Here is a 44,264-nt window from a genome sequence, read left to right as displayed (position 1 = left end):
ATATCTTGACCTTCTATTTGCTGCATATTCAATGTTTTAAAGGCGTTAATATACGGCAATTAAATGACTAACTCAATTATTTTAACTTTTGATTGATTTGTACTTGAGTCGATAAAGCATATGTTAGAAATTACGATTCTTTCCTGATTAAATGTATCGGTAGTTTTTTCTATTTTTAAATCTCTCCAATTCTGAAGAACCATTACATTATCTGGAATATAAAACTTATTATATTCTTAACCCATTATCAACACCCTTCTTAACAAATCATCACTAATAATGTCTACAGATTTATGCAAATTATTTTTATTATCTATTTAGGCTATTTTATCTCCTGATCTATTTCCTTTTTTAGTTTAATAAATGAAATCTAAGTTCAAGTGATAAGTGCAATATAAATATTTAAAATAGGTGGAAGCAATTGTTTTCATTATGGCAGGTATTAATTCCTAATAAGGGAAATTCAACATTAGCCATAGATTCGCCTTCTTCAACAAAGTTTCTTGATATTACTTTAGGCTGTTCTAAAGGATCCAATTGGGCAAATGCGTCACTTGCAAACATCCCACCTGACCAAGCTAATCTTTGATACTCAACCGAAAGATGTTTAACCCATCGTAATCAAATCACACTTTCTATTCATTTGCCCTCGGCGGATAAGAAACTGTTCCTATATCTTTGTACTTTCCGTCTTTTAAAACATATAAATGTGCTACAAATAATGAGTCGTAAAGATTGTCAACAATTATTGCAAATTCGTTATTAAATAATACAGCATCAATTTTACTAAAAAAAGTATGCATGCTGACATCTTCTACGTCAGGATTTTTAAAATGTAGATTTTTAACATTAATTTTATTATGATCAAATTTATTATCGCTGATTAATGGTTCTAGCAGCAACCAATTTTCTTTATTATATAATAACGTAGAATCTTGTTTAATATAGAATTGCCATTTAGATTGTTCTAACAATCTATCAAATAAAGAATCTTTTAAAAAAGAAGACGATTCATTTAAAGAGTGATTAGTATTAACATAAGCATCTTCACCTATATAAGATACGTTGGGATTTCTAGTATAGGCATCATTTAAAAGTTGATAAACATTTTTTTCGTAATCTGTTTGTTGCGATTTACATGAGTTACTAATTAATAGTATGCAAAGTAGAAGTAATATTCTCATAATTAACATGATTTAGTTCCTAATGGTGAAACTGGCAGTGTATTTCTTGGATCTCCAGATTCAATTTGATCCCTAGCAATTATCGCATTCCTTTCCCCTTGTGGAATTTGCTCGTAAGTAGCACTTTCTCTCATTCCGCCAGACCATGTTAACCTTTGATATTCAATAGCAGCGTGCTGAAAGCCATCGGAATTTGATAAAGAAAGTGCTATTGCTGATACAAATTGCTCGGCCATTAATACGTGTTGAGGTTCACCAGGAATCAACCAAAAATTGTGTTGAAATATTAATGAATCTAATGTTGTGCCTAATTCACTATTTGGTACATGCTGAATTATGTACTGTAAATAGGCATGAACTAATTCATGTATTGCAGTTCTAGCTATAGCAAGGTCTGTTGCGCGATTAAGGTAGTCAGGATTAAAAGTTATTACTGACATAGTTCCAGATGAAGCTCTCCCAGTTTGAGCATTTACAGGATTACCATTACGATCTAATTGAGTTTGCCCAACTTTAATTTTAACTGCATACCTTTCATCGTTATCAAATAAGGACAAAATATCTCCTGATAAGTTTAAAGCGTCGAGTAATGATTGATCTAAACTCGTGAAATCTAATGAAACACCATTTTCTGAAGGTTTAAAACCTTTAATAATATCATCGATCCAATCATCGGTCATTTGGGTACAGTCTTGACAATCACTTAATCTAGCTCCATTAGCATTTATCCCAGGTCTCAAGCTTAAAGAATTTCCAGACATTTGTTTTGATTCATTTAAAATCAACAAGGTACTTTTTGTAAATCACAAACTGCAATGTTAACAATACGATAATTTGCCAAACTAGATATGAATTGAAGAGATAATCAGTATCAATAGAATAAGAAACAAGTTCCAAATTAGAATATAAATAAGCAATTACCGCGGCCAGAATAGACGAAATTATAATCTCTAAACTCGTTTTAATTTTGTAAAACCAAAAATAACTAATAAGCACCGTTAGTGGAGAAATTGTGAAAACTATTATTTTAAAAAATGTAAACGTGTAACTCTCGTTAAGTTCAAATAATTTTGGCAAATACAATGATATCAATAAATTCAGGTAAAAAACCACCCATGAAAAACTACGTTTTTCATGGGTGGTTTTTTTCGACGTTTAACTTTATTGTACCTAGTTAAAATACTCGTATTCAATAAGAGTAATAACATTTGTATTACGGTTAAAACTTATACGTATTACTTCTGAACCAATCCTAAATACTACTTTCTTTTGTCTTGTTGAAGGATCGTTCATAGAATTCACAGCCCCCAAAATATTTATATTATCACCGACACTCAATGCAATACCATTTATAAATAAACTCTTAGAGCTATCTTTTAATTTTAAATTTGTGAGTTGATAATCGGAAATAAGATTATTTGAATCTCGCTCTCCATCTTTAAAAGTCAATTCAACACTTATAGTGTTATAAATAACCGTATAACTAGGCTCATTGTAAGTGGAATGATTGAAAGACTCATTAAAATACTGGTTTAGTTGTGTTAAACTACCACGTGTATCAATAATATCAGTGATTAGATTACCATCAAATTTAATATTTTGATACTGTAGAACTGAAAGATCATTTGTCTGACTGATACAAGAAGTAGAAAATACTATTATTGTTAAAATTGCTATAAAATTTTTCATTTTTTGAAATTTGTTATTTTAATTACATCCCGAACTGGTAACAGCTCCTGTAGTCTCGTTGAAGGTGGTTTTGAAAAAATCTATTGGATCTACCACAGTTCCATTTTCTCTAATCTTAATATGGACGTGGGACTCTGTAGAGCCTTCGTCAATTCCGGCTTGTAAATTACCAGAGTTTCCTTGGTTTCCTATAACATCACCAGCACTAACTGTTCCAGATGTTCGATTGCTCTGCTGTAAATGGAAATAATAGGATTTAATTACATCATCACCTACGGATGATGTGATTATGATATAATAACCAGCACCTCCTGATTCATAATGTAGTGTAGCAACACCATCAAACATGGCATAAACAGAATCTCCGTAATCATTTTTAATATCCATTCCCTTATGTTCAATATAATTGCAAGGTGCGGTACCTCCAGCTCCTCTTGTAAAGCCAAACATACCGCCTTTAGTACCGCAAGCTGTAGTTTGCTCCTGTATCTCTGGATCGGGAACTGGATCACCATGAGTACAATCACTACAGGGTTTTGTAGAATCATAATCAGGATTACCAGGTCGATTGCCTTTAGGATAATCTAGATATTTAATAGGATAGTAATTTGAAGTAGCCGTTGTTCCGTCAGTTCTTGTATAATTTCTTTCTTCAACTGGTCCTGTAATCTCAACTTCACTTCCTGAATCTATTTTTCCAGAATCACAATTAGTCTCTTCAATAATATTACCCTCTTCATCTCTAAAGTTGTCTTGTGAAGATGTTGTATTATCACCTTCTTCTGCAGTATTATTTGCGAAAGCATTTTCATGTAAATAACCTGTTTTATATTCACAATTCTCTGGAACGCATTCACATTTATCTAGGTCTAAAATCTCATTTTCATCACACTCTAACTCACAATCATCATCATCATCATCATCATCATTATCCACAGGATCAACGGGCACATAAAATCCTCCACCTCCGCTGCTAGGTGCAGAACCACCGCCGCCTCCACCGCCACAATGACTAGATCCTCGCAGAAACGTCCAACTAGTCACACAATTACTTCCTGCTTTATTCCTAGCCGTACATTCTGGATCATTTGAATCTGAGTGATGCCGATTACCGTCACAATTCCAGCTATAACAATCAGTATAGGGCACTAAACTTCTAGTCATGCCACACTTCAAAAAACTAGGGATTAAAGAATCCCCTTCCACAATCATTACTTCAACATTATCCATATCATAATGACCATTATTCAAAATATTATAACTTATCAAATGCTGTACGCTTGTTGTGTCATTTAAAATCGTAATCATATAGTTTTTCAATAAACTTTGTCCCTCGATACTGTCCTGTACTATTTGAAAAGTATAAGAGTCGTATTGATCGCTTTGAATAAATCTGACACGACTCGTATCAATTTGTATGCTTGAAGCATTATTAGATTTATTAATCACACTTGAAGATAATGATTTTATTTTATCACCTATAATAGGAGTTTGCATTACATCTTTTCCTGACACAAATCTTCCATTAATTTTTGGAAAAATCAATTCATTTTGAATTTCTTCTTCAAAATCTTCATCCTTCTCACAAGAAGAAATACAAACTACAGCAGCGATTACAAATAAAATGGATAAATAAAACAAATAGGACTTCCTAATCATAAATAATAGTTTTGCGCCTATGGAAAAATAAGCAAGTTAGTTATTTAAAAAATCATGGGACCACGAAAGTAACTGAGAAGATAGATAGATAGATAGATAGATAGTAAATAATTTAACATATATTTAACAATTTTATTATTGATTAACGAAGGTAAAAAATATCAGTAAATCTCTCAAAATAAGCATCTCATGTAATATGTGAAAAATAGAAGCACCATTAAGTGCCGCCATTTATATAATTATAACCAGAAAATTACATTTCCAGCGCTCTCTTCACATCGCCATCCATTAAGATGTTGATAGGATCTTCTAAAGCTTCTTTAATAGCTACTAATAAACCTACAGACTCTTTACCATCAATGATTCTGTGGTCATAAGAAACCGCTAGATACATCATAGGACATGCAACGATGTTACCATCTACTACCACCGGGCGCTCTATAATGTTGTGCATTCCTAAAATTGCACGCTGTGGTAGGTTGATAATAGAATTTATTGAATCTAAACAACTGTATAATTGTTAATTTAAGTAATTCCAGGCTAAGAGTTCGACGCACGTATGGAAAGATATAGATAGAAAACTCATAATTTAAATTTTCTCTCATCATGAATTAATGGGGTTATCAACTTTATACATATAATTGTGCAGACTTTAAATAATGTCTGAACGACGTACCGCATTGGTCACTGAACTTAGTTATCAGAAACATCGTAGAAAGCCGTGTATCTGATCCAAGTCAGGTTATCGTCCATAAAAAAGCACCAATAATAAAACTGGTGCTTTGATAAACGTTGAATTCTTACTGCTATCTATAAAATCATTATTTTTTAATCACACTAAAGGTATGATGCATCCCATCTTCCAGCTTTATTCTTACCAAGTATAGACCATGCTTAAGATGAGATGTTTTCAAGGAAAATGAACTACTTTTTTTCATCTGATTTAAAGAAAACGACATCAATCGCATCCCCTTTATATCATAGACAGATACCCTAGATGCTTCCTTAGGAAGGTTAACAATTGAAAGATAGTCTGAAAAAGGACTAGGATAAATTCTAGGAATCAACTGATCAACATTTGCATCTAAAGATCTATTTGAGCTGCAGCTAGGAGCAATGGCAACCGAACGAAAATGAATCGAAAAATCAGAAGACTTTGAGACTAGGATAAAGCTGTCTACATTTGTATTTACCCAATATGAACCATCCAAACCTAGTATTCCTGTATTATTTAAAGTCACTTCTGGAAAGGCGCTATTTAGATTATAGGTAGTCTTATTTTTTAAGTCTACATAGTAAGATGGAATACCATTTTTAGTATTCAATGCAAAACTATAAAGATCATTATAAGTAGAACTCCAATTGACAGAAAACTTTTTGACTGAACTTAAATCAGGTGCTTCAGAGCCCACAACATATATATTATTATACTCTTTATTTAAATTAGAGATGCCTGTTATACGAGGCGTACCAAAGGTACAGCTCGCTCTAATTTCCTCTTCTACATCATTTTCAAAATTGTTAACAGTAAGAGTAAACGAATCTTGTGATACATTGCCATCATTATCGGTAGCCACTACTTTAAAAATATGGCTTCCTACAGAAAGTCCGGTGGTTTCTAGTTCAAATCCTGTATAACCCCATTCATACGGACTAAGTCCTTCTTTTCTTACAAATCGGTCATCTATAAAGAGCTCTACTTTTGAAATACTACCGTCAATGTCTGATGCATCAGCTAATAAATACAAATTATCATAGCCTTGAGTCACTGTTTTATTTCCAGACGGCGTCATAAATTGAATTGAGGGAGCTATGTTTAAATTAGGATTCTCAACAGTAAGGGTAAACGAATCTTGTGATATTTCTCCTTCATTATCGGTAGCTACTACTTTAAAAATATGGTTTCCTACAGAAAGTCCAGTGGTTTCTATTTCAAATCCTGTATAACCCCATTCATACGGACTAAGTCCTTCTTTTCTTACAAATTGGTCATCTATAAAGAGCTCTACTTTTGAAATACTACCATCACTGTCTGATGCATCTGCTAATAAATACAAATTATCATAGCCTTGAGTCACTGTTTTATTTCCAGACGGCGTCATAAATTGAATTGAGGGAGCTATGTTTAAATTAGGATTCTCAACAGTAAGGGTAAACGAATCTTGTGATATTTCTCCTTCATTATCGGTAGCAACTACTTTAAAAATATGGTTTCCTACAGAAAGTCCAGTGGTTTCTGTTACGAAACTAGCATGACCCCATTCATAAGGGCTAAGCCCCTCACTTCTAACTAATTCATCATCTATAAAAAGTTCCACTTTTGAAATGCTACCATCACTGTCTGATGCATTGGCTTCAATATACAGATCGTTATAACCTTCATTAACAATTATATTTCCGCTAGGGGTTGTGAACGAAACTGAAGGCGCCCTGTTAACGCCATCATTACCTTCTGTAACGTTATCACAATTGGTCCAAACCTTAAAACTATCAAAATATGCATAATCTGTTGTAGGAGACCACCATCGCTGATCTGAAGCACTGCCGCCTCTATAAGTATTCATAATTAAATCATTGATTTTTACATTACCTTTACCAGATTCTCTAAATTTCACATTATTCAAGGTTAGCTCTTCAACCCCATCAATAAACATTTTAATGATCCCATTATTTTGTCCAGGGGTATTTAACTTGAGATACTGCTTTATAGTATACCACCTATTTTTTTCAAGTCCTCTTATGATTGTTTCATTCTCACCACATTTAGATATATCCCTGTCTGGAAAATAAGTGTAGACTACAAGTCTAGCTGGGGTATCACCTCCATTGCTTCTCCACATTAATCGGCACGAAAAACCGTTTTTAATACTGTTGTTATTCCTTGTACATCCAGCAGGTATGGCACCATTTGACGAGAGCGAAGAGCCTCCCAATCCTGGAAGTTTACCACCATATGCCCAGACAAAGCCAGCATCAAATTTTACACGATATTCCAACACTGCTTCTTCAGCACTTGCAAATTCCTTGTCAAACAGGAATCCACCATTAGGACCTCCAGCAGAATTTTTCAAATATTCTGCACGCAAAACACCGTTCACAACTCTAGTCTTGTGCGGCCAGCTGTTTCCATTACCATCAAGCCCTCTGATCTGACCAGATGTTCTTGCTCGGATAGCACCAAAATCTTGAGTCGCGCGTGAAATATTGTAAAGTGATGAACCTGTATTCTGATCAAAATCTACATCTATTACCAGATTAGAGTTATTACAATTTTGTGCATAACACCGAAAGAAACTGGAAACAGCGGCAAGAATAAAAAATAGTAGAGAGAGATAATTAGTTTTCATAATTTGGGTTTTTAAGGTTAGATAATTAGAAAGTTTTAGATCATTAAATTGTTCAATTAGGCAGAAAGGTTAAAACGCAACTAAATATAGTCTATTTCAACGGATTTATCACGCAATTCAACCCATTAAAAAAAGAGAATAATACAATCAATTGATCGCTAATTTAATGATCACGTACAAGTTATAGAATTAATAAAACTAAATCATGAGAGATAAGAGATAAAGAACCCAATGAATGAAATCTACTAGTTAAAGATCTTATTGCCGCTTATTTATTGAGATTTAATCAAAAAAAAATACCAAATGAAAATTCATTTGGTATTTTTTATACTTCTAAAAGTATGAAAGACTAGGTAGTCACTAAAACGCTATAAGACATTCTATAACTCTAGCGCTCTCTTCACATCGCCATCCATTAAGATGTTGATAGGATCTTCTAGTGCTTCTTTTATAGCTACTAAGAAACCTACAGATTCCTTACCATCAATGATTCTGTGATCATAAGAAACCGCTAGATACATCATAGGACGTGCAACGATGTTACCATCTACTACGACCGGACGCTCAATAATGTTATGCATTCCTAAAATTGCACTCTGTGGTGGGTTGATAATAGGTGTACTCATCATACTACCGAAAACACCTCCGTTAGTAATCGTAAACGTACCACCAGTCATCTCATCAATAGTGATATTTCCATCTCTCGCTCTTAACGCAAGTCTTTTCACTTCTTGTTCTACACCTCTAAAAGAAAGGTTTTCTGCATTTCTAATGACAGGAACCATTAATCCTTTAGGACCAGAAACAGCTATCGAAATATCTGCAAAATCATAAGAAACCATTTCTTTCCCATCAATCATAGAATTAACCGCTGGATACATTTCTAATGCTCTAGTTACAGCCTTAGTAAAGAAAGACATAAATCCTAATCCTACTCCATGTTTAGACTTAAACGCTTCTTTATGATCTTTACGTAAATCAAAGATAGGTTTCATGTCAACTTCATTAAAAGTAGTCAACATCGCAGTTTCATTCTTAACACTTACTAGACGCTCTGCTACTTTTCTACGCAACATAGAAAGCTTAGAACGAGACTCACCACGAGATCCATTTCCTGGAGTACCCATAGAAGGTTTTGCATTTACTGCATCATTCTTAGTAATACGACCATCACGACCGCTACCAGAAACAGACTTAGTATCTACACCTTTTTCATCGAGAATTTTCTTTGCAGCAGGACTTGCAGTACCGCTAGCATATGTTTCTTTAGCTTGCGCAGATTGTGGTGCTTTAGAAGATGTGGTCTTGCTGTTAGCATTATCCTTCTGCATCTCTTTGGCTACATCTCCATTATTTCCTCCTTCATCTCCACCTCCCATAGAAGATGGTGCGTTATCCACATCTTTAGAACCGCCATTAGGGTTTGTTGCTTCTGTATCGATATGACACACCACAGCACCTACGGCAACAGCATCACCTTCTTCTGCTTTTAGCGTAATAATACCGCTTGCTTCAGCTGGTAATTCTAGGGTAGCTTTATCGCTATCTACCTCTGCTATGGCTTGATCTTTTTCAACCCAGTCCCCATCGGCAACTAACCATTCTGCTATTTCTACTTCTGTAATCGACTCGCCTGGTGAAGGCACTTTCATTTCTAGAGCCATAATTTATTTATTGGTATTAAATACATCTTCAATTATTCTTGCCTGCCTTCTTTTAGATCTCGTAGAACTACCAGAAGCAGGAGCTGCGTACATATTTCTTGAGCACACTCTCCATGATCTGGTCTCTGGCATGTGTAACATTAAGTGGGAATATGCCCCCATATTTCTAGGTTCTTCTTGTGCCCAAACGACATCTTTAGAACCGTACTTTTTGATGATTTTTTGCATCTGATCTACTGGCAGTGGGAACAATTGTTCTAGTCTTACTAGCGCCACATCGGTACGGTTATTTTCTTCTCTATATTCTAATAGATCATAATAGAATTTACCAGAAGTGAATACTAATGTTTCCGCTTTCGCGAAAGCGTCACCATCAACATCTATAACTTCTTGAAAATGTCCGTTCTCAAATTCAGACACAGTGCTTACCGCTTTAGGATAGCGCAAAAGGGATTTAGGAGTAAAAACAACAAGAGGCTTGCGGTAATTCACCTTCATCTGGCGGCGCAATAGATGGAAAATATTTGCTGGCGTCGTACAGTTTACCATGAACATATTATCTTTTGCACAAAGTTGCAAATAACGTTCTATTCTAGCACTAGAGTGCTCTGCTCCCTGGCCTTCATAACCGTGTGGTAATAATTTTACCAGACCGTTTTGATTCTTCCACTTATCCTCTCCAGCACTAATGTACTGGTCCATCATAATCTGCGCACCGTTTGAGAAGTCACCAAATTGTGCCTCCCAAATCGTTAATGTTTTAGGTCGTGCCAGTGCATAGCCATACTCAAAACCTACCACACCATATTCAGAAAGATGTGAGTTGTAGATGTACATGTGTCCTTTTACATCAAGATTATTGTGTAAGATAAACTCGTGCTCGTTATTCTCTGATTTAACAACTGCGTGACGGTGAGAAAAAGTACCTCTTTCTACATCCTGACCACTCATTCTTACATTAAAACCTTCTTGCATTAAAGAACCATAAGCGAGGTGTTCTCCCATAGCCCAGTCCAGTCGGTCTTCATCAAACATTTTCTGACGTATTTCTACTATCTTCTTTATTTTTCTAATGAAGTTGCGATCTTCAGGCAGCTTAGAAATAGTCGCGGTTATTTCTTCTAGAATTTTGCGATCTACACCAGTTTCTACCTGTTGCATCATCTCCACTTCTGTCGCTTGTTCAAAACCATTCCATTCATCCTGCATAAATGGTGTAATAATGGTATTTTCCATCTGGCGAGATGTAGCCAGTTCTTCTTCTAGACGTTCCTTATATTGTTTTTCTAGTTCTTTTACTTTAGAATTATTAATAATTCCTTCTTTAAGTAATCGCTCTGCATAAATATCACGAGGGTTTTTATGCTTTCCTATCGCTTTATATAATTGTGGCTGTGTAAAACGAGGCTCATCTCCTTCATTATGACCGTATTTTCTATAACCTAATAGATCGATGAATACGTCACGACCAAATTCCATACGGTAATCTAGCGCAAAATTCATTGCGTGTACTACTGCTTCTGCGTCGTCTGCATTTACATGCAATACTGGAGAAAGAGTCACCTTTGCAATATCTGTACAATAGGTACTAGATCTCGCATCGAGGTAATTTGTTGTAAAACCTACTTGATTATTAACTACTAAGTGGATAGTACCTGCAGTTTTATAAGCATCTAGTTGTGCCATTTGCACTACTTCATACACAATTCCCTGACCAGCTATTGCTGCATCACCATGAAGTACGATAGGCAATACTTTAGAGAAATTCTCAGGAGTGTGCATATCTTGTTTTGCACGTGCAATACCTTCTACCACTGCACCTACTGTTTCTAGGTGAGACGGATTAGGAACGATATTAATATTAATATCATTACCATTATCAGTTTTTCTCTTGCTTGTATAACCTAAGTGATATTTTACATCACCATCAAAAATATCTTGCTCGTAATCTTTACCATCAAATTCTGAAAAAATATCCTTTACAGGTTTTCCAAATATGTTAGTTAACACATTTAAACGACCACGGTGAGCCATTCCAAGTACGAACTGATCTACACCTTTATCTGCTGCGTTTTCTATCAACGCATCTAGTGCTGGAATTAAAGACTCGTTTCCTTCTAGAGAAAAACGTTTCTGTCCTACATATTTAGTATGAAGAAATGATTCAAAAGAAACTGCTTCATTAAGTTTCTTTAAAATCTGTATTTTTTGATCTTTATTAAAAGTAGGATGGTTATCATTATTGTGCAACCAGTTTTGTATCCACTTTACCTCATCTGGTTTGCGTATATACATGTATTCCACACCTATACTCTCGCAATAGATTTTAGTTAAATGAGCGACTATGTTTCTAAGAGTAGTTTTACCTACACCTATTAACTCGCCAGAATCAAAAACGGTATCTAGATCACTATCAGAAAGACCGAAGTTGACCAGATCTAGTTTAGGCTCATAATTACGTCTATCTCTAACAGGATTTGTTTTAGTAAACAAATGACCTCTTGTACGATAGGCATCGATTAATTTAACTACTTGAAATTCTTTTTGCACATTTTCAGGCACCGCAATCGGCGTTCCTGTATGCTCTACTATAAGATCACCCTCGTGGGCGCTCTCCATACCAAAGTCAAATCCTTGAAAAAAAGCACGCCATGATGGCTCTACTTGATCAGGATTAATTAAATATTCGTCGTAGAGTTGTGCGAACTGAGCAGTGTGAGCTGCATTGAGAAATGAAAACTTGTCCATATATGGAAGGAAATTTATCCTTTTTATCAATTGTGATAGCAAAAATAAAGAAATGTACCGTCATTCTATAAGGTTTTGTATATTTATAACACTAGAAAATGTTAATCGATACATCATGAAAACCTATTCTTTAAAAAATATTGCCATATTATCAGTTTTTACACTCATTTCTTGTCTATCCTTTGGTCAACAGAAACAAGAACAAAAATTTTGGGATAATGTACGTTTTGGAGGTAACATAGGCGCAAATTTCGGAAACAGTTACACATCTATTTTAATCGCTCCACAAGCTGTTTATCAATTCAACTCGTATGTAGGTCTAGGTGCTGGTCTCAATTATAGCTATTCAGAATTTAATCCTAGCCGTAACTCTCGTTTGCAAGGGTCTAAATCTAACATAGCTGGTGGTAGTTTAATAGCTATTGCGCAGCCGCTAGATTTTCTTCAAGTAAGTGGGGATTTTGAATATTTACATGTGAATAGAAACTTTGATAATCCTGCTCTTGATGACACCTACTGGGTGCCTGCCTTATTTTTAGGCGCAGGGTACCAGCAAGGTAATTTTGTAATAGGTGCTCGATATGATGTCCTATATAATGATCGTAAAAGTGTTTACTCAAATGGTATACAGCCATTTGTTAGGGTACTTTTTTGAGAACATTTCTGTTTTGATTTCGCGCAAGCAAACTTATCAAGTACAGTCATCATAATTTATAAATGACTGAAAAAAGCAATATTCTAGGCTGTACAAACACTCGATTCTCAGAAGCTTGAAATTGTGACAAATTACTTGATAACTTTATCTCGTTATTTAATAAATTAGTAGCATCTAATTTAAAACTCCACGCAGAAGATTCTTTCCAATACTCTAGAGAAGTATTTAAAGTATTAAAATCATTAGATTGTCCAGTACTATTATTAGTAAAATAGTTCAATTCATAATCAGCTGTGAATAAAAAGCTTTTGAGAAAATTAATATCCATAGATCCTCTAGAAATCCAGTTCTCAAAATTATTTGAAATATTGCTACCTTCTAAATTATTAGATTGATGACCGATTTCAATTTCAAAATTGGGTGATTTTTTAAATCTTGTTTCTACTTCTATACTATTACTGATGAGAGTAGATCGATAATCTAGAATAGACTCATTCACGATTCTCTTGTAGTCACTTAGATTTATATTCCCTTTATAAGACCATTTTATATTCCATAAATATGTAGAGTAATTAAGACGCCCATTATAAGTGTTTTCTGGCAAATCAGTCTGTATCAAAGTTCGGATTTGATTCACTCCTTGTATTGCAGTACCATTTCTTATTCCTTCTATTAAACGATTGTAAGATATTGACGCGTTAAAAACAGTTCCTTGAAGTAATTTATAAGATTGATAACCTAAGCTAAAATTATGATAAAGAGAATTTTCTAGGTTTTCATTTCCTCGTGAAATTTGATTAAATGAATTAATGCGCAATCTATTAGCAAAATTAATTGGGTTGGCAAATCTTGAATTCATTTGGTATTTAAATCTTAGTTTTTTAGAATTAGAAGGCTCATATTCTACTAAGAGTTCAGGAAGAGGAACGAATTTTGATGTTGAATTTAAATCATTTTCCAATTGTCTAGCATTCCACTTATATAAACGAGCAACCAATCCAGGTTTAAATATATAATTGCCATACTTCTTTTTAAGTTGCAAGCCTAGATAATAATCTCCTATGTTACTAGATAAATCATTATTAAAACCATCGTCTTGAAAACTATTTACAGTGCCGTCATCTAAAACTTGAGAATCTGTATTTGTAAAATTAGTATTGGTAATATTAAAACCTGCAAGCGGATATAAATGTGTGGTCGAGTTGATCACATAATAATGTTTTATTCCCAACTTAAATTCAGTAGTTTTTCTATTTGATAGTTGGTTGACATTAAAAATTCCAGATCCTTGTGCTATTAATGGTACGATTCCAGAAAAAATAGGCTGGTCAAATAAATTTATACCGATGTAACTTCGATCTTCAACCTTAAAACTAGTCTCGAGTGTTGAAATGTGCTTAGAATTAAAACGTTTGTTGAAGTTTAATTGAGGAGAAAACGTAAAATCAGTTGTTTCTTTCATTGAATTATTGAACTGATTAGTTTGTGGTGATGTAGAAAGTAAGTTTCTTTTCAAATCTGAGCTGAAATCTTTGAAATCTATTCTCCCTAGAATATCTAAATCATTACTAGTTGTATAGTTTAATTTTACGGTATTTGCAGTAAAAATAGCATCTTGGTCACTATCATTAGATCGATTTTCTATAAAATCATCCTCAATAAGATAATTGATACTAGATTCATCTTTGGTTTTTTGACTATTGCTATTATTGATGGAGTAAGCAGTAAGATTAAGACCTGACTTAAAGTCGTGATTTAAATTTAAGGCACCAAATAAAGTTTTTAACTCTTGAAAATCTGTTGTGGATAAAGAGCTTGCGACTTCATCATTTAAAGTTTCACCTATTTTTGAATAATCGTTGAGCAAAGTAGAATTACCCATTTCAAAATTGAGATAATCGCTTGTGGTAAACGATCGTATACCATTATTATTAAAATCTCCTATAAAATTTACCGCTGTTTTAGGACTATAATAAAATAATAGTGGATTTATTTTATATCGATCTTCAACTCCAGAGCCAACTGTGACATCTCCAAAAACAAAGTTACGCTTACCATCTTTGAGTTTAATATTAAGTGCTAATTCATCACTATCTGTAAGGCCTTTAAGCCATGGTATTTTTGAATAGTTATCTAAGGCAACTACCTCATCAATGGCGTCTGCTGGAATATTATTTACTCCTAGTTTCTCATCTCCATTAAAGAAATCTTTTCCATCTACCATTAACCTGGTAACATCCTTACCATTGACGGTAACATTTCCTTCTCTGTCCACATCAAGTCCTGGTAATTTCTTTAAGACATCTCTCAATTTACGCTCTGTACCGTCGATAAACTGATCGGTACGGTAAGTAATCGTATCCTTTTTTACAGATACCGCTAGTTTTTTTCTGAGTATGATTTCATCTAGAGTTTCTGAACTTTCTCTTAGAACGTAATTTTTAACCAAGTCGCTTTTTAAAGATAAGGTATCTTTAATCTCATCATAACCAAGATGACTTATAGTAATCACATAAGATTTATGCTTAGAAAGATTTAACTTATAGCTACCGTCTATATCACTTATAGAAAAGAGTAGTCCTCCCTCATGATCTAATGGTGTAGAATAAATAGTAGTATTCTCAATAGGGTTAAATAAACTATCAGTCACTAGACCTTTAAAAATCATCTTCTGACTAGCAGCAAAATTTAAGAATAAAAAAACAGCAAGTAAAATAGCTACTTGCCGTTTAGGGTGAATAAACATATAATTTTTCAATATTTTTATTTCATTCTTGATTCAATTGCAGCGCCAGTTGCTTTAGCCTTTTTATAGGCTTGTAGCTCTGTAATAATCTTTTTATCAATTTGAGGAACTTCTTTATCCTCAACTATATCTTCTATTAATTTTGCGGTAATTGTTGATTTCACAGATTTTACTTCTAAAATCAAGCCTGGTAGGTTTGAATATTTTATTGGGCCACCGCGCCTATTAATAGATGGAGCAAACCACGCTTCAGTGGGATAACTATTTAGTTCTCGCTCTTCATAGCTTTGTAAGTATTTAGGAATTGCTTTAAAGCATTTAAAACCTAAGATGTTTTTAGATTCATCAGTAATTTCCCACTCTACAAATCGATTTTCATATTTTACGATAAAACTTTCTTCTTTGGTGTATCCTAACACTATAGAATCAGTTTGACCATAAACATATGAATGTAAATTTAATAACGATACACCTATATATGAATTAAATTGTCCGTCTATTGACATTTGATCTTCTACCACTAACAAAAACTGATTTTCGGACTTAGTATAAAGTACTATCTTTTGGTTCTCTACAGATTCCTTTAACCTCTTCTGCATTTGTTTAAACATCCGTTTTTGTTTTGAACTCATTTTTGTTGAGTTCTCAAATATATCCGCGTCAAATGTAGCTTTATACTCAACCTTCAAGTTTTGAGAAAAACTTAAAAAAGAAATAGTTAGAAAAAAGAAAAAAGATATAGCTCTCAATTTATTTCTAAGGATTTGCTGTATAATCACTATCACCTCCATTATTAATACAATTCCAGTAGTTATCCGACCATATGCTATTTAAGCCACTTTGAGATGTCCACGGAGCAAACATTGCGTAGACTTCATAAGCAAAATTGGCTCGATCTTCACATAAACCGTTTGCTAGAAACATATTTTCAGTTGGTTGCTCGTCTGAACTAAATCCACTCATTCCTACAAATAAAACAGCTAGTAGGCTAGCTCTGAAAAAATTCTTCATTATATAAAGTTTTTGATTAAGTGCGTAAAGTAAAGTAAAGTAAAGTAAAGTAAAAATGCAAGAAATTTATTTGCTTTTCTTATTTTCAGCTTTCCTAAAAAGAATTCTACTGCCTCAACCTAAATTGAATCTTACTCCATTCTCTCAATAGAAAACCTAGAATAATGCCGTGTTCTAGGTTTTTCTCCTGCACGTCTGCCAGGTAATATAACTGTTGCAGCTTAGGATCGCTGTCTTCTATAGCTTCATTCAATAGAGAAACTAAAGATTCTAAAAACTCTTTTGGCTCATTCAACTCAATAGCACCATAACCAGATCGCTGTAAATCTTTATTTACCTGACTCTTGTACACCATAAAAACATGATGCCTATCTTCTAGTTTATCTTGTAAAATGGTAAGCTTTTCTGACATATATTGACTTTAAAGATTCAAATTTAATAGGTTACTAACACAAGTCCATTATTTTATTTCTTATTCTTGATTTATAATTTGTTTACGCTTTCGCGAAAGCGAGAAATAACAAAATCCATCTCAAGATCTCTACTGGACCTTCAAGATACTTAAAAGAAGCAAAAAGACCGACTAACTAAAAGACTTCCAGCAACGCAGAAAGTTTCATGACAAAAAAAGAATTACTCCATATCGCAAATTCCTACTTTGAAACTCAAGGCTGGAAAGCTTTTCCGTTTCAAAAACAGACTTGGGATGCTTTTCTATCTGGCAAAAACGGACTGCTCAACGCACCTACTGGTAGTGGTAAAACCTACGCACTTTGGGTAGGAATAGTTCTTAATTACATTAAATCAAACCCAGATTATAAAACCAAAAATAAAAAAGGGCTAAAAGCGATCTGGATCACACCTTTAAGATCGCTATCCCAAGAAATTGCTCAAACCTCGCAAAAATTTGTGGACGGTATAGGCTTACCATTTACGGTAGGAATAAGGTCTGGCGACACCACCACAAAAGAAAGGGCTACGCAAAAAAAAGCCATGCCCGATTTATTAATTACCACTCCAGAGAGCTTGCATTTATTGCTTGCCACTAAAGATCATGTAAATGTATTCAAGGATTGCAATGCTATTATTATTGATGAATGGCACGAACTACTAGGCACCAAACGTGGTGTACAAATGGAGTTAGGACTTTCTCGTCTAGCAGGAATCAATAAAAATCTACGCATATGGGGAATTAGTGCAACAATAGGGAATCTAGAACAAGCTAGACAGGTATTATTAGGTGTGAATTCGGCACGCTTTGACGAAAGCGTACTCATCAAAGCAAATTTAAAAAAGGAAATAGAGGTGCGTTCTATTATCCCAGAAACTATGGAGAAATTTCCATGGCGCGGTCATTTAGGATTACATTTACTAGAAGATGTAGTAAAGATTATCAACGAAAGTAAATCGACACTAATTTTTACCAATACTAGAGCACAATGCGAGCTGTGGTTTCAAGCACTGATGCACAAACATCCAGAATTTGCTGGTGAGGTAGCTATGCATCATGGATCCATAAATAAAGAAACACGTATTTGGGTAGAAAATGCTATTAGAAACGAGTCTCTGAAAGCTTGTGTTTGCACTTCTTCACTAGATTTAGGAGTTGATTTTGCGCCTGTAGAAACCATCATTCAAGTAGGAAGCCCCAAAGGTGTTGCTCGTTTTTTACAGCGCGCAGGAAGATCTGGTCACCGACCTGGAGTAACGTCGGTTATTTACTTTTTACCTACACATGCGTTAGAATTAATAGAGGCGAGTGCTTTACAAGTAGCCGTTAAAACCCAAACGGTAGAGGACAGACTGCCTTACCTAAATTGTTATGATGTACTTATTCAATATTTATGCACGCTAGCCGTTTCTGGAGGTTTTTATCCAGATACTATATATCCAGAGGTAAAAGCTACTTTTTGTTATCAAGAACTTACTTATAAAGAATTTGAATGGTGCCTGCACTTTATAGTTTATGGTAGTGCTTCATTAGAATCTTATGAAGAGTATAAAAAGGTTTCCATAGATGAGGATGGTCGTTATTTTATAAACGATCGCGGTATCGCCATGAGACATCGTTTACAAATGGGAACCATAGTAACAGGGACAAGCATTACAGTAAAATATGCTACTGGCGGCTACATAGGCTCTATAGAAGAGTATTTTATAAGTCAATTATCACGTGGTGATGTTTTTGTATTTGCCGGTCGTACTCTTGAATTTGTGCGTTTAAAGGGAATGGTAGCACAAGTGCGTAATTCTTCAAAGAAAAAAGCAAAGGTTACCAGCTGGATGGGTAGCCGCATGCCATTAACCTCTCAATTAGGTGAATTACTAAGAGAAGAAATGCAGCATTTTCAAAACGGTAAAAAAAGAACCCCAGAGGTCAAAGCGCTCAAAGAAATTATCAATAGACAACAGCAAGAAAGCATTGTACCACAGAATCATGAATTCTTGATAGAAACGTTTAAGACTAGAGAAGGATTCCATGCTGTATTTTATCCTTTTGAAGGTCGACTAGTTCATATGGCCATGGCTGGACTACTGGCTTACCGCATGAGTTTATTACAACCCATAAGTTTTACTCTAGCTTATAATGATTACGGTTTTGAAATATTAAGTGACCAAGAATTTGATATGCAAAATGTACTGGATAACAACCTCATCACATCAGACATGATTCTTGAAGATCTAGAAGCTAGTGTAAATGCTACTGAGCTTGCCAAAAGGAAATTTAGAGATATCGCTGTTATTTCTGGACTAGTATTTACCGGTTATCCTAACAAGGCCGTAAAAGTAAAACATTTACAAAGCAGCAGTCAATTACTTTTTGAGGTATTCAGAGATAACGAACCTGATAATTTACTTTACCGACAAGCATACACAGAAACCTATGAGCAAGAAATAGAAGAATACCGCTTGCGAGAGGCTTTTCAACGCATAGAAAACCAAACGATAGTATGGAAAGAATGCCAGCAGCCTACACCATTTTCTTTCCCAATAATTACAGACCGCTTACGCGAAAAATTATCTAGTGAAAAGCTCGCCGATCGTATTAAGAGAATGCAGTTGAAATGGGAATAAGAAATTTAAACCTAAAGTTACTCGCTAGAATTGTTAATGATCAACAACTAGCCTGAAATCAGAAATCTACCTCCATAGGCAGTGCAGATAATCATTCCATAAGGGTAGAATTAATTCTACCCTTATGGAAAAAAAGAATAAAAGATCTAAACCAGTCGGTATCCCTTGCGAGTCTTCACTCCTATTAATCGCATTTCTTCTTTAAGAACTGATACTTGATCTTCAAAGGTTTTTCTATTTTCCTGAGCTTTATTACCTATGCGACCATATCTAGTAATTATATCTAATCCATCTACAGAAATTTCCCAAAACTTATTACTAGAACCTTCTACATATTCATAACGTTTAAAGATTAAATCGCTGCTAGATTTTTCTTCTTTTTTAGGTTTCAAATCCTCATCAAGTTCTAATAGATCTTTCAGGCCCTGAAGTTTTGAATCTAGTAATTCTTCATTTACAGTAGATAAAATCTGCTCTTCAATAAGATTCTCTGATTCGTTTTCAACTTCATTTTCAAGTTCAAGTTCCGTTTCGAGTTCAAGATCACTTTCTAACCTTTGCATGATTTTTTCCATCACACGTTCTGGCTGCTCTAACCAGTCTTTGCTATAAACATGTTGTAGTTTCCAGCCGAATGCTCTTAGCACATCTGGTTTCTGACAGTATTGCTCCAGGATATTATCAGTTGCATAATGAGTAGAACGGTCTATTAATATGGCAAGTTTGTAAGAAGTCGCCTCGTTTTCGCGCACAGCGATATCACATTTAAAATGAGATTGACCAACGGCATCGTCTATTGTATAACCTTTTGCCTCCAGCTTTTCTTTCAACTGATTAATAATAGGCAGACGTTTAGTTTTCTCTGCTTCATCTTCGTGAGCATGTAAACTATCGAGCACAGAATTGGCCGCCATTAACTGACCATCAGATATATGTTTTGCATACTTTAAGAACTTCTTAAAGTAATTTGCTCCTTCATTATAATCATTTTTGATGTTTTCTGCCTGGATAGAAGAGACGATCATCATATTTTGTTTTGCTCTTGAAAAGATAACATTAAGCCTCTTCTCACCACCACGTCTATTAATAGGCCCAAAGTTCATAAACATCTTGCCCTGGTTATTAAACCCATAACAAATACTCATGATAATTATATCACGCTCATCACCCTGAACATTTTCTAGGTTTTTGACAAATAAACCTATGAATTGATCTTCTTCTGTACGCTGGTATTCTTCTTCTAATTGTATACCGAATTGAGGATCTTCTAACGCTAGTTTATCCAGAGCACTTTCTATCTCACTTTGTTGATCCATAGAAAAAGCTACAATACCTATGCTTTTTTTAATATCATTCATTAAAAAAGTACGGACTAAGTTTGCGATATAAGCAGCCTCATCTTTATTAGTACGTTTATGGTAAATAGCATTTTCCATATAATGGTAACTAATGCTGCGGCTCAAAACATCTTTATAATCGATCTCTTGATCTGGATCTATTATAGGCGCTAGCGGCTCAACACCAGCATTAGGTATGCGACTGTCTGGTATAGTAAGGAGGTTTCTTTTATAAAATGCGGCATTACTAAAACTTATTAAACTCTCACGACGGCTGCGGTAATGCCAGCCTAACATTACAGAACTTAATTTACGAGCTCCTTGATTCAATAAACTATCTGCATCGAGACTTATACCTATCTTTTCTTCTGTTTCTTCTTCGTCTTCTTCTTGATCGGTAACATTTGTACTAAAAAAATTAGTAGGCGGCATTTGCATTTCATCTCCTACAATGATAGTTTGATGAGTTCTGAAAAGTGAAGGAACACCTTCTTCTACCGTTATTTGAGATGCCTCGTCATAAATAACAACATCAAAGATAGAAGTATCAATAGGCATAGAGTCACTAACACTAAGCGGACTCATTAACCACACTGGTTTAAGTGTAGTCATAATATCTTGTGCATCTCCAGTCGCAAGTTCACGTATAGATTTATAACGCATGCTTTTACCGAATTCGTTTTCTAGAATCCTGCGCGATGCGTTGTATTCCTTTTTAAGAACTTTCTCTTCTTCTGTTAACTGTGCAGCCACAGACTCTGTAATACGGACTTTATTTAAGAATTTATCTCTAATCTTAGAACGTATAAATGCGACATTAGAATCGTAATAACTATCTAATAGCGAGCTTATCTTACGCACAGAATTTCCTAAACCGTCTTCACTAGATTGAGAAAAAACAGGATCCTTTTCATAAACCTCTTTTACAGATTTATATGCGGTGTGAAAAGCAATATCATCTGTACTCCAGTCTCTAGTGCGTAGATTCTGTTGCATCTCTGGACTCAACCCATGAAGTTGCTCTATATAAGGAGCAAATAAACCTAGGGTATGTACAGCGGCTCTTCCACGCTGCAATTGGTCTTCCATTTGCGATAGCGTTTGTGCTCCATGATTAGAGAACAGACCATCTAGATGACTATATAACTCATCAAATTGAGATTTAAAACTTAATAAAGAACGCACGTAAGAAGTATGATCTTTAGTCGTCCAGACCTTAATAATAGGATCTGGATTATCTTGCTGCTCTTGAATCCACTGATAATCTGTTACAAAATTAGTAAGACCGAATCTTTGTGCTGCCTCTTCTCTTTGCAACTCTAATTGCTCTAACGCATCATACTCTTCATTAAGCGATTTAAGAACATTACATATTTCTGGTTTTATCTGGTGCGCATTAAAATTATAAGAAGCTTTTACCTGTCCTTTTAATTTATACCAGCCCGGATTTAAAAATTTAAAGAAACTACCGTCTAGCTTTTCCCATTTATGGAGAGCTATCTTTGCGTCTGTATCATCAAATTTTTGAGTCCAGTTTTCATTCTCTTCTATAAGTCGCTCGTGCAGCCTTCTTTGTTTCTCTAATTTTCTATTCAGGTTATCTAACTCTGACGCAGCGATAGTTTTTTTATCAAAAACCCCTAAAGAATCCCGCTCTACTATTCTCGCTACTTTCTCTGCAAAATCAAATTCTTGATGCCACGCCTCTATAGATTGTTCTTTTACCTCAACCTCTTGTTGATCTAACAGTTCTACCAAGGCATCTAATCCATCTGTTGCTTTTTCTATCTTCTCAAGAACCTCTCCTTTAACATTAGAAGCTTCTAATATTTCTATCGCCACTCCATTTAAAGCATAGTTTGCAATAGAACTACCGTGATCATTAAGTTTTACCTGTGCTATAAATTCTGTGATCCAAGTTTCGTTCTCTGCCCATTCTTTATAAAACGGCACATAGACCAACTCTTGATCTGAGAGCATTTCCTTTTCTTGATAATAAGCGATCAGTACTTGGTATAAATCGTATAAAGGCGGCTCACCGTCTCGCATATTTACATGAAACTTTTCTAGTTTACCTAGATGTGTCTCTATTTCTTGGATGGTTTTATCTCGCTTTCGCGAAAGCGTGCTCGTATTCATATTCTTTTTCATGAAAGCCTCATACGTATCTTTGAGGTTCATGATAAAAGCTTTTTTATCGGTTTGAGAATCGTGAATTAAGCAACACAATTCATCTAATTTTTTATTTTTTAAACGGTGAAAAACAACATCTAATGCCGCACGCTTTTCACAAACGAAAAGCACTTTTTTATCTCTCGCCACATAGTCTGCTATGAGATTAGTAATCGTTTGTGATTTACCTGTTCCTGGTGGTCCTTGAATGATGTAATTCTCGCCAGATCGTGCTTTTAAAACCGCTTGCGATTGCGTTGGGTCGGACTGTATAATGGGATACAGTTCTTCTAGACTGGTTTTTTTATAAGCGTCTAGATTAATGTTTTTAGGCTGATCGCTGAAGAGCTCATCAAAAACATCATCTTTAATATCTGCTTTTAAGATCTCAGAATAATCACGCACCAGACTCATTTTACGGTATTTAAAATTACCTAGAGTCATGTTGCAAGTATCCACTTCCCACACTAGCGGATTCACCTCTCCGTCGTTATCGGTATGGTAAAAACTGCGCCTGCGCTCTGCAACAGCAAGATCTGTGTAGGGATTAATGTCTTCGTTAATGATGTATTCTAACTGGTTGTGTTTTTTGGCAATTAGATTGTTGAAAATTGCGAGACCTAACGGTTTTACATTTTCTGCATCATAAGAATAGTCATAACTGCGAGTGCTTAAACCAGAATTACGGTTATTGAGTTTACGCTTTTTAAGTTTAAAATTGCGTTTTGCAATTTTATGTATGAGCTGTATTTTAGGCTTATCGCGCCATTGTAAATCTATTCCTGTACCACCTAGAGAGATTTGGTTTTTTATGCTTTGTACCAGCTCTTCTATGCTGCTCGTTTCTAGATTTACAAAATCTGGCAAATCTATGTCATAAAGATCCTTGAGGTAATAACTTAAGACGGGATTTACCTCGGCCTCTGTATCATTTACCGTTAATTCATACTTATCTTTTATCCCTTTCTTTTTTGTGATAGAAACTGGCAGTAATAAAAGTGGCGAGGTTATACGCTCCTCTGCGCTTTCTTTAAAATTATACCAATGTAAAAAAGCGACTACAACACGCAACTGGTCAAAACCGTACTCGTTCTTACTCTTGCGCGCTTCTAATCGTACTTTATTAAGTGCTGGAGATAAAAATCTATTTTGATCTATGTCTAGATAACGGTTAAGATTTATCTTTTTCTTGCTTATAAATTGAGTCTCTATATGACTATTCCAAAATATTAAATCTTTCTCATTGATATTTTTATAGTCCAACAACATAGGTACAGAGGACTCTGTAAGGTTTAAAAAACCACCTCGATCATTAAAATAGAGTAATTTATTTCTTCTAGAGATATCAAAGAGTCTGCGTTTTAATTTATCTAGAATATAACTACCACGATCTGACAGATTCAGATTTCTAAAACCTTCTGTATCGGTAAGATCTACATAGTTTTCTGGATTAAAATCACGATAATTTTTAAGCTTTGCTATTATTTCTTCTAGACTAGGCGCACGATCTTCTCTATAAAGTGGTGTCATCTCCCTAATTACATGATGTATAGTAGGGTGCAAGTTTTTATTATAAAAATAAAGTCGCTCTCTGTTTTCTACAAAACGCTCTAACTCTTCTACATCTCTAAAATCGATACCGTAGGCTACACTAGCTAGTATAAAACCTAATGTAAAAATCTCGGTAATAGGATCGTAATGACCGGTTTCAAAATCCCAGGTTTTATAATGTGGTAAATAGACCGGTTTTGAAATAGGTACATCCAGATCTTTATGAATCGCATCATGATCATAAAGTCTATTACCATAATCATCTGGAACATCTAATGGATCGAGAGAACTTACCTCTTTATAATTTACACTTACCTCAACCGCATAACGTTGTTTAGGCTTCTTAAATATTTTAGCAGATTGAGTAAAATTTCTCCCTTCAGATTCTGTTACCAGTATGCGACCGTTATAATCAATGGAATCGATAGAATAAATACCTAAAACTAGATTGCGCGCTCTAAGAAAATGTGCTTTTTCTAAAAGGGGTAATACTCTAGCTATAAAATCTGGTGTCGTGCTGCCTCCATGTTCTTTGACCTCATCTAGCAGACTGAAAAAACTTGCTTTATAATCACTCATTGTCGTAAATACTGCTATCTGGGTTCTCGGTTACACGGCTCAAATCATTCATAGCCTCTTCCTTTAATTTCTTGAAATCTCTAATAGTCAGTTTTAACTCTTTTCTTAGAATACGCTCGTAATCTTCTTTTAACTCTAATAATTCTGACACTTCCAAAGTATGCGCGAGCGGTAATTTTTCTAGTGCGCTATCTATTCTAGCAAAGTCCAATAAGAGATAACATAAATAACTCTTAGTACTAGGTGTGGTGTGTTTCAGCTTTCGCGAAAGCGAACTCGTATCTATCTTTTCACTTCTATTAAAGTCTGGAAAAAACTGTTGTGCTAGATTCATCACAGCATTAGAATTGATCCATTGAGGCCTTAAAATAAGCTGTATAAAGTCAGAGGTTAGTGCTCGAGTCTCTTCTTGTTCAAAAATATCTAGGCTATTGATATCCCACTTCCCTTCTATTAACTTGTGTAGTTCTTCTTCATAATCTTTAGAATTACGCGCTTTTAAATCTAGAGCAATACTGCGCAAGTAGGATTCTGGATGCGTTTGTTGGTTAGTAGATTCATCTTCCTGACTTATAATTTCTTTGGCCTGGTCCAGGTAACTTTGTGCATTAACATCTGCCAGTCCGGTATTTAATTTGATGAGCATTTGTATAACCGTGTAGTGTTCTTTACAGGATTTAAATGCACCTGTATCACAAAAAAGCTCTAAGTACAGTTGAAAAATACGCGCTGTTTCTATGATGCTGTCCTCACTACGAGAGTCGTTTGCTAGGGCGAGAACTATACGTTGTGTCACCTCATAATCACCATCTTCTATTTTAAAGAAAAGGTAGTGCGAGAGCTCGTGAGCTATTAAGGCCTTTAACTGTTTATCATCTAACAACTGTAAAACATTACCAGAAAAAACAATATGCGCTTCTCTCTCAATTATTGAAATGCTAGCATTTACTTGTAGACTGTTGTTCTCTTGATAGAAAGTGACTTGTGCATCGATATTTAGGTCTTTACAAATAGCGTCAGACACACGATATAAATTTGCATGACTATCTAGATCTAGACGGTATGTGTTTTTGAGCAGGTTCTTTTTAAAAGATTCTACTTGTTGTGCTTTAATCTTCTCGTCTTTAAACCATTGCCAGGTTTTCTTGCGACTTTTTAAATGGTCTCTTAGTTTTTTATGGTATGGAAAAGGTTCTAAAAGTGCCTTTTGATCTATTGCAACGTCGTCAGTCATTCAATTATATTAAGTATTTCCCCTAGGTTTTAAAGTTAAGGAAAACGACGGTGATTTTATCAATTGCTACTATCTAAAATGGTATAGTGAATACTGCACTATTCTCCAGAGGCTTACAGTTTATTTATTTAATTGTAAAGTATCGATAAGAGTCGATATTTGATCTTCCAACCTATAAGGACTTTGCATTCTAAAATATGTATCGTTTTCGATTTCAAAAAGTCTCCCTAGATAAAGAGCAAAAAAATCTGGATCCAGATATTTTTCATCATAAGCAGTCTTAAATTTAGGATACATTTTTCTTCTAATATTAGGCTCAGAAGAATGATGAACTACTAAGGCAGGAACCCTAGATTGAGATTCATTGAACACGTTTTTACTTGGGTACTCATAGTTATCTAGATACCATTTGATTTTAGATAAGTTAACAGCATCTGCTTCATTCATTCTATGATAGTAGGCTTTTTCACTTAATTCAGTTTCAGATAGACCTTCTCTAACCGCCTGGTCAGATTCAAACACCTCTTGAAGAAATGCTTTTCTATCTTCCATAGTTTTCAGTTCTTCTCCAATAAACGTTTGTGCTGTTTGTTTTTGCTGGCAAGAGCTTAAAGTTACTAGTAGTACTAGTGCAAAAATGACTTTTTTCATAAGGCAACTTTTCATACTTAAATATAAAAAGGGTGGAACTAACTCCACCCTTTTTAATCATAAATAATATTTTCTATTACTCTTCCTCCTCTACATATTCAGGATATAAAAATGCGTTATAAGGAAAACGCTTTACGTGAATCTCACGAACACGATCATATACTTTTTTACGGAAATCGTTCATATTTTCTTTTTCGGTAGCCGAAATAAAGATCACGTTTTCACCCATTTTTGCCATCCATGTTTCACGCCATTCTTCTAGTGAGTAATGAGCAGAAGTACGCTCTTCCATTAAATCAGTTTCGTCATAATCTTGAGCCTTATAAGCATCAATTTTATTAAAAACCATAATCATAGGCTTATCGGTCGCATCTATTTCTCCCAAAATTCTATTTACAGAAGCAATATGATCTTCAAAAGATTCATGAGATATATCTACTACATGAAGCAGTAAATCAGATTCTCGGACTTCATCTAACGTAGATTTAAAAGACTCTACCAGCTGTGTAGGCAACTTTCTTATAAACCCTACCGTATCTGTCAATAAAAAAGGCATGTTGCGCAGCACTACTTTGCGTACCGTAGTATCTAATGTTGCAAAGAGTTTATTTTCTGCAAAGACCTCACTTTTTGCAACGGTATTCATCAACGTGCTTTTCCCAACATTTGTGTAACCGACTAACGCTACACGAACTAATGCACCACGATTACCACGTTGTGTGGACATTTGCTTATCTATGGTCAGGAGTTTTTTCTTAAGTAACGTGATGCGATCGCGTACAATACGTCTATCGGTTTCTATTTCAGTTTCTCCAGGACCACGCATTCCTATACCACCTTTTTGTCTTTCAAGGTGTGTCCATAATCCTACTAATCGAGGTAAGAGGTATTCATACTGCGCCAGTTCTACCTGAGTACGTGCATAACTAGTTTGTGCTCGTTGTGCAAATATGTCTAGAATCAAATAGGTTCTATCAATAATTTTTGCCTCGAGAATTTTTTCAATATTCTTTTGCTGAGATGGAGAAAGCTCATCATCAAAAATAATGGTACCTATATTATGTGATTGCACATAGGCTGCGATTTCTTCCATCTTACCCTTTCCTACAAAAGTCTTAGGATTGGGTTTTTGCATTTTTTGATGAAAACGTTTACTAACGGTTGCACCAGCAGTGTAAGCTAGAAACTCTAACTCATCCATGTATTCATTAAGCTTATCTTCATTTTGTTGTTGAGTAACAACACCTACGAGGATTGCTTTTTCGTATTCGTGATTTTCTAATTCTAACATAAAGATTTTTAGACTGTAACAAAGATACTTTTTTCCCTTAAAGCGAGCATACTATTTAATAAGAGCTTATGAAATGAAAAAAGTCGCATTACCATCTGATAACGCGACTTTTAAGATAGATAAAATTCTAATTAGTTAGCTAAAATTTCTTTAGCATTTGCAATGGCCGTCATCGTGTGATCTCTTAATTCTTTAATCTCTACCACTTCTTGTTCTAAAACTGGCATTTTTTTATCAAGATCTGCTTTAGTTTCTGGAGATGGTTCACCATAAGGAAATTTCTCAGAATAGTCTACCATCCAGTCCATCATACCGTCGTGAGATACTTTTAAGTTTGCTGCCGTTGCATCTAATTTCATTAATTGATCATCACTTAACTCAGCTTCTTCTTTACTAGCAACTAGTTCTCCTTTGAGCTCCATAAGCTCTCCCATTTTAGGCATGATCTGGTCATGAACCTCCATCGCCTCAGTCATAAGAAGGTCGTAGGCTTCTATTTGCTTTTGTAACGCTATCTCTTCTTTACTAGGCTCGTTCTTACATGAAGTAATAGTTAACACCGCCAGAAGTAAAATGTAAATTAAATTTTTCATAGTTTTTCTTTCAAAGTTAATGGAATAAATTAAAATGCATATTGCAATCCTGCAGTAAACACGTCTTGATTCTTAAGCTGTACGCCATTAAATTCTTGTACAATAGGCAAGCTATATTCTAAGCCTAGTCTAAAACCTTTTAATGATCCAGAAGGCGCATAAAGATTAACACCTAGTCCACCATTTAACCAGCTACCACCAGAATTGCGAGTGTCTGCAGTAATGACCATTAACGGATTTAAATCCGGATTTGCACCATCGATATTTTCTACCTTAACTGCTTCTATACGAGTTGACACGCTTAACCAGTCTGTCGCCTTGTAAGCAGCCCAGTTGTTCCAGTTTAAACGATCTCCCAGCGTGTAACCATTATCGTTATCGCTGAATCTTTTTTCACCTCTCATTTGAGAACCCCAAGAAAAATTCTTGCTTTGTCCTAAATAAGTAACAGCAAGAATACCGCTATAAGTACCACTACCTACCTGCATAGGATAAGGTAAAACCACATCGTTACCCATACTCGCAGGAATCACATCTTCATTATCGATAGAACCTGTAGGAATGGAAACTCCTAACTGTGCATGAAGTCTATAAGTAGGCTTCTTAAAAAACTGATAAAGTGCAGATAGCGATGTATCTCCTAATCCACTAGACTCTGTAGTAAAAGTACCACCCATAGCAGTTAAGTGCTCCATGCTCATACCCATATACATAGTCATTGCCATAAGCGTTAACTTATCTGTAGGTGCATACATAGCTCCTAACATGTGCATATTCATAGTCATTTCTGTAGGAGTAACCATATAATCACCACCGTTAGGTAGTAAAACGCTCTCAAAAGAAACATCTTCACTACCTCTTTTTAAGTCCTTCATGGTAGTTGTGGCAAATCTATAAGAGATCATAAATTCTCCCTTAGCATGTGTATGGTCACCCATGACATTAATAGGCGCATGAGCATCTGGACGGTTACCCTTATAAGTGTGCTCTGTAGATGTAGTGTTGTTATTGCTTTGCGCAAAAGCTGACATACCAGCAAGCAGTGCAGCTATAAATTGAATTTTTTTCATAGTACTATATTTCTACTCACGCCTATTTTTTTTTTGGAGGCATAAGTAATTAAAAGAATATCCCATCAAATCGATGGCATAGAATAATTAAAACTGAAGTAGTTAAGAAAGCAACCTAGGAGGCGGATTGCAACTCCAAGAAATAGAGTACCTGTAAGAATTATGATAACTGAAGTTATTATGAATATTATCACTCCATAGCAGTGTCAAATAATCATTATCCATTACCTGAAAATAAAGAGGATAAAAAGCATTTGCCAGCTGTGCAGTCTTAGAATTTAAACCAGTGTCTTCCTGAGTAACTAGAGTGATTTGCTTATTCAGGTGGCACTTACCATTGCATTTTAATTGCGGCCTTTCTTTATTTACACAATACTTTGCCACTATCACATCTATATTCATTTGAAAATAGAGATAATAACTCGCCTGATATGCTGGTCGCATAGCAAATGCCGTTAACATTAAAATTGCAAAAAATGATTTGATAAAACACTATTTATTGCAAAGATAATAGACAGAAAAAGCTCTATAAAATAAAAGTGTTTTAAATTTCAAATAGATGTAATTCTATTCACCTTACTAAGACTTATTTTTGAAAGCACCATAAAATAACTTAAAACAAGAATTCATTGTTTCCTATAGCTTATCATTCTATCTACCAGCATGAGTTACCAGATAGACATCGCTTTCCCATGATTAAATATGAACTATTAACTCAACAATTATTACATGAAGGAACAGCCATAGCATCGGACTTTTTTGAACCTAGTAAACTATGTCCTGACATAGATGTCTTAAGAGTACATACCGATCAGTATCTTAAGGATTTAAAAGAACTTACTTTAGATAAGAAAGCGATTAGAAAAACAGGTTTTCCATTCAGCGCACTACTAGTAGAGCGCGAGTTGAGAATTGCCCAAGGCACCATAGATGGCTGTCTCAAGGCATATGATCATCGCATTGCTATGAATATAGCAGGCGGTACACACCATGCTTATACTGATCATGGAGAAGCATTCTGTTTATTAAATGATCAGGCTATCGCTGCAAGATATTTGCAACACCACCATCTTGCCGATAAAATTCTAATCGTAGATCTAGATGTACACCAAGGAAATGGCACAGCTCAAATATTTCAAAATGACGACAGTGTATTCACATTTTCCATGCACGGTGCAGGAAATTATCCATTTAAAAAAGAACAATCAGATATAGACATAGCTGTACCAGATGGGTCAGGTGACGACTATTATCTCAACGAACTTAAAAACATATTACCAGATCTCATCCATCAAGAAAAACCAGATTTCATATTTTACCTATGTGGTGTAGATGTCCTAGAGAGTGATAAACTAGGGAGATTAAGTATGAGTCTAGAAGGTTGTAAAAGAAGAGATGAATTTGCGTTGTCCGCTTTCGCGAAAGCGAGATCAAAAAAAGATTCTTTCACACCAGTACAATGCAGTATGGGCGGCGGTTATTCTCCAGAAATAAAAACCATTATCGAGGCACATGCCAATACTTTTAGAGCAGCACGGGAGATTTTTATGTAAAACCTCTCTTAATCCAGCTGGTTAATCATTTATTTGAGCCAATCTTTACTTTTAATGCTACGAGCAAATAAACAAAGTGCCACTGATAATACAGGGACAACTATAAAGAAAGTACGGTCTCCAGTTTCAATGCTCCACAGATTTACAGAAAGGCCATAAATTCTACAAATTATTACGGCCAGTAAAGAGATTAAAGCGAGCATAACGGCTTGCCTACTTTTAAACAATAAGGTGACGCAACAAAAAAAAACTGTAAATACCGTATTTAAAAGAACAAGATAAATCTATAAGTCTATTCCATGGTAAAAATTAAATTTTGCAGAAAATAAAAGTTTTGGCACTTTCTTTGTCTTAAGATATGCGAACTTTGCAAAAGCATCGTTAACTACATTATGAAGACCAGACTGCCTTTTATTTTTCTATTTATTTTCCTCACCTTTTTGAGCAATGCTCAAGAAAAAGAGACGACAGTAGAACTACCATTAACTGATAATTGTAAAGTATTATTAAGTAGCAAATTAGACTTTTTAATCAATGGAAGCTTTCAAGACGAATCTAGTCTTAGAAAAGAAATAAGCCGTTTAAAGGAGTGTGGTTTAGATGATTTTGATGTGAGATTCTTTGGCCGCATGGAGTCCATGTCTGCCATGTTGCGCAAGATGACCAAAGAGAAGCAAATAGAACAACTGACTTTTGAAGATTTATTTACTCAGATAGAAAAAATTAAAGCTACTAATGGATTTACACAAGTAAAGAAAATTACTTCATTATCTGAAACTCTTGCCACACGCAAAGGAAATCTTAAAAACTGGAATCAAGACATTAACCTTTTTCAGGAATTAGGCGCTTCAAAAAATGTAATAGCACAGGTTTATGAATATCTAGAATCTCATCCTGAAAATACTAAAACGTATCAGGAAATTTTAGAATCTTTTAAAAACTAATTCTGTTTCAAAGTAATAGATTATTAATTAAAGTTTTAAAAATGAAAGTTTTAAAACTTACCTAAAAGTATTTAATTCCCGCATGTGGTACCATAAAATTAATCTCTGGTTCACCTGGCGTATAATGCTCTACAATAGTTGTTTTTCACTTTTAAGTCTAGCACTTGCTACATCTATTACAGACTACTACACTACCATAATCATTTTTCTTACTGCTGGATTTATAGTCGGTATTATAGGGCAACGTATTATTCATAAACGTGAAGAGTACGTTTTTCAAAACCTAGGTATCTCTAACTTTCAACGGTACACTTTTGCCTACGTAGCACATTTAGTAATTGCTATAATCGCTGCATTATTAATCGTTCTAATAGAGTTGCTATATGCCTAAACTACGCGTACAAATAAACAACTCTAAAAAAGTTTTTTGGCAAAATAATGCCATGGCCATGCTATCCCATATAGATTTAGTATTAGAAAAAGGTCAAGTAGTAGGCCTGTTAGGTAGAAATGGCTGTGGAAAATCTACCTTAATGAATATCATTTTCGGAAAATTAAAAGTAAACGCTGTAGCGCATTACGACCGAAAAGCGATCCAGTTACACGATCATTTAAAACATCAACTCGTTGCATATTTGCCTCAAGAACCTTTTATGATAAGCTCAGGCACTGTAGTAGACGCAGTCCAGATGTGGTATCCAGATCCTGAAGATCAAGATAAGATCTTATATGAACCTATGATTCATAAGATACATCATGTAAAAGTAAATTCGCTCTCACTAGGAGAGAGAAGATTTCTTGAATTCATGCTAGTCATACACACCTACAGACCATTTATTCTACTAGACGAACCTTTTTCTATGCTCGCTCCACTTCAAATAGAACGTGTGAAAGAAATTATAAAAACAGTAAAACCTAGAAGAGGTATTTTAATGAGTGATCATTACTATGATAACGTACTGGAGATGTCAGACATTTGCTATATTCTTAAAGAATCTACTCTAGTAGCTGTGGAAAATGAAGAACATTTAAGAAATAATCTTTACATATAAGTTTAAAGCAGACCGCTATGAAGTCTTTTTTCCTAGGCAAAAGTATTTCTATGCAATTTTACATTAGACTTACTCATAGGACTGTACTCATTAAGAAGCTCTTCTATAAGATCCTTTGCTGCCTCTGGCTTCTTGCGATCTATTAAAAATTGAGCTAGGACTAGTCGTTCTGGATAATGAGAATATCTTACATCGGGAGATATCAATTGCTTTTCGGCATCGTTTAATTTACCTAATTCTTTATAAGACATTCCTAGAAAAAAAATGAATCTTGGACGCTGTTAACTCTGAATTGGCTTTTAAAGATCTAGCAACCTCGATAACCTTTTCATAGTTTTTAAGATGATAATGAGTTGTCACTAGTCACCCTTGTGCATAAGCATTATTTTTATGAGCACCGCCCAAAACGGTTTCATACTTATCTAATGCTTATTGATATTCTTGTTTCTTAAAATAATCATCAGCTAGTGCCAGACGATTTGCAAAGGTGTCAGAAAACTTCACTTTATTAATAAGGTCGTTAATCTTTTTAATGGAATTAATGACCGTAGTAATCTCCTCTGTAATTACTTGAGCGTCATTATTTTTAAGCACATTAAGCACTAAATAAATAAGACACCCTATAACCAGAAGAAGAAATAGGATCGCTTACCAGTATACTTCACTTCTATTCTTATAAGCATGATAACAGCAAAATACTCGTACAGCAACAGTTAGGTAATAAAAGATCATTTTTCAAGAGTTAAATGCAACTGCTAGAATTACTTATTACGCTTTTCCCAATTCTTGCGTGCAAGTTGTTGCATGTCTTCTACTTTATCACTCTCGTCCATAATCTCAAGACCTAACATACTCTCTATTACATCTTCCATAGTAGCCACACCTTGTATACTACCAAAATCATCTACCGCAAGTGCTATATGCTCCTTAGTAGCGATCATGGTTTCAAATAACTGCGGAATAGGTAAACTAGCTGGCACCATCGTTATTTCCCTTCTTAAATCTTCAAGTGTGTTTGCAGGTTTATCATTAATAATATCAGATAGTATATGATCCTTAAGAACATACCCTTTGATATCATCCCTATTTGCACCGAATATAGGAATACGAGAAAATCTCAAATCTTTATTTTGATCAAAGAATTCTCTAATAAGCATCGTTTGTGGCGCCATAAACATCACAGATCTGGGCGTCATGATATCCTGCACCATAATACTATTAAAATTCATTAAACTTTTAATATACTGACCTTCTGTAGGTTCAAAAACTCCTTCTTGCTCTGCTGTTTCAGTAATCGCGACGAAGTCCTCACGAGTCATTGAATTCATGTGAGCACTTTTACCGATAGCTTTTGTTGTTAATTGCAACACCCATAAAATTCCGGTCCATTTTAATGGAAATATCATGATATTAAGAGCGCGAGTCGTAAAACCAGCAAGACCTTTCCAGTAGGTTGCCCCTATGGTCTTAGGAATAATCTCAGAAACTACTAAAATTAATACCGTCATAATAGCAGACACCACACCTACTAGAGGTATCCCAAAAACATCAGCACGATAACCTTCTCCCACTAATGCCTCAGCTTGCACACCGACTAGAATAGCACCTACCGTATGCGCTAGTGTGTTTAAAGTAAGGATAGCGATTAAGGGTTTATCTACATCTTCTTTTAAGGTCTTTAAAGAAGAAACATAAGAAGCACCTTCTTGTTCCTTTACTTTAACATAGGTGCCAGTGACACTTAATAAAACTGCTTCTAAAATAGAACACAGAAAGGAAAAGAAAATAGAAACAACGGCATAGATAATAAGTAATGTCATGATAAGTTGATTTGATTACGTAAAAATAAACAATTCTACCGCTGTGATTATAAATTTGTTATTAAGACCTTATTTATTAGTCCTTTTTAATAGGCTCACACTTTTTTTACTAGTAGAATAAACTAGAAACCGGCCGGCATCTTCTTGTTTTAATTACTGACTACCATGCTTAACAATCTTTCTTCTATAAGTGTTTAAGAATAGGACGCAATAGATACTCTCCTATATTCAGGTTCTTTGTTAAACAATTTTAAAAAGGTAATTGAAATCTTACTTAGGCAAACTACCGGTTAACAACCAGGCTTTATCAAAACCTAGAGCTCTCAATTTAATAAGCTCGTTAGTTGCGTCATCACGGTCTACAAAACTGGAAAATGCAACATTATGAAGACCAAAAGAGTTAACACCTATACGTTTTGCATCAAAACCTTTACGTTTTAATTGCTCAACACGCTTATCTGCATTTGCAGGATCACGGAAAGCGCCCGCAACAACATGAAAGTTTTTAGTTAACGGTACAACTTCCAAAGAGATGGTAGGCAAAGGTTCATTTATTAAAAAGCTAGCGCTTTCAATATTAGAAATTACTTTTTCTGCAGCTAACTGCTCTACGGCAATAGCATCTGTCTTAACTTGAGATTGATAACCTCTAAAACCGAGGCCTAGACCTAAAAGAATAACTCCCGCAGCGGCATAACGCACCCAAGAACCGGAATTAGTTTTAGGCGTTTCTAACTCTACAACAGCCACCTCTTCTACCACATGCTCTTCAGTAACAACTGGCAGCCTATCGATCGCAAATGTCTCGTGAGAAGTAAGTCCAAAAGCTTCTGGCAAGTAATTAACCAGATACATAGGCGTAAATTGTAGCGCCTTTTCTTCATTACGAGAAAAACGACCTACTTTATGTATGGTTACAGAACCATTCTTATCCATTTCTAAATCTAGAAAACGCACATAATTACGTATCTCTTGAATAGACTCATCATAAGTCACATTTGACACGCTTGCTATATAGTTAGCAAGTAATCCATCATTTTGTTGGATTTGCGCATTAAAGCTCAAACCTTTCTTAGGTGGGTATATAGTATGACTGCTAGCAAAATGTTGCGCAGGAACGCGACGCGAGATAAAAGCTCCAAAACCTGGAACGACTACACACTCGTGTCGGTACAATAAATCTGATATGTAAGTAGCGATTTGCATGTGACAAACATAAAAATTAAAACAAAACGATCAAGCACTTGGGGTAACTAGTTATTAAGAAATTGAGGTCAACGTAGCTAACTCATTAATTTTTAACGATTCCGCTTTCGCGAAAGCGTAACATTTCACATCCATTTAATCATGAACAGCCGCTAGAAACCTTTTATTCACCTTAAAAAACAGCATATATGTACTCTGACTCTACCTATAAAAAGCAAATGAAACCTTTCTTATTTAAAGAAACCACAGTAAAGCAGTTCTATGTGAAACGCTTCATACAGTCAGTAATCTTATTTTATAATTTCCATGAAATAGTTAAGTATTTTATCTTATCATATTTGCCCTACTTTTCTTTATGGCGCAGTTTTTTTGAAAACTATGAATAAACTATTAAAACAAAGATTCTACCTATGGGCCGTCGCTAGTTGTAGTGCCCTTAGGCGATCCCTTTAGATTTTATTACTGAGATACATTTATAACAGACAGCGAGAATTCTGAACGATATATGACTAGAAAGCACCTTAAAAATGATTAAATTTGCCGGCTTATAACGTGAGATCATGCTGGATAAAGTAAAAGAACATATTGAAAAAGTACAAGCCTTTAAAGCAGATTCTAAGGAGTCTATCGAGGCTTTTAGAATTGAATACCTAGGTTCTAAAGGGTTACTTAAAGACCTGTTTGCAAAGTTTAAGGAGGTTCCTAATGAGCAGAAAAAAGCATTCGGTCAGGCGATTAATGAACTTAAAGAAAAAGCCAAAGAAAAGGTTGAATCTTTAAAAAAAACTATAGAATCTAAACAAGAAGAAGCCGGTATTTACGGCGACCTTACACGTACTGCATTTCCTATGGAAATAGGCGCAAGACACCCTATATCTCTAGTAAAAAACCAAATCATTGAGGTATTCTCTCGCATAGGTTTTAATGTAAGTGAAGGCCCTGAAATAGAAGATGACTGGCACAATTTTACAGCATTAAACCTACCTGCACATCACCCAGCACGTGATATGCAAGACACTTTTTTTATACAGACAGATCCAGATGTGCTATTAAGAACACACACCTCTAGCGTACAAGTGCGTTATATGGAGGATAACAAACCGCCTATAAGAACTATTTCTCCAGGTCGTGTTTTCCGTAATGAAGCGATAAGCGCTCGTGCACATTGTATATTCCATCAGGTAGAAGGGCTTTATATAGATAAAGATGTGAGCTTTGCAGACATGAAGCAGACTTTACTATATTTCACTCAAGAAATGTTCGGTAAGTCTAAAATACGCTTGCGTCCATCATATTTCCCTTTTACAGAACCTAGTGCCGAGATTGATATCTACTGGGGTCTAGAAACAGAAACCGATTATAAAATAACTAAAGGTACTGGCTGGCTAGAAATAGGAGGTTGCGGTATGGTAGACCCTGCTGTACTGTCTAACTGCGGTATCAATCCTGATGAGTACAGTGGTTTTGCTTTTGGTATGGGTGTAGAACGTATCGCGATGTTATTGTATCAAATAGGCGACATACGTATGTTCTTTGAGAATGACGTACGTTTTTTAAAGCAGTTTTCTAACACCTTATAAAAGGCAGCTTTGTGAAATCAGAACTCGTTTTTGTTTACAACTCAAACTCTGGTAAACTTAATGCATGGCTAGATAGCGCGCATAAGATCATAAGTCCTAAAACTTATGAGTGCAGACTGTGCGACCTTACTTATGGAATTTTTAAAGAAAAAGTAGAATGGGCTCGCTTTTGCGAAAGCGTGACTAAAACCTATCCATCGATAGAATTAAAGTTTTTACACATAGATGAGTTTGAGAAGGAATACGCCTCAAAGTGGCTGCCTAAGTATGAATACCCTTGTATTCTATTAAGCACATATGCGACAGTCTCTGGTTTTGAAATTTTAATGAGCCCTGGTGAAATGAATGAAATCACCACCACGCTAGACCTTATCAATGTTCTAGAATCTAAATTGAAAGCCATTTAATAATATAGTTGCACTATCTTTTATAGATACAAATCAATATAAAAATTCATGAAAAAAGACATCGTTATACCAGAGGTAAAGGACGTTTATATCGCTATCGTAAAAGAAGACAATAAAGAAAAAACGGCACAAGACTGGATCGTTTATTTAATTAATGACGGTCTGGAACCCATTGAATCTATTATGATCATGAGTCGTGGTAAACATGAGGACGGTCGCAAGACTTCTATATTTAGACATGCCTTTAAATTAGCCGCTGCACAATCAGCTTTAAAGGTAGAACTGATCATGGAAGACATATTTCCATTTGAGAACGATTTTATACTTACTTATTTCATAGGTACTACCTTATATGATCACGTATTCACTGCAGCACCACATTCCATAGATGAGGAGAGATTTACAGCTTTGCCTGTAATGAATCAAGAGGGAATTTTACTTTCTTAAATAGGCAATTACCCTCTTGAGCCTATTATAAAAAACCAATTATAAACTACTGAAAGAATAGGTAAAAACCTCATTTACAAAACTTAAATATATTACTTGTAGAACCATCCACAAGTCATCTAAATGCGAGTTTTATTATGCATAAAAGCCTACTAGAAAGTAATAGCTATCTATTTATGTCTAATCTAGCGATGTAGATACCTACTTAAAATGAAAGTGTCCTACTTATAGACCAATAAATCGCATAAATAACATAAATAGTTTCAACAAGCTTTTTAAGTCGAACTCAGATTTACATTTCGTAAGAAATCATAAACTTATTTGAGTTAGGTTTTTTTACATGTAAAAACTAAGTTGACTTACTCCACGAATCTAACATCTGTAGGCATAGTCGTGTTACAATTATTGCAGGTACGCAATTTTTCACTTGCATAAAACTCTATAAATCGAGGCTGAAAATCTTTCTCAATATCTTCTAGCCTAAAAAATGTCTCATGCAATTTATGATTGCAATTATCGCAATACCATAATAAACCATCTATCGCACCAGCTTCTAGACGCTTGCGTTCTATCACTAGCCCTATAGAATTTTCATGTCGCACAGGAGAATGAGGCACTTTGGCCGGATGTAAATACATATCTCCAGGACCTAATTTCATAGTACGCTTTTTACCATTTTCCTGAATATGAACCTCAATATGACCTTCTAGTTGGTAAAAAAGCTCTTCAGTTTCATTATAATGATAATCTTTACGAGCATTAGGACCTGCCACTACCATTACTATATAATCTCCCGCATCTTTATACAGATTCTTATTACCTACTGGTGGCTTTAAAAGATCTCTATTATCTTCTATCCACTTATTAAGATTAAAAGGTGCTTGAATAGCCATTTATTATCGTTTTATTTTAGAAATTAAAGGTAATAAATACTTCTTAAAGACATTTTGTAATTATTTCAACTCTGTTTTAATTTCTGCCATTAATTCTTTTCCTCCTTGAAAAAGAACTTTTTGTGATTGTGCTTTCGCGAAAGCGATACATGCATCTTTATCTACATTATCAAACCAAGGCATAGAGCCGTTTACATCGATACGCTGCTTGCCATCGAGACTCATCAATGTGCCTTTAAAAGTTAACTGATCTTCTTTTACCACAGCTATTGCACCTATAGGAGCAGTACAACCACCTTCTAGATCACGCAAGAATGCTCGTTCCATATCTACGCATACTGCAGTCTGTTGGTGGTTAAGCGCCGCAACAGCAGTTAAAACTTCTTTATTGCTATCCATGGCTGTAATCATCATAGCACCTTGTGCTGGTGCTGGGATAAAACTATCGAGATCGGTAAATTCAAAACCATAATTTGCTTTTAATTTTGCGAGGAGACCTATGCGATCTAGACCTGCTTTGGCAAATATGGCAGCACTCCACTCTTTATTAGTATGCAACTTAGATAATCGTGTGTTTACATTACCACGTAGATCTACAACATGATGATGGCTGTATAAGTCCAGCCACTGCGATTTACGACGTAAACTACCAGTTGCTATCGTAGTTTCTTCGTCTGGATTAAAATTACTTTTATAAACCAGTATGTCCTTAGAAGATGCTCTTTCCATTACCGCTGCCTGGACCATTCCTTTAGGTAACTGAGTAGGTACATCTTTAAGACTGTGGACAGCAATATCTATTTCTCCTTTTACTAGCGCCACATCTAGTGTTTTAGTGAAAATACCAGTGATACCCATCTCATATAAAGGTTCTGTTAAATTAAGGTCTCCTTGGGATTTTACGGGATGCAAGATCGTTTTATGACCCAATGCTTCTAACTGTGCTTGTACCGTTTTTGCTTGCCACATAGCAAGTTCACTATCTCTGGTTCCTATTCTTATTATACTAGACATACTTTTAAATCTATTTAAAAAATGTGGTTCTCATTTTTAATTTTTCAACTAGGTTTTCTAACCATGTTTCTAAAAGCACAAATATAACTGCAATAAGTAAGGAATGAGCTAAAACTATTACATGTGTACCAAACATAAAGTCTATATGAGCAGTGTGCGTAGGTGGTAAATAATCACGTCACATAGATTTACTATAACCACCTGACGTGACCTACAGAAACTCCTACTAGAAAAAAAAATCAGTAAGAAAAAGAAGTATAATTACACTACTTATATTAGTTACAAACAGCATAAACAGTAAGATTAAACGCTCTAACCCTATTTCTATATAAAAAAGAAGAATAAGCATTATTTCATCTGTTTAAGTTGAAAACTGCCTGATCTGTTAAAGAATAAAGTGATGACGAGTAACACATTAAATAAACAGTTAGCTAGAATCAAAAACTCATTATTTATGAGACTATATTACTCGATATGTATGGCAGTAGCGATAAGAAGTAGGTAAAAGATATATTTACAAAACCGAGACTGATGAAATTTGCATCATTAATCTCTTAAATATCAAAGAGAATATTACAGCCAAAACCGACAGCTGTTAGGAATTTAATTGCCCTAGCTTAAAAACTTTATTTAATAACTCGATAGCCTCTTCTGTACTTTCTTGTTCATTGCGCAAATGATTTGCAAAATGACCTGCTATTTTTTGTATAATTTTATCGGCAATAAGATCTGCTTGTTCTTGATTAAAATCAATAATCTTAGTCCTATTGCTTTTAATTTCTGCTTCTTTAAGAGTAGAAAGCTTTGTTTTTAAGGCATTCATAGTAGGTGCAAAACGACGTGACTCTTGCCATAATTTAAACTCACTATGTATATCTTTGATAATTTGATGCGCTTGCGGTATAAAGTTCTCGCGATTTTGAAGGGTGCGATTAGTAATTTTAGAAAGCTCATCTAGGTGTACTAGTTTTACATTATCTAGTTCCCTAACGTTCTCGTTTACATTCTTAGGTATAGAAAGATCTAAAATAAGCAAAGGCTTATTAGTGAATATCAAATCTTTAGAAACCGTAGGATTTTGCGCTCCAGTTGCTACTATAAGGATATCTGTTTGAGCAATTTGCTCTTCTAATTGCGCATAATCTTTTACGACTAGGTCAAATTTACCGGCAATACGCTCTGCTTTATCCTTTGTTCTATTAATAAGTGTAATCTCCTTGTTATCTGTATGTTTAATAAGATTTTCACAAGTATTGCGTCCTATTTTCCCAGTACCGAATAGAGTTATATTTTGATTAGACCCTTTTTCAAAATTCTCTAAAATATAAAGCACACTAGCAAAACTAACGGAAGTTGCACCACTACTCAAATCAGTTTCTGTTTTAATGCGTTTGCTAGCCTGTATAACAGCATTAATTAATCGCTCCATATAAGGATTGACCATTTGATAGGATTTTGATTTCTTAAAAGACATTTTAAGCTGACCTATAATCTCAAAATCACCCAAAATCTGACTATCCAGACCTGTTCCTACCGTAAAAAGGTGGTCGTTTGCGGCTTCATTTTGATAGACATAAGCTATTTTTTCCAACTCTTCTACCGTTCCATGAGAATGCTCACACAACAATTTAATTAGTTGAAAAGAATTATGCGCAAATCCATATAGCTCTGTACGGTTACATGTAGAAATAACGGCTAGAGAAGGAATACCTTCTTCCTTAGCCTGTACTAGCAGGTTATCAATAGCCTGTGCACTCAAGGAAAAAGAGCCACGCGTGACAGCGTCTGCCTTGCGGTAACTAATTCCTATTGCATAAAATGTGAAATGTGATGCTGCTGCCGCGGCCATATATTACTTTCTGTAGTAGTCCACAAAATTAACAGAGCACAGGCTTTAAAAATAACGCTTAACGATCCTTTTTCGTCGCTATGAGTTATCTTTGCTTTATAGAACTGTATAATAGACTATTGATGGTGCTTATCTCGCTTTCGCGAAAGCGGAATAACACTTATTTAGAGTCGTTTTAAATAACAATGAAAATGGAAAACATCGCTAAAGGTGCTGGAGAGGTAACTATCATAGAAGACGGATTTCACGTCATACGTTTAAAAAATGATAGTGCAGAAAAAACAACTTTTTCACATCATGTAGATAGTAGCTTTTTACAGTTTCACTACTGTCTTAAAGGAAGCGTGCAACTCGCTTTTAATGAAGGTAGTTACAAACTAGATTTAAAAGAACAGAATTCCTACTTGCTATATAATCCGTCACGCGACTTACCTATGGACTTAAGTATAGCGCCTAACACATGGTTTATATCTGTACTGGTTTCTATTAAGAAATTTCACTCTCTTTTTTCTCCAGACGCACGACATGTTAGTTTTTTAAGTGCCGATAATAAGGATAAAAAATATTATGTAGATGGAAAAATATCTCCTTCTATGGCCGTTGCATTACACCAGTTAATGAACTACAACCTCAACGACACCATAAAACAACTTTATTTTAAAGGTAAGTCCTACGAGCTATTATCCTTATATTTCAATACAGAAGAAGAAGCTAATCTAGAGGCTTGCCCATTTCTAGCTGACGAAGAAAACATGCGCAAAATAAAACGAGCTAAAGAAATCGTAATAGAACGTATGACAGATTTACCTTCTTTACAAGAGCTCTCTATAGAGATAGGGTTATCACTTAAGAAATTAAAAGAAGGCTTTAAAGAAGTATATGGAGACACTGTTTTTGGTTTTGCACTAAGTCATAAAATGGATTACTCTCGTCAGTTACTCGATAGCGGCCAGCATAATGTTAACGAGGTAGGTTTAAAAGTAGGGTACTCTACTGGTAGTCATTTTATAAGTGCATTTAAAAAAAAATATGGAACAACGCCTAAGAAATATATTTCTGGCAAGTAAAATGAAATAGTAAAAGCCACTCTCTTAAAAATCTAACATAAAACCAAAACCTTTTCACCAGACCTAAAGGATGAGGTTTCTCATAATCCTAATAAAAAATATAGAGGTAGTCACTTAATTACTTACTAATTCTGATTGATTCATCCTGTCATGTTTCACCATCTTTATCATTAGAT

At 34.9% G+C, this 44,264-nt stretch carries 35 protein-coding genes and 1 pseudogene; 10 read left to right on the top strand and 26 right to left on the bottom strand.

Translation table 11 applies throughout. From position 1 onward, the window contains the following. Nucleotides 1-635 precede the first annotated feature (635 nt). The 8 genes and pseudogenes from Q0838_RS11685 to Q0838_RS11650 form a co-directional block, all read right to left on the bottom strand. Entirely contained in the window at nt 636-1,184 is a 549-nt protein-coding gene (locus tag Q0838_RS11685; RefSeq protein ID WP_298955214.1) for a hypothetical protein, read from the bottom strand. 2 nt (nt 1,185-1,186) lie between these two features. Further along, on the bottom strand, nt 1,187-1,924 hold the full coding sequence (locus Q0838_RS11680; protein ID WP_298955211.1) for a hypothetical protein: 738 nt from the start codon (nt 1,922-1,924) through the stop codon (nt 1,187-1,189). Between the two features lie 430 nt (nt 1,925-2,354). Then, the gene (locus Q0838_RS11675) at nt 2,355-2,873 is read right to left on the bottom strand and encodes a hypothetical protein (RefSeq protein WP_298955208.1); all 519 of its coding nucleotides are present in this window, start codon (nt 2,871-2,873) and stop codon (nt 2,355-2,357) included. Nucleotides 2,874-2,891: 18 nt separating this feature from the next. Further along, nucleotides 2,892-4,532 (bottom strand): M23 family metallopeptidase, encoded by a 1,641-nt coding sequence (locus tag Q0838_RS11670; RefSeq protein WP_298955207.1) that lies wholly within the window; start codon nt 4,530-4,532, stop codon nt 2,892-2,894. Nucleotides 4,533-4,785: 253 nt separating this feature from the next. Then, nucleotides 4,786-5,019, bottom strand: a pseudogene (locus tag Q0838_RS11665) (2-oxo acid dehydrogenase subunit E2); the annotation flags it as partial. 334 nt (nt 5,020-5,353) lie between these two features. After that, the gene (locus Q0838_RS11660) at nt 5,354-7,879 is read right to left on the bottom strand and encodes a polysaccharide lyase (RefSeq protein ID WP_298955205.1); all 2,526 of its coding nucleotides are present in this window, start codon (nt 7,877-7,879) and stop codon (nt 5,354-5,356) included. 380 nt (nt 7,880-8,259) lie between these two features. Then, the gene (gene odhB, locus Q0838_RS11655) at nt 8,260-9,543 is read right to left on the bottom strand and encodes a 2-oxoglutarate dehydrogenase complex dihydrolipoyllysine-residue succinyltransferase (RefSeq protein ID WP_298955202.1); all 1,284 of its coding nucleotides are present in this window, start codon (nt 9,541-9,543) and stop codon (nt 8,260-8,262) included. A 3-nt stretch (nt 9,544-9,546) separates the two neighbouring features. Next, nucleotides 9,547-12,291: a 2-oxoglutarate dehydrogenase E1 component gene (locus Q0838_RS11650; protein ID WP_298955158.1), complete on the bottom strand. Its 2,745-nt coding sequence runs from the start codon at nt 12,289-12,291 to the stop codon at nt 9,547-9,549. Between the two features lie 115 nt (nt 12,292-12,406). Between Q0838_RS11650 and Q0838_RS11645 the strand changes: the two genes are divergently transcribed. After that, nucleotides 12,407-12,946, top strand: coding sequence for an alpha-ketoglutarate decarboxylase (locus Q0838_RS11645; protein WP_298955155.1), 540 nt, complete (start codon nt 12,407-12,409; stop codon nt 12,944-12,946). A 49-nt stretch (nt 12,947-12,995) separates the two neighbouring features. Here Q0838_RS11645 and Q0838_RS11640 read toward each other — a convergent pair whose 3' ends face one another. The 4 genes from Q0838_RS11640 to Q0838_RS11625 form a co-directional block, all read right to left on the bottom strand. Then, on the bottom strand, nt 12,996-15,704 hold the full coding sequence (locus tag Q0838_RS11640; protein WP_298955152.1) for a hypothetical protein: 2,709 nt from the start codon (nt 15,702-15,704) through the stop codon (nt 12,996-12,998). Between the two features lie 5 nt (nt 15,705-15,709). Continuing rightward, nucleotides 15,710-16,483 (bottom strand): GLPGLI family protein, encoded by a 774-nt coding sequence (locus Q0838_RS11635; RefSeq protein WP_298955149.1) that lies wholly within the window; start codon nt 16,481-16,483, stop codon nt 15,710-15,712. Further along, on the bottom strand, nt 16,449-16,703 hold the full coding sequence (locus tag Q0838_RS11630; RefSeq protein WP_298955146.1) for a hypothetical protein: 255 nt from the start codon (nt 16,701-16,703) through the stop codon (nt 16,449-16,451). The genes Q0838_RS11635 and Q0838_RS11630 overlap by 35 nt, the downstream gene beginning before the upstream one ends. Nucleotides 16,704-16,809: 106 nt before the next feature. After that, nucleotides 16,810-17,115, bottom strand: a complete 306-nt coding sequence (locus tag Q0838_RS11625; RefSeq protein WP_298955143.1) for a hypothetical protein — start codon at nt 17,113-17,115, stop codon at nt 16,810-16,812. A gap of 206 nt (nt 17,116-17,321) precedes the next feature. Between Q0838_RS11625 and Q0838_RS11620 the strand changes: the two genes are divergently transcribed. After that, entirely contained in the window at nt 17,322-19,778 is a 2,457-nt protein-coding gene (locus Q0838_RS11620) for a ligase-associated DNA damage response DEXH box helicase (protein WP_298955140.1), read from the top strand. 146 nt (nt 19,779-19,924) lie between these two features. On the opposite strand, the gene Q0838_RS11615 is transcribed toward Q0838_RS11620, so the two are convergent. From Q0838_RS11615 to Q0838_RS11585, 7 genes are all read right to left on the bottom strand, one after another. Continuing rightward, entirely contained in the window at nt 19,925-25,417 is a 5,493-nt protein-coding gene (locus Q0838_RS11615) for an AAA domain-containing protein (protein ID WP_298955138.1), read from the bottom strand. Next, nucleotides 25,410-26,651: a M48 family metalloprotease gene (locus tag Q0838_RS11610; protein ID WP_298955135.1), complete on the bottom strand. Its 1,242-nt coding sequence runs from the start codon at nt 26,649-26,651 to the stop codon at nt 25,410-25,412. The genes Q0838_RS11615 and Q0838_RS11610 overlap by 8 nt, the downstream gene beginning before the upstream one ends. A gap of 120 nt (nt 26,652-26,771) precedes the next feature. Then, the gene (locus Q0838_RS11605) at nt 26,772-27,302 is read right to left on the bottom strand and encodes a membrane lipoprotein lipid attachment site-containing protein (RefSeq protein WP_298955130.1); all 531 of its coding nucleotides are present in this window, start codon (nt 27,300-27,302) and stop codon (nt 26,772-26,774) included. A 76-nt stretch (nt 27,303-27,378) separates the two neighbouring features. Then, on the bottom strand, nt 27,379-28,593 hold the full coding sequence (gene hflX / locus Q0838_RS11600) for a GTPase HflX (protein WP_298955127.1): 1,215 nt from the start codon (nt 28,591-28,593) through the stop codon (nt 27,379-27,381). A 131-nt stretch (nt 28,594-28,724) separates the two neighbouring features. Next, a complete protein-coding gene (locus Q0838_RS11595; RefSeq protein ID WP_298955124.1) occupies nt 28,725-29,186 on the bottom strand; it encodes a hypothetical protein in 462 nt (153 codons plus the stop codon). Nucleotides 29,187-29,215: 29 nt separating this feature from the next. Next, nucleotides 29,216-30,256 (bottom strand): transporter, encoded by a 1,041-nt coding sequence (locus Q0838_RS11590; protein WP_298955121.1) that lies wholly within the window; start codon nt 30,254-30,256, stop codon nt 29,216-29,218. Nucleotides 30,257-30,358: 102 nt separating this feature from the next. Continuing rightward, nucleotides 30,359-30,718, bottom strand: coding sequence for a hypothetical protein (locus tag Q0838_RS11585; protein WP_298955118.1), 360 nt, complete (start codon nt 30,716-30,718; stop codon nt 30,359-30,361). Nucleotides 30,719-30,885: 167 nt separating this feature from the next. Between Q0838_RS11585 and Q0838_RS11580 the strand changes: the two genes are divergently transcribed. From Q0838_RS11580 to Q0838_RS11565, 4 genes are all read left to right on the top strand, one after another. Continuing rightward, nucleotides 30,886-31,809 carry a histone deacetylase gene (locus Q0838_RS11580; protein WP_298955115.1) on the top strand — a complete coding sequence of 308 codons (924 nt, stop codon included), beginning with the start codon at nt 30,886-30,888 and terminating at the stop codon, nt 31,807-31,809. A 392-nt stretch (nt 31,810-32,201) separates the two neighbouring features. After that, the gene (locus tag Q0838_RS11575; protein ID WP_298955112.1) at nt 32,202-32,753 is read left to right on the top strand and encodes a hypothetical protein; all 552 of its coding nucleotides are present in this window, start codon (nt 32,202-32,204) and stop codon (nt 32,751-32,753) included. 82 nt (nt 32,754-32,835) lie between these two features. Then, a complete protein-coding gene (locus Q0838_RS11570; RefSeq protein WP_298955110.1) occupies nt 32,836-33,144 on the top strand; it encodes a hypothetical protein in 309 nt (102 codons plus the stop codon). After that, nucleotides 33,137-33,805, top strand: coding sequence for an ATP-binding cassette domain-containing protein (locus tag Q0838_RS11565; protein ID WP_298955107.1), 669 nt, complete (start codon nt 33,137-33,139; stop codon nt 33,803-33,805). Before Q0838_RS11570 ends, Q0838_RS11565 begins: the two co-directional genes overlap by 8 nt. A 32-nt stretch (nt 33,806-33,837) precedes the next feature. On the opposite strand, the gene Q0838_RS11560 is transcribed toward Q0838_RS11565, so the two are convergent. The 4 genes from Q0838_RS11560 to Q0838_RS11545 form a co-directional block, all read right to left on the bottom strand. Then, nucleotides 33,838-34,056, bottom strand: a complete 219-nt coding sequence (locus tag Q0838_RS11560) for a hypothetical protein (protein WP_298955104.1) — start codon at nt 34,054-34,056, stop codon at nt 33,838-33,840. 178 nt (nt 34,057-34,234) lie between these two features. Next, complete coding sequence (locus tag Q0838_RS11555; RefSeq protein WP_298955102.1) at nt 34,235-34,399, bottom strand: hypothetical protein; 165 nt, start codon at nt 34,397-34,399, stop codon at nt 34,235-34,237. A 167-nt stretch (nt 34,400-34,566) separates the two neighbouring features. Continuing rightward, nucleotides 34,567-35,625, bottom strand: coding sequence for a CNNM domain-containing protein (locus Q0838_RS11550; RefSeq protein ID WP_298955101.1), 1,059 nt, complete (start codon nt 35,623-35,625; stop codon nt 34,567-34,569). 270 nt (nt 35,626-35,895) lie between these two features. After that, nucleotides 35,896-36,831, bottom strand: a complete 936-nt coding sequence (locus Q0838_RS11545) for an SPOR domain-containing protein (RefSeq protein WP_298955099.1) — start codon at nt 36,829-36,831, stop codon at nt 35,896-35,898. A 560-nt stretch (nt 36,832-37,391) separates the two neighbouring features. Here Q0838_RS11545 and pheS point away from each other — a divergent pair. From pheS to Q0838_RS11530, 3 genes are read left to right on the top strand one after another with little or no spacing between them, the layout of a single operon-like run. Continuing rightward, nucleotides 37,392-38,411 (top strand): phenylalanine--tRNA ligase subunit alpha, encoded by a 1,020-nt coding sequence (pheS, locus tag Q0838_RS11540; RefSeq protein WP_298955095.1) that lies wholly within the window; start codon nt 37,392-37,394, stop codon nt 38,409-38,411. An 11-nt stretch (nt 38,412-38,422) separates the two neighbouring features. After that, on the top strand, nt 38,423-38,818 hold the full coding sequence (locus Q0838_RS11535; protein WP_298955092.1) for a GTPase: 396 nt from the start codon (nt 38,423-38,425) through the stop codon (nt 38,816-38,818). Nucleotides 38,819-38,866: 48 nt separating this feature from the next. Next, the gene (locus Q0838_RS11530) at nt 38,867-39,265 is read left to right on the top strand and encodes a hypothetical protein (RefSeq protein ID WP_298955089.1); all 399 of its coding nucleotides are present in this window, start codon (nt 38,867-38,869) and stop codon (nt 39,263-39,265) included. A gap of 359 nt (nt 39,266-39,624) precedes the next feature. On the opposite strand, the gene Q0838_RS11525 is transcribed toward Q0838_RS11530, so the two are convergent. The 3 genes from Q0838_RS11525 to hemA form a co-directional block, all read right to left on the bottom strand. Further along, the gene (locus tag Q0838_RS11525) at nt 39,625-40,158 is read right to left on the bottom strand and encodes a 3-hydroxyanthranilate 3,4-dioxygenase (RefSeq protein ID WP_298955086.1); all 534 of its coding nucleotides are present in this window, start codon (nt 40,156-40,158) and stop codon (nt 39,625-39,627) included. Nucleotides 40,159-40,218: 60 nt separating this feature from the next. Next, a complete protein-coding gene (hemC, locus tag Q0838_RS11520) occupies nt 40,219-41,172 on the bottom strand; it encodes a hydroxymethylbilane synthase (RefSeq protein WP_298955080.1) in 954 nt (317 codons plus the stop codon). 595 nt (nt 41,173-41,767) lie between these two features. Further along, nucleotides 41,768-43,021: a glutamyl-tRNA reductase gene (gene hemA / locus Q0838_RS11515; protein ID WP_298955077.1), complete on the bottom strand. Its 1,254-nt coding sequence runs from the start codon at nt 43,019-43,021 to the stop codon at nt 41,768-41,770. A 191-nt stretch (nt 43,022-43,212) separates the two neighbouring features. Here hemA and Q0838_RS11510 point away from each other — a divergent pair, with 191 nt between their 5' ends. Beyond that, nucleotides 43,213-44,088 carry an AraC family transcriptional regulator gene (locus Q0838_RS11510; RefSeq protein WP_298955075.1) on the top strand — a complete coding sequence of 292 codons (876 nt, stop codon included), beginning with the start codon at nt 43,213-43,215 and terminating at the stop codon, nt 44,086-44,088. The last annotated feature ends 176 nt before the right edge of the window (nt 44,089-44,264 follow it).

It is taken from the genome of uncultured Nonlabens sp. (assembly GCF_947495285.1).
Lineage (GTDB): Bacteria > Bacteroidota > Bacteroidia > Flavobacteriales > Flavobacteriaceae > Nonlabens.
Note: the sequence above shows the minus strand (reverse complement) of the source record. Positions and strands in the feature narration are given on the sequence as shown.

Excerpts from the sequence above, each read along its gene's own strand:
- Q0838_RS11685 (WP_298955214.1), bottom strand. The coding sequence starts at position 1,184 with ATGAGAATATTACTTCTACTTTGCATACTATTAATTAGTAACTCATGT.
- Q0838_RS11675 (WP_298955208.1), bottom strand. The coding sequence starts at position 2,873 with ATGAAAAATTTTATAGCAATTTTAACAATAATAGTATTTTCTACTTCT.
- Q0838_RS11670 (WP_298955207.1), bottom strand. The coding sequence starts at position 4,532 with ATGATTAGGAAGTCCTATTTGTTTTATTTATCCATTTTATTTGTAATC.
- Q0838_RS11660 (WP_298955205.1), bottom strand. The coding sequence starts at position 7,879 with ATGAAAACTAATTATCTCTCTCTACTATTTTTTATTCTTGCCGCTGTT.
- odhB (WP_298955202.1), bottom strand. The coding sequence starts at position 9,543 with ATGGCTCTAGAAATGAAAGTGCCTTCACCAGGCGAGTCGATTACAGAA.
- Q0838_RS11650 (WP_298955158.1), bottom strand. The coding sequence starts at position 12,291 with ATGGACAAGTTTTCATTTCTCAATGCAGCTCACACTGCTCAGTTCGCA.
- Q0838_RS11645 (WP_298955155.1), top strand. The coding sequence starts at position 12,407 with ATGAAAACCTATTCTTTAAAAAATATTGCCATATTATCAGTTTTTACA.
- Q0838_RS11635 (WP_298955149.1), bottom strand. The coding sequence starts at position 16,483 with ATGGAGGTGATAGTGATTATACAGCAAATCCTTAGAAATAAATTGAGA.
- Q0838_RS11630 (WP_298955146.1), bottom strand. The coding sequence starts at position 16,703 with ATGAAGAATTTTTTCAGAGCTAGCCTACTAGCTGTTTTATTTGTAGGA.
- Q0838_RS11625 (WP_298955143.1), bottom strand. The coding sequence starts at position 17,115 with ATGTCAGAAAAGCTTACCATTTTACAAGATAAACTAGAAGATAGGCAT.
- Q0838_RS11620 (WP_298955140.1), top strand. The coding sequence starts at position 17,322 with ATGACAAAAAAAGAATTACTCCATATCGCAAATTCCTACTTTGAAACT.
- Q0838_RS11615 (WP_298955138.1), bottom strand. The coding sequence starts at position 25,417 with ATGAGTGATTATAAAGCAAGTTTTTTCAGTCTGCTAGATGAGGTCAAA.
- Q0838_RS11610 (WP_298955135.1), bottom strand. The coding sequence starts at position 26,651 with ATGACTGACGACGTTGCAATAGATCAAAAGGCACTTTTAGAACCTTTT.
- Q0838_RS11605 (WP_298955130.1), bottom strand. The coding sequence starts at position 27,302 with ATGAAAAAAGTCATTTTTGCACTAGTACTACTAGTAACTTTAAGCTCT.
- hflX (WP_298955127.1), bottom strand. The coding sequence starts at position 28,593 with ATGTTAGAATTAGAAAATCACGAATACGAAAAAGCAATCCTCGTAGGT.
- Q0838_RS11595 (WP_298955124.1), bottom strand. The coding sequence starts at position 29,186 with ATGAAAAATTTAATTTACATTTTACTTCTGGCGGTGTTAACTATTACT.
- Q0838_RS11590 (WP_298955121.1), bottom strand. The coding sequence starts at position 30,256 with ATGAAAAAAATTCAATTTATAGCTGCACTGCTTGCTGGTATGTCAGCT.
- Q0838_RS11585 (WP_298955118.1), bottom strand. The coding sequence starts at position 30,718 with ATGTTAACGGCATTTGCTATGCGACCAGCATATCAGGCGAGTTATTAT.
- Q0838_RS11575 (WP_298955112.1), top strand. The coding sequence starts at position 32,202 with ATGAAGACCAGACTGCCTTTTATTTTTCTATTTATTTTCCTCACCTTT.
- Q0838_RS11570 (WP_298955110.1), top strand. The coding sequence starts at position 32,836 with ATGTGGTACCATAAAATTAATCTCTGGTTCACCTGGCGTATAATGCTC.
- Q0838_RS11565 (WP_298955107.1), top strand. The coding sequence starts at position 33,137 with ATGCCTAAACTACGCGTACAAATAAACAACTCTAAAAAAGTTTTTTGG.
- Q0838_RS11560 (WP_298955104.1), bottom strand. The coding sequence starts at position 34,056 with ATGTCTTATAAAGAATTAGGTAAATTAAACGATGCCGAAAAGCAATTG.
- Q0838_RS11550 (WP_298955101.1), bottom strand. The coding sequence starts at position 35,625 with ATGACATTACTTATTATCTATGCCGTTGTTTCTATTTTCTTTTCCTTT.
- Q0838_RS11545 (WP_298955099.1), bottom strand. The coding sequence starts at position 36,831 with ATGCAAATCGCTACTTACATATCAGATTTATTGTACCGACACGAGTGT.
- pheS (WP_298955095.1), top strand. The coding sequence starts at position 37,392 with ATGCTGGATAAAGTAAAAGAACATATTGAAAAAGTACAAGCCTTTAAA.
- Q0838_RS11530 (WP_298955089.1), top strand. The coding sequence starts at position 38,867 with ATGAAAAAAGACATCGTTATACCAGAGGTAAAGGACGTTTATATCGCT.
- Q0838_RS11525 (WP_298955086.1), bottom strand. The coding sequence starts at position 40,158 with ATGGCTATTCAAGCACCTTTTAATCTTAATAAGTGGATAGAAGATAAT.
- hemC (WP_298955080.1), bottom strand. The coding sequence starts at position 41,172 with ATGTCTAGTATAATAAGAATAGGAACCAGAGATAGTGAACTTGCTATG.
- hemA (WP_298955077.1), bottom strand. The coding sequence starts at position 43,021 with ATGGCCGCGGCAGCAGCATCACATTTCACATTTTATGCAATAGGAATT.
- Q0838_RS11510 (WP_298955075.1), top strand. The coding sequence starts at position 43,213 with ATGGAAAACATCGCTAAAGGTGCTGGAGAGGTAACTATCATAGAAGAC.